Annotated in this window: 52 protein-coding genes; 14 read left to right on the plus strand and 38 right to left on the minus strand. The window is 67.7% G+C overall.

All coding sequences use genetic code 11. The annotated features are described in order from the left end of the window. Positions 1–47: 47 nt before the first annotated feature. Together ACFHNC_RS21370 and ACFHNC_RS21375 are read right to left on the minus strand one after the other, a co-directional pair. Positions 48–1,298, minus strand: a complete 1,251-nt coding sequence (locus ACFHNC_RS21370; RefSeq protein ID WP_437171267.1) for an amidase — start codon at positions 1,296–1,298, stop codon at positions 48–50. Between the two features lie 11 nt (positions 1,299–1,309). Continuing rightward, positions 1,310–2,452 (minus strand): FAD-dependent oxidoreductase, encoded by a 1,143-nt coding sequence (locus tag ACFHNC_RS21375; protein ID WP_437171268.1) that lies wholly within the window; start codon positions 2,450–2,452, stop codon positions 1,310–1,312. A 65-nt stretch (positions 2,453–2,517) separates the two neighbouring features. Between ACFHNC_RS21375 and ACFHNC_RS21380 the strand changes: the two genes are divergently transcribed. After that, on the plus strand, positions 2,518–3,585 hold the full coding sequence (locus ACFHNC_RS21380; protein ID WP_437171269.1) for a ring-opening amidohydrolase: 1,068 nt from the start codon (positions 2,518–2,520) through the stop codon (positions 3,583–3,585). Between the two features lie 6 nt (positions 3,586–3,591). Here the strand turns inward: ACFHNC_RS21380 and ACFHNC_RS21385 are convergent, their stop codons facing one another. From ACFHNC_RS21385 to ACFHNC_RS21415, 7 genes are read right to left on the minus strand one after another with little or no spacing between them, the layout of a single operon-like run. Beyond that, positions 3,592–4,593, minus strand: coding sequence for an ABC transporter substrate-binding protein (locus ACFHNC_RS21385; protein WP_437171270.1), 1,002 nt, complete (start codon positions 4,591–4,593; stop codon positions 3,592–3,594). A 17-nt stretch (positions 4,594–4,610) separates the two neighbouring features. Further along, on the minus strand, positions 4,611–5,528 hold the full coding sequence (locus ACFHNC_RS21390) for an ABC transporter permease (protein ID WP_437171271.1): 918 nt from the start codon (positions 5,526–5,528) through the stop codon (positions 4,611–4,613). Next, complete coding sequence (locus ACFHNC_RS21395; protein WP_437171272.1) at positions 5,525–6,391, minus strand: ABC transporter permease; 867 nt, start codon at positions 6,389–6,391, stop codon at positions 5,525–5,527. Before ACFHNC_RS21395 ends, ACFHNC_RS21390 begins: the two co-directional genes overlap by 4 nt. Then, on the minus strand, positions 6,384–7,166 hold the full coding sequence (locus tag ACFHNC_RS21400) for an ABC transporter ATP-binding protein (RefSeq protein ID WP_437171273.1): 783 nt from the start codon (positions 7,164–7,166) through the stop codon (positions 6,384–6,386). The genes ACFHNC_RS21395 and ACFHNC_RS21400 overlap by 8 nt, the downstream gene beginning before the upstream one ends. Next, entirely contained in the window at positions 7,159–9,492 is a 2,334-nt protein-coding gene (locus tag ACFHNC_RS21405) for a molybdopterin cofactor-binding domain-containing protein (protein ID WP_437171274.1), read from the minus strand. The genes ACFHNC_RS21400 and ACFHNC_RS21405 overlap by 8 nt, the downstream gene beginning before the upstream one ends. Further along, positions 9,489–9,947, minus strand: a complete 459-nt coding sequence (locus ACFHNC_RS21410) for a (2Fe-2S)-binding protein (RefSeq protein WP_437171275.1) — start codon at positions 9,945–9,947, stop codon at positions 9,489–9,491. The genes ACFHNC_RS21405 and ACFHNC_RS21410 overlap by 4 nt, the downstream gene beginning before the upstream one ends. Then, complete coding sequence (locus tag ACFHNC_RS21415; RefSeq protein WP_437171276.1) at positions 9,944–10,813, minus strand: FAD binding domain-containing protein; 870 nt, start codon at positions 10,811–10,813, stop codon at positions 9,944–9,946. Before ACFHNC_RS21415 ends, ACFHNC_RS21410 begins: the two co-directional genes overlap by 4 nt. Positions 10,814–10,948: 135 nt before the next feature. Between ACFHNC_RS21415 and ACFHNC_RS21420 the strand changes: the two genes are divergently transcribed. After that, positions 10,949–11,503 (plus strand): nucleoside 2-deoxyribosyltransferase, encoded by a 555-nt coding sequence (locus tag ACFHNC_RS21420; protein WP_437171277.1) that lies wholly within the window; start codon positions 10,949–10,951, stop codon positions 11,501–11,503. Here ACFHNC_RS21420 and ACFHNC_RS21425 read toward each other — a convergent pair. The 4 genes from ACFHNC_RS21425 to ACFHNC_RS21440 are packed head-to-tail and all read right to left on the minus strand — an operon-like array spanning position 11,460 to position 14,338. Further along, the gene (locus ACFHNC_RS21425) at positions 11,460–11,948 is read right to left on the minus strand and encodes a MarR family winged helix-turn-helix transcriptional regulator (protein ID WP_437171278.1); all 489 of its coding nucleotides are present in this window, start codon (positions 11,946–11,948) and stop codon (positions 11,460–11,462) included. The genes ACFHNC_RS21420 and ACFHNC_RS21425 overlap by 44 nt on opposite strands. After that, positions 11,945–12,130: a hypothetical protein gene (locus ACFHNC_RS21430; RefSeq protein ID WP_437171279.1), complete on the minus strand. Its 186-nt coding sequence runs from the start codon at positions 12,128–12,130 to the stop codon at positions 11,945–11,947. The genes ACFHNC_RS21425 and ACFHNC_RS21430 overlap by 4 nt, the downstream gene beginning before the upstream one ends. A gap of 4 nt (positions 12,131–12,134) precedes the next feature. Next, on the minus strand, positions 12,135–13,376 hold the full coding sequence (locus ACFHNC_RS21435; RefSeq protein ID WP_437171280.1) for a Gfo/Idh/MocA family oxidoreductase: 1,242 nt from the start codon (positions 13,374–13,376) through the stop codon (positions 12,135–12,137). Continuing rightward, the gene (locus ACFHNC_RS21440; protein ID WP_437171281.1) at positions 13,373–14,338 is read right to left on the minus strand and encodes a PDR/VanB family oxidoreductase; all 966 of its coding nucleotides are present in this window, start codon (positions 14,336–14,338) and stop codon (positions 13,373–13,375) included. The genes ACFHNC_RS21435 and ACFHNC_RS21440 overlap by 4 nt, the downstream gene beginning before the upstream one ends. 115 nt (positions 14,339–14,453) lie before the next feature. Between ACFHNC_RS21440 and ACFHNC_RS21445 the strand changes: the two genes are divergently transcribed. The 3 genes from ACFHNC_RS21445 to ACFHNC_RS21455 all read left to right on the plus strand — a co-directional run bounded on the left by ACFHNC_RS21445 (position 14,454) and on the right by ACFHNC_RS21455 (position 18,521). Further along, positions 14,454–15,767, plus strand: a complete 1,314-nt coding sequence (locus ACFHNC_RS21445; RefSeq protein WP_437171282.1) for a Rieske 2Fe-2S domain-containing protein — start codon at positions 14,454–14,456, stop codon at positions 15,765–15,767. A gap of 3 nt (positions 15,768–15,770) precedes the next feature. Next, positions 15,771–16,763: a PhnD/SsuA/transferrin family substrate-binding protein gene (locus ACFHNC_RS21450; protein WP_437171283.1), complete on the plus strand. Its 993-nt coding sequence runs from the start codon at positions 15,771–15,773 to the stop codon at positions 16,761–16,763. Between the two features lie 213 nt (positions 16,764–16,976). Then, entirely contained in the window at positions 16,977–18,521 is a 1,545-nt protein-coding gene (locus ACFHNC_RS21455) for an ABC transporter substrate-binding protein (RefSeq protein WP_437171284.1), read from the plus strand. A gap of 40 nt (positions 18,522–18,561) precedes the next feature. Here the strand turns inward: ACFHNC_RS21455 and ACFHNC_RS21460 are convergent, their stop codons facing one another. Together ACFHNC_RS21460 and ACFHNC_RS21465 are read right to left on the minus strand one after the other, a co-directional pair. Further along, on the minus strand, positions 18,562–20,619 hold the full coding sequence (locus ACFHNC_RS21460) for a hydantoinase/oxoprolinase family protein (protein WP_437171285.1): 2,058 nt from the start codon (positions 20,617–20,619) through the stop codon (positions 18,562–18,564). Beyond that, complete coding sequence (locus ACFHNC_RS21465; protein ID WP_437171286.1) at positions 20,616–22,607, minus strand: hydantoinase B/oxoprolinase family protein; 1,992 nt, start codon at positions 22,605–22,607, stop codon at positions 20,616–20,618. Before ACFHNC_RS21465 ends, ACFHNC_RS21460 begins: the two co-directional genes overlap by 4 nt. Before the next feature lie 97 nt (positions 22,608–22,704). Between ACFHNC_RS21465 and ACFHNC_RS21470 the strand changes: the two genes are divergently transcribed. Next, entirely contained in the window at positions 22,705–23,844 is a 1,140-nt protein-coding gene (locus ACFHNC_RS21470) for a 2-aminoethylphosphonate--pyruvate transaminase (RefSeq protein WP_437171287.1), read from the plus strand. Here the strand turns inward: ACFHNC_RS21470 and ACFHNC_RS21475 are convergent. The 3 genes from ACFHNC_RS21475 to ACFHNC_RS21485 all read right to left on the minus strand — a co-directional run bounded on the left by ACFHNC_RS21475 (position 23,819) and on the right by ACFHNC_RS21485 (position 27,271). Next, on the minus strand, positions 23,819–24,814 hold the full coding sequence (locus tag ACFHNC_RS21475) for a Gfo/Idh/MocA family protein (RefSeq protein ID WP_437171288.1): 996 nt from the start codon (positions 24,812–24,814) through the stop codon (positions 23,819–23,821). The two genes, ACFHNC_RS21470 and ACFHNC_RS21475, sit on opposite strands and share 26 nt — an antisense overlap. Then, positions 24,808–26,217, minus strand: a complete 1,410-nt coding sequence (locus ACFHNC_RS21480) for an ABC transporter substrate-binding protein (protein WP_437171289.1) — start codon at positions 26,215–26,217, stop codon at positions 24,808–24,810. Before ACFHNC_RS21480 ends, ACFHNC_RS21475 begins: the two co-directional genes overlap by 7 nt. 223 nt (positions 26,218–26,440) lie before the next feature. Then, the gene (locus ACFHNC_RS21485) at positions 26,441–27,271 is read right to left on the minus strand and encodes an alpha/beta fold hydrolase (RefSeq protein WP_437171290.1); all 831 of its coding nucleotides are present in this window, start codon (positions 27,269–27,271) and stop codon (positions 26,441–26,443) included. 105 nt (positions 27,272–27,376) lie between these two features. Between ACFHNC_RS21485 and ACFHNC_RS21490 the strand changes: the two genes are divergently transcribed. Genes ACFHNC_RS21490 through ACFHNC_RS21500 form a run of 3 tightly spaced genes read left to right on the plus strand, consistent with a single transcriptional unit; the run spans position 27,377 to position 30,540 of the window. Next, positions 27,377–28,348 carry a Bug family tripartite tricarboxylate transporter substrate binding protein gene (locus ACFHNC_RS21490; RefSeq protein ID WP_437171291.1) on the plus strand — a complete coding sequence of 324 codons (972 nt, stop codon included), beginning with the start codon at positions 27,377–27,379 and terminating at the stop codon, positions 28,346–28,348. A 3-nt stretch (positions 28,349–28,351) separates the two neighbouring features. Further along, positions 28,352–29,338 (plus strand): dihydrodipicolinate synthase family protein, encoded by a 987-nt coding sequence (locus tag ACFHNC_RS21495; protein WP_437171292.1) that lies wholly within the window; start codon positions 28,352–28,354, stop codon positions 29,336–29,338. Then, entirely contained in the window at positions 29,335–30,540 is a 1,206-nt protein-coding gene (locus ACFHNC_RS21500) for an MFS transporter (RefSeq protein ID WP_437171293.1), read from the plus strand. Before ACFHNC_RS21495 ends, ACFHNC_RS21500 begins: the two co-directional genes overlap by 4 nt. Here ACFHNC_RS21500 and ACFHNC_RS21505 read toward each other — a convergent pair. Genes ACFHNC_RS21505 through ACFHNC_RS21530 form a run of 6 tightly spaced genes read right to left on the minus strand, consistent with a single transcriptional unit; the run spans position 30,534 to position 35,674 of the window. Then, positions 30,534–31,319 (minus strand): SDR family NAD(P)-dependent oxidoreductase, encoded by a 786-nt coding sequence (locus ACFHNC_RS21505; protein WP_437171294.1) that lies wholly within the window; start codon positions 31,317–31,319, stop codon positions 30,534–30,536. The genes ACFHNC_RS21500 and ACFHNC_RS21505 overlap by 7 nt on opposite strands. Positions 31,320–31,323: 4 nt before the next feature. Further along, entirely contained in the window at positions 31,324–31,944 is a 621-nt protein-coding gene (locus tag ACFHNC_RS21510; protein ID WP_437171295.1) for a carboxymuconolactone decarboxylase family protein, read from the minus strand. Further along, positions 31,941–32,780, minus strand: coding sequence for a polysaccharide deacetylase family protein (locus tag ACFHNC_RS21515; RefSeq protein ID WP_437171296.1), 840 nt, complete (start codon positions 32,778–32,780; stop codon positions 31,941–31,943). Before ACFHNC_RS21515 ends, ACFHNC_RS21510 begins: the two co-directional genes overlap by 4 nt. A 4-nt stretch (positions 32,781–32,784) precedes the next feature. Beyond that, on the minus strand, positions 32,785–33,606 hold the full coding sequence (locus ACFHNC_RS21520; protein ID WP_437171297.1) for an alpha/beta fold hydrolase: 822 nt from the start codon (positions 33,604–33,606) through the stop codon (positions 32,785–32,787). Next, positions 33,603–34,673, minus strand: coding sequence for a ketopantoate reductase family protein (locus ACFHNC_RS21525; RefSeq protein ID WP_437171298.1), 1,071 nt, complete (start codon positions 34,671–34,673; stop codon positions 33,603–33,605). The genes ACFHNC_RS21520 and ACFHNC_RS21525 overlap by 4 nt, the downstream gene beginning before the upstream one ends. After that, positions 34,670–35,674 carry a Bug family tripartite tricarboxylate transporter substrate binding protein gene (locus ACFHNC_RS21530; RefSeq protein ID WP_437171299.1) on the minus strand — a complete coding sequence of 335 codons (1,005 nt, stop codon included), beginning with the start codon at positions 35,672–35,674 and terminating at the stop codon, positions 34,670–34,672. Before ACFHNC_RS21530 ends, ACFHNC_RS21525 begins: the two co-directional genes overlap by 4 nt. 387 nt (positions 35,675–36,061) lie before the next feature. Here ACFHNC_RS21530 and ACFHNC_RS21535 point away from each other — a divergent pair, with 387 nt between their 5' ends. After that, positions 36,062–36,733, plus strand: a complete 672-nt coding sequence (locus tag ACFHNC_RS21535) for a GntR family transcriptional regulator (RefSeq protein ID WP_437171300.1) — start codon at positions 36,062–36,064, stop codon at positions 36,731–36,733. A 22-nt stretch (positions 36,734–36,755) separates the two neighbouring features. Here the strand turns inward: ACFHNC_RS21535 and ACFHNC_RS21540 are convergent, their stop codons facing one another. Continuing rightward, complete coding sequence (locus tag ACFHNC_RS21540; protein WP_437171301.1) at positions 36,756–37,043, minus strand: hypothetical protein; 288 nt, start codon at positions 37,041–37,043, stop codon at positions 36,756–36,758. Positions 37,044–37,386: 343 nt separating this feature from the next. Here ACFHNC_RS21540 and ACFHNC_RS21545 point away from each other — a divergent pair, with 343 nt between their 5' ends. The 4 genes from ACFHNC_RS21545 to ACFHNC_RS21560 all read left to right on the plus strand — a co-directional run bounded on the left by ACFHNC_RS21545 (position 37,387) and on the right by ACFHNC_RS21560 (position 40,877). Continuing rightward, positions 37,387–37,590: a heavy-metal-associated domain-containing protein gene (locus tag ACFHNC_RS21545; RefSeq protein ID WP_437171302.1), complete on the plus strand. Its 204-nt coding sequence runs from the start codon at positions 37,387–37,389 to the stop codon at positions 37,588–37,590. Positions 37,591–37,683: 93 nt separating this feature from the next. Next, the gene (copM, locus tag ACFHNC_RS21550) at positions 37,684–38,202 is read left to right on the plus strand and encodes a CopM family metallochaperone (RefSeq protein ID WP_437171303.1); all 519 of its coding nucleotides are present in this window, start codon (positions 37,684–37,686) and stop codon (positions 38,200–38,202) included. A 121-nt stretch (positions 38,203–38,323) separates the two neighbouring features. Next, positions 38,324–40,693, plus strand: a complete 2,370-nt coding sequence (locus tag ACFHNC_RS21555; RefSeq protein ID WP_437171304.1) for a heavy metal translocating P-type ATPase — start codon at positions 38,324–38,326, stop codon at positions 40,691–40,693. Between the two features lie 22 nt (positions 40,694–40,715). Continuing rightward, a complete protein-coding gene (locus tag ACFHNC_RS21560; protein WP_437171305.1) occupies positions 40,716–40,877 on the plus strand; it encodes a hypothetical protein in 162 nt (53 codons plus the stop codon). 160 nt (positions 40,878–41,037) lie between these two features. Here ACFHNC_RS21560 and ACFHNC_RS21565 read toward each other — a convergent pair whose 3' ends face one another. From ACFHNC_RS21565 to ACFHNC_RS21625, 13 genes are all read right to left on the minus strand, one after another. Next, positions 41,038–41,313, minus strand: a complete 276-nt coding sequence (locus ACFHNC_RS21565; RefSeq protein WP_437171306.1) for a hypothetical protein — start codon at positions 41,311–41,313, stop codon at positions 41,038–41,040. Between the two features lie 89 nt (positions 41,314–41,402). Next, positions 41,403–42,569: an NnrS family protein gene (locus ACFHNC_RS21570; protein ID WP_437171307.1), complete on the minus strand. Its 1,167-nt coding sequence runs from the start codon at positions 42,567–42,569 to the stop codon at positions 41,403–41,405. Beyond that, positions 42,569–43,129: a molybdopterin adenylyltransferase gene (gene mog / locus ACFHNC_RS21575; RefSeq protein ID WP_437171308.1), complete on the minus strand. Its 561-nt coding sequence runs from the start codon at positions 43,127–43,129 to the stop codon at positions 42,569–42,571. The genes ACFHNC_RS21570 and mog overlap by 1 nt, the downstream gene beginning before the upstream one ends. After that, positions 43,126–43,689, minus strand: a complete 564-nt coding sequence (locus tag ACFHNC_RS21580) for a DUF2478 domain-containing protein (RefSeq protein WP_437171309.1) — start codon at positions 43,687–43,689, stop codon at positions 43,126–43,128. The genes mog and ACFHNC_RS21580 overlap by 4 nt, the downstream gene beginning before the upstream one ends. Next, positions 43,686–44,447, minus strand: coding sequence for a carbonic anhydrase (locus tag ACFHNC_RS21585; protein WP_437171310.1), 762 nt, complete (start codon positions 44,445–44,447; stop codon positions 43,686–43,688). Before ACFHNC_RS21585 ends, ACFHNC_RS21580 begins: the two co-directional genes overlap by 4 nt. Continuing rightward, positions 44,444–44,974 carry a hemerythrin domain-containing protein gene (locus tag ACFHNC_RS21590; RefSeq protein ID WP_437171311.1) on the minus strand — a complete coding sequence of 177 codons (531 nt, stop codon included), beginning with the start codon at positions 44,972–44,974 and terminating at the stop codon, positions 44,444–44,446. The genes ACFHNC_RS21585 and ACFHNC_RS21590 overlap by 4 nt, the downstream gene beginning before the upstream one ends. Further along, entirely contained in the window at positions 44,961–45,302 is a 342-nt protein-coding gene (locus ACFHNC_RS21595) for a hypothetical protein (protein WP_437171312.1), read from the minus strand. The genes ACFHNC_RS21590 and ACFHNC_RS21595 overlap by 14 nt, the downstream gene beginning before the upstream one ends. 9 nt (positions 45,303–45,311) lie before the next feature. After that, on the minus strand, positions 45,312–46,136 hold the full coding sequence (locus ACFHNC_RS21600; protein WP_437171313.1) for a peptidylprolyl isomerase: 825 nt from the start codon (positions 46,134–46,136) through the stop codon (positions 45,312–45,314). A gap of 5 nt (positions 46,137–46,141) precedes the next feature. Beyond that, positions 46,142–46,873: a respiratory nitrate reductase subunit gamma gene (gene narI / locus ACFHNC_RS21605; RefSeq protein WP_437171314.1), complete on the minus strand. Its 732-nt coding sequence runs from the start codon at positions 46,871–46,873 to the stop codon at positions 46,142–46,144. Positions 46,874–46,885: 12 nt separating this feature from the next. Next, positions 46,886–47,632 carry a nitrate reductase molybdenum cofactor assembly chaperone gene (gene narJ, locus ACFHNC_RS21610; RefSeq protein WP_437171315.1) on the minus strand — a complete coding sequence of 249 codons (747 nt, stop codon included), beginning with the start codon at positions 47,630–47,632 and terminating at the stop codon, positions 46,886–46,888. Further along, positions 47,632–49,158 (minus strand): nitrate reductase subunit beta, encoded by a 1,527-nt coding sequence (gene narH, locus ACFHNC_RS21615; protein ID WP_437171316.1) that lies wholly within the window; start codon positions 49,156–49,158, stop codon positions 47,632–47,634. The genes narJ and narH overlap by 1 nt, the downstream gene beginning before the upstream one ends. Next, positions 49,155–52,898: a nitrate reductase subunit alpha gene (locus tag ACFHNC_RS21620; RefSeq protein ID WP_437171317.1), complete on the minus strand. Its 3,744-nt coding sequence runs from the start codon at positions 52,896–52,898 to the stop codon at positions 49,155–49,157. Before ACFHNC_RS21620 ends, narH begins: the two co-directional genes overlap by 4 nt. A gap of 28 nt (positions 52,899–52,926) precedes the next feature. Next, positions 52,927–55,695, minus strand: coding sequence for a nitrate/nitrite transporter (locus ACFHNC_RS21625; protein WP_437171318.1), 2,769 nt, complete (start codon positions 55,693–55,695; stop codon positions 52,927–52,929). Between the last annotated feature and the right edge of the window lie 147 nt (positions 55,696–55,842).

Raw genomic sequence — 55,842 nt, forward strand, 5'->3', positions numbered from 1 at the left:
GGTCAATGGCCGCGCCTGTTGAGTATCCCGCAACGACCGCGCCGGCTTCAGCCTAGCGCCTCCGCCACGCCAACCAGCAGCGCCTCCGCATAGGGGCGGCCGACGAGCTGGAGGGAGGCCGGCAGGCCGCCATCCTCGGCGGGCCAGGGCAGGGCGATGCTTGGCAGGCCCGCGAAATTGGCGAGCGCGGTGAAATCCGCCTGGTCCACCGGCGCCGGCGTGCCATGGGCAAAGGCGCGCTGCGGGGCCGTCGGCATCAGCAGCAGGTCGAAGCGATCCAGCGCCCGGAGCACGGAGGCCTCCACCTCCCGCAGCCGGAACTGGGCGCGGGCCAGCCGCACGGTGCCGGCATCGCGGCCATAGGCGAGGGCGGCGCGGAAGCCGGGGCTGGCGGCGGCCGGGTCGTCGATCAGCGCCGGATGCAGCGCGGCGGCCTCAGCCTCCAGCAGCAGAAGGCCGGCCCGGCGGGCGGCGCCCGGGTCCCATGCCGGCATCGCCACCTTCTCCACCACCGCGCCGGCGGCGCGCAGCCTGTCGGCGGCGGCGATCCAGGCGGCGCGCAGGGCGGGTTCCATCGCAGCCGCCAGGGCCGGTTCCGGCAGGCCGATCCGCAGGCCGGCCAGGCGCGGCGGCGCATCCGGCACCGCCTGCCAGCCGGGCGGGGTGGGGCGCCAGGCGGGGTCGGCCAGATCCTGGACCACCATGGCTTGCAGCCCCAGCCCGGCGAGGCGCGGCGTGGCGGCCAGCATGCCGACGGCATCGAGCGCAGGAGACAGCGGCACCACGCCACTGCGCCCGACCAGGCCGCGCGTCGGCTTCAGCCCGACCACGCCGCAATAGCCGGCCGGGATCCGGACGGAGCCCATGGTGTCCGTGCCCACCGCCAGCTTCACGAAGCCCGCTGCCACCGCCGCTGCGGAACCGCCGGAGGATCCACCGGGGGTGAAGCCGGCGCGCAACGGGTTCATGCAGCGGCCGAAGCCCGGCGTATCCGTTGTCGCCCCCAGCGCGCCCTCATGCATCGCGAGCTTGCCGAGGATGACCAGCCCGGCCTCCCGCAGACCCCGCACGCAGGGCGCGTCCAGCGTCGCCACCACCTGGCGGAAGGCGGCGATGCCGGCAGTGGCTTGCAGCCCGGCGACATCGACATTGTCCTTGATGCCGATGGCGAGGCCGCGCAGTGGGCCATCGCCCCGCGGCGTCGCGGCCAGGGCGCCGGCGGCATCCACCTGCCAGAAGGCGCCTATCGCGCCATCCTGCTGCGCGATGCGATTGAGCAGTGCGGCGATGTCACGCATATTCTGTCCTTCTAGGCTACCCCAGTATAGAGCCGCCGCAGCCGGGCGAGGAAATCCGGCCCCATCTTGCTGCGCGTGCCGACCACCACATCCACCGGCGGCAGCAGCGTATCGGACGCTGCCATGGAGAAGTCGCGTACAAATTCCACGCGCGCATCCCGCGCCGCCGCGACCGCTGCCGCATCGCCGCCGGCGCGCAGAACGCGGGCGGCCACCACGCCGCATTCCACCGCCTGCGTCGCGCCCTGGCCGAGCGTCGGCACCATCGCCTGCGCCGCATCGCCAAGAAACAGCGCCCGCCCATCCAGCGCGTGACGCAGCACCGGCACGGTGGCGGATCGCGCCCAGTGAATCTGCGCGATGTGCTGGTCGATCTTTGCCAGCATCCAGGCCACGGCGTCACAGGGCGCACCCGTCTCCGGCGTGAACAGCGCGCGCTGCGCCGCGGCCGTCTTCATCGGCTCGGGAATCTGGCCATCGCTCGCAAGCGGGAAGGTGCCGGCAATGTAGACGGCGCCGCCCGGCACGCGGAAGGACAGCAGCCGGGCATTGCCATGGAACCACTGGCCGTAATCGTCAAAGGGGCAGTCCGCCGCATCGGCCACCAGCAGCCGCCAGATGCAGACGCCGAGCAGCGTGCCCTCGGCTTCCCCCGCCGCCAGGGCGCGCAGCCGGCTGTAGCGGCCATCGGCGCCGACCAGAAGATCGAAGCCGCCATCGCGCCGCAGGCCATCGGCGGTACGGAACACCGGCACCAGGCGGCCGGCCGCATCCTGCTCCAGCGCTTCCAGCGCATGGCCATGGCGCGTGCAATCTGCCACCGGCGCGCGCAGCAGGCGGTAGAGTTCGGACCAGCGAATGCGAACGCCCGGTTCCTCGGCCACCTGAAGCAGGTCCAGGTCGAACAGCCGCGTGCCATCCGCAAGGTCGATGAACCAGCGCTGCCAGGGCAGCGACGCGGCGCGCAGCGCCGTGTGCCGGGCCGGCATGTGCAGGCGCAGCGCCTTCAGCGCATTGGGGCCGATATTCAGCCCTGTGCCGGATTCCCCCTGGTCGCCCGGTGCCACACGCTCGAAGGCTGTCACGTCGAAGCCGTGCAGCCCCTCCGCCAGGAGGCTGCCCGCAACGCCAGTGCCGATGATGCCGATCCGCATGAAGCCACCTTCAGAATCCGCGCCAGGCCGTGCAATCGGTGCGCCACAGGCAGTATGCTTCCGCGATGCCCCAGCTTGCCATCCACCGCCTGTCCATGGCCCATCCGGGTGATCTGTCTGCGCTGCATGCGCTGATGCAGTCAGGTGCGGTGCGCGCCGGCGACATCCGCGCGGTGATCGGCAAGACCGAGGGCAATGGCGGGCTGAATGATTTCACCCGCGGCTACTTCACGCAGTCGCTGATGCTGCTGCTGTGTGCCGCGACCGGCGCCGACCCTGCCGCACTCGCCGCGCGCATACCCTGCGTGCTGTCGGGCGGGACGGAGGGGGCGCTTTCGCCGCACTACCTGGTCTTCGCCGTGGATCGCGCGGCGACCGGCGCGCGTGGCCTGGCGATGGGCACCGCCTTCAGCGCGCCGACGCCGCCTGCGGAGATCGGGCGGCAGGCGCAGATCCTCGCGGTGGCACAGGCGGTGCGGGATGCCGTGGCCGATGCCGGCATTGCACGGGCGGAGGATGTGGCGCTGGTGCAGGTCAAGGCACCCTGCGCGCAATCGCCGGGACCAGAGGCGCGCAGCGGGGATCCGCGGGTGCTGATGGCGCTGTCGCGCGCCGCCGCGGCCTTCGGCGTGGGCCTGGCGCTGGGCGACATTCCGGAGGCGCGGGAGGCAGAACTGCTGCGCGACGTCGGCCGTTTCAGCAACCGCGCCAGCATCTCCTCCGGTATCGAGGTGACGGCGAATGAGGTGGTGGTGTTCGGCCAGGCGGATGGTTGGGCGCCGGACCTGGTCGCCGGCGTCGCGCCACTGGCCGATCTGCTGGACCTTGAAGGTGTCGTGGCCGCCTTCCGCGCCGCCGGGCTGGATGCCGCGCCCGCCGTGCCCGCAGCACAGCGCGCGCGGGTGATCGGGGTGCTGGCGAAGGGGGAACCGGATAGATCGGGCGCCATTCGCGGCGCGCGCCACACGATGCTCGGCGATACGGATCTCGATGCCCAGCGGCATCTGCGCGGCGCGTTGGGCGCCATCGTGGCCAGCGTCGCCGGCCACGGGCAGGTCTTCGTCAGCGGCGGGGCGGAGCATCAGGGGCCGCCGGGTGGCGGCCTGGTCTGCGTCTTCGCCCGCGCCGGCTGAACCGCTTCAGCGTGCCGCGTCCATCACCGCATGCGTCCAGGCGCCGGTCGGCGCGCGGGTTATGACGGGGGATTCGCCGCCCGACGAAAGCAGCGTCTGCACCGTGCGCTCATAATCCGCCGGGTCCAGGCGGCCGCCGCCGGTGGTGTCCAGCAGCTTGGCGATCTCGCCCATCATGCGGCGCTGATGCGCCTCCGTCTGCGCGCCGGAGGTGTCGTTGTCCAGCACGATGGCCGCCGCCGCATCCGGATTCTGCCGCGCCCAGTCCCAGCCCTGCATGGAGGCGCGGACGAAGCGGCCCATGCGGGCGACGAAGGCGGCATCCATCAGCCGGCTTTCCAACACATAAAGCCCATCCTCAAGCGTCGCCACGCCCTGGTCGGCATAGCGGAACACCGTGAGCTGGTCTGGCCGGAAGCCGCCATCGACGACCTGCCAGTATTCATTATAGGTCATGGTGGAAACACAATCCGCCTGACGCTGCAATAGCGGGTCCACGTTAAAGCCCTGACGCAGCACGCGCACGCCCTGCGGCGTGCCGTTGGTCGGCAGGTTCAACCGCGCCATCCAGGCGAGAAAGGGATATTCGTTGCCGGAGAACCACACGCCGAGCGTGCGGCCACGCAGATCGGCGGGTGTGCGGATGCCCGTCTCCGCACGGCAGGTCAGCATCAGGCCGGATTGCTTGAAGGGCTGGGCGATGTTCACCAGCGGCACGCCACGTTCCCGGCTGGCGAGTGCCGCCGGCATCCACTCCACCACCACATCGGCGCGGCCGCCGGCCATGATCTGCGGCGGGGCGATGTCCGGCCCGCCCGCGTTGATCCGCACATCGAGGTTGGCGGCGCGGTACATACCGCGCGCCTGCGCCACGTAATAGCCGGCGAATTGCGCCTGGGTGACCCACTTCAATTGCAGCGTCACACGCTCAACCCCCTGGGCCTGTGCCGCCGCGGCACCCGCCAGCAGCCCGAGGCCCACCAGCCCACTTAGAATGGCACGTCGCATGGCTGTCTCTCCTGTTCTCATGGGCGAATTGATGGGTGCCAGAAAGTCGCGGCGCGCTCGGCCAAAGCGATCAGTCCGTAAAATGCCGAACCCGCGACCGCCGCGACAATGATTTCCGCCCAGACCAGATCGAGAGCGAGCTTCGCCGCCTCCGTCGTAATGCGGAAACCCATGCCGGTGGTCGGGCTGCCGAAGAACTCCGCGACGATCGCGCCGATCAGCGCCAATGGCGCGTTGATCTTGAGCGCGGTGAAGATGAAGGGCAGGGCTGCGGGAAGTTTCAGCAGCCACAGCGTCTGGCCAGGGCTTGCGGCGTAGCTTCGCATCAGGTCGCGTTCCAACGCGCCGGCGGCGGCGAGGCCAGCCACCGTGTTTACCAGCATCGGGAAAAAGGTCATGGCGACGACGACGGCGGCCTTCGATGGCCAATCGAAGCCGAACCACATCACCATGATCGGCGCGATGCCGACAACTGGCAGCGCCGCCACCAGATTACCCAGCGGCAGCAGCCCGCGCCGCAGGAAGGGCACCCGATCCGCCACCAGCGCCAGCGCGAAGCCGGCGCCGCAGCCGATGGCGTAGCCTGCCAACACCGCCTTCGTGAAGGTCTGTACGAAATCGCCCCATAGCATCGGTGCGGCGGAGGCCATGCGCAGCGCAATGGCGGATGGCGCCGGCAGCAATACCATCGGCACGGCAAGGCCGACCACCAGTACCTCCCAGAGCGCCAGCAGCGTCGCACCGAAGGCGAGCGGCGCGCCCAGCGCGGCGAGACCTTCCCCTGGCGCATCGCCCAGGCGCTGGAGCAGCCAGGCCGCAAATCCTGTGGCAACGACCACGCCAACCCAAAGCAGCGCGCCAGCTGCGCCGGCATGCATGGCCGCAATCAGCGCGGCGAAGCTGGCCATGACGGCCGAGGCGAGCAGCGCCGTCACGCCCGCACCCCCATGCGTCGCGCGACAAGGCGCTCCGCCGCGCCCAGCACGCCGACCAGCGTGGCCGACAGAATGGCGGCCGCGACCAGCGCCGCCCAGATCTGAATGGTCTGGCCGAAATAGGACCCCGCCAGCAGCCGCGCGCCCAGCCCGGCCTGCGCGCCCGCCGGCAGCTCCGCGACAATGGCGCCCACCACCGCGGCGGCCATCGCCACCTTCAGCCCGGCGAACAGGAAGGGCAGGGAGGTCGGCAGGCGCAGCTTCCAGAACATCTGTGCCGGTGTTGCCGACCAGGTCCGCATTAGGTCCCGCGCCATGGCATCCGGCGCGCGCAGTCCCTTCACCATGCCAATGGCGATGGGGAAGAAGCAGAGATAGGCGGCGATGATCGCCTTGGGCAGCAGCCCCTCCAGCCCCATGGCGCCGAGCGCCACGATGACGATCGGGGCCAGGGCCAGCACCGGCACGGCCTGCGAGGCGACGATCCACGGCATCAGGCTGCGCTCCAGCGCGCGAATATGCACGACGGCGACGGCCAGCAGCACACCAATAGCCGTGCCGATGCCGAAGCCCACCAGCGCCGCCGAGAGCGTGACCCAGGCATGACGCACCAGGCTGCGGCGGGATGTGACGGGCAGCGTCACCGTGCTGCGCCACAGCTCATCCATGATCTGGTGCGGCGCGGGCAGCAGCGGGCGGGCGTGGTTCAGCGTCAGCCGGACCATGTCCATCAGGCGGGGCGTGGCGCCGGCGCGTGCCTGCGTATCCGCCACCACCTGCCAGTTCATCCAGATGGCACCGCCATACCATAGCAGGATCAGGCCCGCGCAGATGGTCAGCACCGGGACGATGCTTCTAGACATCGTAGGAATGGCCGGCGCGCAGCCCCTCTCGCACCCGCTGGGCGATGCGCAGGAATGCGGGTGTCTCGCGGATTTCCAACGGGCGGTCGGGGCCGAGGTCGCAGTCCACGATACCCGTGATGCGCCCCGGCCGCGGCGACATCACCACGATGCGGGTGGAGAGAAACACGGCCTCCGGAATCGAATGGGTCACGAAGACCACCGTCTTCCGCGTGGCCGCCCAAAGCTTCAGAAGCTGTTCGTTGAGATGGTCGCGGACGATCTCATCCAGCGCCCCAAAGGGCTCGTCCATCAGCAGCAGCTTGGGTTCGAAGGCAAGCGCGCGGGCGATGGAGGCGCGCTGCTGCATGCCGCCCGAAAGCTGCCAGGGAAACTTGCGCTCGAAGCCGCAGAGGTTGACCAGCGCGAGTTGCGCCTTCGCCCGCGCTTCCCGCTCCGCACGCGGAATGCCCATGATCTCCAGCGGCAGCATGACGTTGCCCAGGATGGTGCGCCAGGGATAGAGCGCCGGCGCCTGGAACACATAGCCATAGTCCCGCGCCAGCCGCGCCTGTTCCGGCGTGCGTCCATTGACAGCGATGCTGCCGCCGGTGGCGCTTTCCAGATCAGCGATCACGCGCAACAGCGTTGTCTTGCCGCAGCCGGAGGGGCCGATCAGGGAGATGAACTCGCCCGGCGCGATGTCCAAGTTGATGTTTGAGAGCGCCTGCACCGGCCCGTCGCGCGTGGTGAAGACCAGTGACAGGTCGCGCGCGGCGATGACGGGTTCAGCCACGCTGCGTGATCTCCCAAAGGCGGGAGGGGCTGAGCGGCATTTCGCAAATCTCGATGCCCTGTGCCGGCAGATCGAGCGCATCCTCGATCGCCTGCGCGAACAGCGCGCCGACGGGAATGGCACCCGCTTCCCCCGCACCCTTCACGCCGAGCGGGTTGAGAGGGGAGGGTGTCACGGTGTGGTCTAGCCGCATGCGCGGTACGTCCAGCGCGGTGGGGATCAGGTAGTCGGCCAGGCTCGCATTCAGCAACTGGCCACTCTCGTCCCAGGCGAGCTGTTCGAAGAAGGCATTGCCGATGCCCTGCGCCACGCCGCCATGGATCTGCCCTGCGAGGATCAGCGGATTGATCACCGTGCCGCAATCATGCACCACGACATAATCCAGGATGGTCGGGCGCAGCGTTCCCGCATCGAATTCGATGATCATCGCGTGCACGCCGCTCGCCGTGGCGCCGCCGGCGGGACCGAAATAGCTGGTGGCTTCCAGCCCCGGCTCGGTGCCGGGCGTGACGGCGCCGCGCATGGGGTTTGCCAATCCCGCAAGCTTGCCGAGCGTGATGGCGTGGTCCGGCACGCCGGCGACATGCACCTTGCCCTCCGCCAGGACGAGATCCTCCTCCCCGCATTCGAAATGCGCCGCCGCCGTGCGCAGCACTTTCTGCCGCACCACCTTCGCCGCCTCATGCGCCGCGCTGCCCGCCACAACGACGCCGCGGCTGGCAAAAGTGCCGACGCCCCAATAGAACTGGTCGGTGTCGCCGGTGGTCACCTCCACGTCGCGCACATCGACGCCGAGCTGTTCGGCCACCACCTGCGCGAAGGCGGTGGCGTGCCCCTGGCCTTGGCTGCCGATGCCGGTGGCGAGGCTGACCTTGCCCGAGCTCTGTATCTGCACCTTGGCGCCTTCATACGGTCCGATGCCGGTGCCTTCGACATAGCAGACCAGCCCAATCCCCAGGCTGCGCCCGGCCGCACGCGCCTCTGGCTGCACCCGTTTCACGAAATCCGCATAGCCGATGGCGGCGAGTGCCTTGTCGAGAATCGGTTCGTAATCGCCGCTGTCGTAGGATAGACGCGAAAAATCCTGATAGATGACGCCCTGGTCGTAGGGGAAGGCATTGGCCGGGATGAAGTTGCGCCGGCGGATTTCCGCGCGGTCCAGCCCCAGCTCCCGCGCCGCGAGATCCAGCAACCGCTCCATCACGAAGACGCCGTGCTGCCGCCCTGCGCCGCGATACGGCGTGACCAGGGTGCGGTTGGTGAAGACGGCGGTGAAGCGGCTGTCATAGGCCGGCACCACATAGCAGCCGAGCAGCGTGCACTGGCTGTTCAGCGGCACCGTCAGGCCATAGGGGTCATAGGCACCCGTATCGTGCAGGAACACATCCTTCACGCCGAGGATTTTCCCCGAGGCATCGAGAGCGATTTCCGCATCATGGATCTGGCTGCGTTCGTGTGTGGTGGCGAAGAAATGCTCCAGCCGATCCTCGATCCACTTCACCGGCCGGCCGAGCTGCATCGCGGCCCAGGGCACCAGCACTTCCTCCGGATAGAACATCATCATCTTCGGCCCGAAGCCGCCGCCGATATTCGGCGCGACCACGCGCACCTGACGCTCGCTCAAGCCCAGCATGCCGGCCAGCCCGTTGCGGATGACGACCGGCGCCTGCGTCGTGTCCCACACCGTCAGCCGATCCGCCCGCGGGTCCCATTGCGCCACCACACCGCGCGTCTCCATCGGGATGGAGGCACCGCGGTCATAGGTGAAACGGCGCTTCAGGATGAGATGTGCGGCACCCGCCGCGGCCGCGTAGTCGCCGCGTGCCTGATGCACCTCCGCCGCGACATTGGTGCCGAGATCCGCGTGCACAAAAGCCGTCCCACGCGAGAGCGCGGCTTCAAGGTCACCGACCGCGGGCAGTGTTTCCCACTCGGCCAAGATGTCGCCGACGGCATCCTCCGCCACGTAGCGGCTTTCGGCCACCACCATGACGACGGGTTCGCCCACATGCCGCGCGGTATCGCGCACCAGTGGCACCTGGCAGCGCTGGTTGAACACCATTCCCGGTACGGGCGGCGGCGGCACCAGCAGCGGTCCCGGCTGCCAGTACGCGCCGAGATCGGCTGCAGTCACCACGGCCACCACGCCGGGCCGCGCGCGCGCCGCCGCAACGTCGAGCGACAGCAGATGCGCATGCGCGTGCGGACTGCGGAAGAACGCCACATGCAGCAGCCCGGGCAGTTCCACATCATCGACGAACAGCGCCTCGCCGCGCAGCAGGCGCGGGTCCTCGTTGCGGGTCAGCGGGCGACCAAAGCTGTTCATGTGGCGGCTGCCCGCAGCACTGCGTCCACGATGTGCTGGTAGCCGGTGCAGCGGCAGAGATTGCCGGACAGCGCCTCCCGCACCTGCGGCTCATCCGGCTTCGGGTTGTCCTTGAGAAAGGCTGTCATGGTCATCAGGATGCCGGGCGTGCAGTAGCCGCATTGCAGGCCATGGGCGTCCTGAAAGGCCTGCTGCAACGGACTGAGCTGGCCGGGGCCGGGGGCCAGTCCCTCCACCGTGCGAATCTCGTGCCCCTGCGCCTGCACGGCGAAGACCAGGCAGGCGCGGGCGGGTTCATCGTCCCACAGGATGGTGCAGGCGCCGCAGACGCCGTGCTCGCAGCCGACATGGGTGCCGGTCAGGCCGCATTCGTGGCGCAGGAAGTCGCTGAGCAACAGGCGCGGCTCGACCTCTCGCAGGTGGTCCACGCCATTCACACGGACGGTGATCTTCATGCCGCGCGCTCCGCTGCCAAGGCCAGGACGCGCGGCACCAGCACACATGCAAGGTGCCGCTGAAAGGCGGGCGAGGCCTGCACGCTGCCCATCGGGTCGATCTCGCGGGCCGCCTGCGCCGCGGGGGCGACGAAATCTGCCGCTGCGAGCCGCGTACCCACCAGGCTTGCGGCGGCGCGTTCCGCCGCCACAGGTGTCGGCCCGGCACTGCACAGCGCAAGCCGCGCCACGACGCAACGCCCATCCGGTCCGCGCTGCAGCACCGCGGCCACCCCCATCATCGCGTAGTCGCCGCGCCGGCGCGCCACTTCCAGGAAGGCGGTGCCGGTGCCGGGCGGCAGGGCGGGGATGTGGATCTCGGCCAGTATCTCATCCTCCGCCAGCGCCGTTGCGAGCGGGCCTAGGAAGAAGTCGCGCGCCGCGACCTCCCGCTCGCCGCCCTGCCGGCGCAGCACGAAGCGCGCATCCAGCGCCAGCATCACCGCGGGCATCTCGCTTGCCGGATCAGCGTGGCACAGATTGCCGGCCAGGGTGCCACGGGTGCGGATCTGCGGGTGCGCGACCTCCGCCAGCGCTTCAGCCAGCAGCGGCAGGCGGCGCAGCACGCCGGCATCCCGCTCGATGCGCCGATAGCGGCACATGGCGCCGATCACCAGCGTGCCATCCTCGGCAAACTCCAGCTTATCCAGCGTGGCGACGCGGTTGAGATCCACCAGCACGGCCGGCTGCGCCACCCGGAAGTTCATCGCCGGCACCAGGGACTGCCCGCCGGCGAGGAAACGCGCCTCCCCGCCATGCACGGCCTTCAACGCCAGCGCCGCTGCCAGTTCTTCCGGCGCATGCCAGGCGAAGGGGGCCGGCTTCAAATCGATATTCTCATGGGGCGAATCTGCCAGAAGCGCGCCGTTGCGGGCCAGAGCCGATTTCGAGACTGGCCGCCCACTGGCATCGGTTCTGCATGCCGCTTGCACAGGCTGCGCGCCGCGTGGTCAGCTTGTGCCATGCCTCTTGCTTATCTCGCCGGTCCCGATGTCTTCCTGCCCGATGCGCCGGCGCAGGCGGCCCGCAAATCCGCCATCTGCGCCCGGCACGGCATCACGGCCCTGCCGCCCTTGAACGAGGACGTCGCCTCCCTCGCCGCGATGCCGGAGGCGGAGGCCTGGCGGGTGATCTTCGCCAAGGATCTGGCGATGATGGAACGCGCGGATCTGGTGATCGCGAACCTCACCCCCTTCCGCGGTGCTTCCGCCGATGCGGGCACGTTGGTGGAATTGGGCTGGTTTCTCGGCCGCGGCCGGCCGATTTTTGGCTACTCCAACACCGCCAAACTTTTTTCCGCCCGCAGCGCCGTGCAGATTGCGGCCACGCCGGACCCAATGCCGGGGCTGAGCGTCGGCGGCTTCGGCCTGCCGGACAACCTGATGATCCCCGGCGCGGTGGAGCAGGGTGGCGGCCTGCCAATCTTTGTGCCGCCAGGCGGTGACGACCTGCCCTTCGATTCGCTGGAGGTGTTCAGCCTGTGCGTCGCCGCCGCCGCTGCGCGCCTGGCGCGGTAAGCGGCTCCGTCAGATTGGCGCGGGCGCGGCGCAGCAGCTCGAGCAGCGTTTCCACCTCCGCCGTGCTCATGCCGCCCAGCGCCTGGCCGATCACCCCCTTGGCTTCCGGCAGCAGCGAACCACGCAGCGCGCGGCCGGCATCGGTCAGGCGGATATGCACCTTGCGGCGATCCTCCTCGCTGCGGTCGCGGATGATCCAGCCGGCTTCCTCCATCCCGCGCAGGGCGATGACGGCGGTGGGTTCCTGCATGCCAATGCGCTGCGCCAACTCGCGCTGGGTCAGGCTTTCTTCCTCCCACAGCACGCGCAGGAAGTACCAGGCACCGAGGGTTGCGCCGCTGGGTTGGATGCGGGCCTGGAGGTTGCGCTGGATGCGGCGGTTCAGATCCCGCACAAGGTAGCCGAGGCTTTCCTCGAAAGGCAGGGCCGATTCGCGGTCACTCATGCGCGGGGACGGTTCGCCGCCGCCGTCAGGGAAGCGATCAGATCCTGCTCGGCCGCGGCGGCGCTTGCGTAGCGCGGGGCGGTGCTGACGAAGGGGGAGGGGGCGTCCGCCGGGAGAAAAACCTCCAGGAAGAACAGGCCGGTGGCGGTGTCCTGGCGTGGCTCGATTCGAAGGGTCGGCATCGTGTCAGTTGTCCTTGGGCGCCACCTGGTGGTGCAGCGCGACCTCTCGGCCCTCACGGGCGGATTGCAGGATGGCGAGGCAGGCCTCCAGCGTGGCCATGCCCCAGGTGCCGTCATGCAGCGGCGGGGTGCCATCCAGCACGGCAGCACAAAGCTCGTCCAGCACCTCCCCGCGCGGCACGGCGGGCAGGGGTGTCTTGCGGAGCAGGCGGGTGGTGTCGCCGTGGATTTCCACGCCCTGGGCGGTCAGCCGGAGGTCGGCCCGCTCGCAGCTCGCGATCACCAGGCCGAACTGGTTGTGGAAGCGCGGCGGCTCGGCGGGCGGCAGGCCGGGGGGGTGGCCGGGGGCGCCATAGGTACGTGTGGTCTTCAGCGCGGTCTCGGCCGCTTCATCGGGCAGGCCGGCCAAGGCGGCGCGGGCGGCGCCGTGGCGGGACGGGTCCTTGGTCTGCCCCATCTCCCCCACCCAGTCGAGAAACACATCGCTGTCGAAGCGGCCATAGCCGGAATAGGTCAGGCTGGCGGCGCAGCCATTCTCGAAGTCGAGGAAGGCGGTATAGGCGCCCTCCGTCGGTCGCGCTGGGTCCCAGGCGCCGGTCGCGGCACGGATGGAGCGGACCAGGCCGCCGCCGAGCAGCCGCACCACATCTACCTGATGCGCGCCCTGGCTGAACACCACGCCGCCGCCCTGGGCGGTATCCAGTTCCTCCGGCCTGCGCGGGCGGTACAGGAAATCAGTGTAGTTCAGCGCGGTGATCATGCGCACCGCACCGAATTCGCCGGCGGCGATCATCCGGCGCGCGGCCAACACCGGGCCGTCCTGCCCATGGCTGTGGCCCACCACCAGCCTCACCCCGGCGGCGCGGGCGCGTTCCACCATTGAGGCCGCCTCCGGCAGCGTCACCGCCAGCGGCTTCTCCACCAGCATGTGCTTCCCCGCATCCGCCGCCCGCGCCACCTGCGCGGCGTGAAACTGGTGCGGCGTGGCGAGGTAGATGGCCTCCACCTGCTTGTCCTCGCACAGCGCGCCGAAATCGGCATAGGCGGGCGCGTCGAAATCCGCGGTGAAGCGGATGCGCGCCTCCGGCCGTGGATCAGCGCAGGCGACGAGCTGGATGCGCGGGTGGTGCGCCAGGGTGGGCAGCATCAGCATGAAGGCGCGGCCCAGCCCCGCCACGCCAAGCCGAAGCCGCCGCGCCGGTTCGGGCGGGCGCAGGTCCAGCTCGGGCGCGGCCTCCCGCGTCACAGGTCGAGCACCAGCGTGTCGCAGCCCGGCGCGGCGCGGGAAACGCAGGGCAGGATGGCCATGGCCTTCTCATGCTCCATCAGCACCAGGTCGCGGTGGTCCACCTCGCCCGAGACGAGGCGGGTGCGGCAGGACCCGCAGGTGCCACCTTTGCAGGAGAACGGCACGGCATGGCCCGCCGCATGCAGCGCCGCCAGCAGGGTGGTACCCGCGGGGATCGGAAGTTCGGTGCCGGAGCGCGCCAGCCGTACGGTGAAGGGCACATCATCCGGCCGCTTCTGCCCGCTGCCGGCCGAGAAATCCTCGAAATGCACGGCGGCGGAGGACCAGTGGCCGGTCATGTCCCGCACCGCCTGCATCAGCCCGCGCGGCCCGCAGCAATGGATGTGGCGGCCCTTCGGCTGTTCCAGCAGGGGCCAGAGGTCGAAGGCGCGGTCAGGGTCGCCGCCATCATGGTGGAGGGTCACCTTGCCGCGGAAGGCCTGAAGCTCCGGCAGAAAGGCTGTCTGAGCCGGAGAGCGAGTGAGATAGACCAGCTTCCAGGGCGGCCCGCCCCCCGCCTCCAGATGCCGGATCATCGCCATGATTGGCGTGATGCCGATGCCGCCCGCGATGAACAGCCGTGCCGCCGGGCGTCCCGACAGCGGAAAATCATTGTGTGGGGCGGCGCAGGGCAGCAGGTCGCCCACCTTCACCCCGTCGCACAGCGCGACGGACCCGCCATGGCCGGCCGCATCCCGCTTCACCGCGATGGAATAGCCCGCAGTCTCCCCGGGGTCGGAACACAGCGAGTAGCGCCGTTCCTGTCCCCCCGGCACCCGCACCCGCAGATGTGCGCCGGCGGTGAAGTTGGGCAGGTCCTGGCCAGCCGGATGCGACAGGTCGAAGCGGAAGATATCCTCCGCGATGCGGTCTGCGGCCAGGACTCGTAGCAGGGTGAAGCCGTCTTGCAATGCCGCCATCCTTCACGCCGCTGTGGAAAATACTTAGAAAGCTAATTAAGGCCGGTCAACCGCGCTGGACAGTCCCCGCCCCCGCCGCATACCTTAGCGCCCTAAGCATATGGGAGGGACCGCCATGCTCACCCAGGACGAAAACGACCTGCTCTGCCGCGTCACCGGCGATGCCCCCATGGGCCGCCTGATGCGAAGCCACTGGCTGCCGGTATGCCTCTCGGAGGAGGTGGAGGAGTTGGACGGCAAGCCCGTGCGCGTGCAGGTGCTGGGCGAGAAGCTGGTGGCCTTCCGCGACAGCGACCGCCGCCTCGGCCTGGTGGCGGAGGCCTGCCCGCATCGCAAGGCATCGCTCTACTACGGCCGCAACGAGGAAGGCGGCCTGCGCTGCCTGTATCACGGGTGGAAGATCGACGTGGAGGGCAACGTCCTCGAAATGCCGAGCGAGCCGCCGGAGGCCTGCGCCGCCGCCCGCTTCAAGCATCCGAGCTACCCGGTGGAGGAAGCCGGTGGCTTCGTCTGGGCCTTTTTGGGCGACCGCGCGGACATGCCGGACTTCGAGCCGCCGCCCTTCGCGCCGATGCCGGAGACGAGGGTTTCCATCGGCAAGACCATGGTGCCCTGCAACTGGGCGCAGATTGTCGAAGGGCAGATCGACAGCGCCCATTCCTCATCCCTGCATTCCTCGGACATGGTGCCGGCGCGCGTCGGCCGCGCCGGGGCGAGTGCGAAGAACTGGACGCGGCCTTCGACGGACAAGGCGCCGAAGCTGCAGGTGCAGCTCACCTCCTACGGCTTCCGCTACGCCGCCATCCGCCGGCCGATCACCAATGCCGCAACCCATGACTATGTCCGCATCACCACCTTCGTCGCGCCCGTCACATCGCTGATTCCGCCGAATGCCAGCTACAATGTGGCGCAGGTGACGGTGCCGATCGACGATCACCATAGCTGGTTCTATTTCATGGCCTGGGGGGAGGGGCCGGAGGTGCCCTCCACCGAAGACTGGCGCAAGTTTCTCGCGCTGCAACCGGGCATCGACGTCGATGCGGATTGGCAGAAGAACCGCGTGCGGGAAAATGACTACGGACAGGATCGCCGCCTGATGGCGCTGGGCAATTTCACCGGCATCAAGGGCATCCCGGCGCAGGACATGGCGATGTGGGAAAGCATGGGGCCGATCGCGGACCGCACCACCGAACGCCTCGGCGCCAGCGACGTCGCCATCGTGCAATGGCGCCGCCTGATGATCGAGGCGGCGCGGGCGCTGGCAGAGGGCGCGCCAGCGCTCGGCCGGACGGAACCGCGCGTGCCACTGAAGGATATCTCCAGCTTCGAAGGCGTGGTGCCGAAGACCACGGATTGGCGCAGCTTCGGCACGACGGAAATGGAACGCAGCCTGTTCGTCGATGCCCCATCCCAGATCGCAGCGGAATAGCAGGTGGCAAAACTCCAGCTTTCCGTCGCCATCGGCCCCTATGACCGCATGCGCCCGCTGGTGGATGGCGAAGTGCAGATCGATGCCGTCGATCCGCAATTCATGCTGCTGGAGCCGGAGGAGATCTTCTTCCGCGCCTTCCGGCACGAGGCCTTCGACATCTGCGAATTGTCCCTGTCCTCCTACGCCGTGCGGGTCGCCAAGGGTGACTCGCCCTACATTGCCGTGCCGGTGTTCCCCTCCCGCGCCTTCCGCCACACCTGCATCGTGGTGCGGACGGATCGCGGCATCACCCGGCCGGAGGACTTGCGCGGGAAGCGCATCGGCATTCCGGAATACCAGCTCTCCGCCAATGTCTGGGCGCGCGCGATCCTGGAGGAGGAGCATGGCGTCCGCCCCGCCGAAATCACCTGGGTGCGCGGCGGCTACGACACGCCCGGCCGCGTCGAGAAGATCTCGCTCAACCTGCCGCCCGGCGTGGTGATCGAGAACGCGCCGGAGGGCGCCACCATCTCGGGCATGCTGGCGGCCGGGGAACTGGACGGCGTGATGGGCCCGCGCGCGCCATCCTGCTTCGAGCGTGGTGAACCGAACATCGACTGGCTGTTCCCGGACCCCACCGCCGCCGCGCAGGCCTGGTTCCGCAAGGCGCGCATCTTCCCGGTGATGCACCTCCTCGGCATCCGCCGGACGCTGGTGGAAAGCCATCCCTGGCTACCCTCCGCGGTGCAAAAGGCCTTCGAGAAATCGAAGGCGGTGGCGCTGGCGAGGCTGGTGGACACCTCCGCCACCAAGGTCACGCTGCCTTTCGTCGAGGAAAATCTGCGCGCTGCCCGCCGGCTGATGGGCGACGACTTCTTCTCCTACGGCCTGGCGGCGAACCGCCACGTCTTCGAATGGTTCCTGCGCCACCACCATGCCCAGGGCCTGTCGAGCCGCCTGTTGGCGCCGGAGGAGCTGTTCCATCCGAGCACGCTGGAATCGCACAAGATCTGACCTTCCTTGGCACTCGGCTGTGCAACCGCCGTGCAGGCCATCGCGTGGAGGTCTCTTTTCCCGTCTTGCAGCCGCCTTCCGCATCGATTGCCTCTGGCGTGGCGCCAGAGCAGGGCGATAGGCTTGTATCCGGGACAGGGACAGGGACAATTTCCGATGACCGGATCAGCCACGCCGCCTGCGCGCCCTTGGCGTCACCTGCTCGGCGCTGCGATGACATTCGGCCTGCTTGCGGGCGGCGCGCAGGCGCAGGATACGACGATGGGCGTGCGCTCCGGCCCCCTGTCGATCGACCCGCATTTCTCCTCCGCCGGGCAGCACGCCTCCGCGCTGCGGAACGTGTTCGACGCGCTGGTGCGACGTTCGGCCGACATGAAGCTGGAGCCGAATCTGGCAGAAAGCTGGCGACGCGTGGATGATGCAACCTGGGAATTCAAGCTGCGGCGCGACGTGCGCTGGCACGATGGCACGCCCTTCACCGCCAATGACGTGAAGTTCTCCGTGGAGCGCATTCCCACGGTGGTGGCCGGCACCGGCGGCCTCGGCGCCTATGTCCGCTCGATCCGTGAGACGGTTGTGGTGGATGACCATACCGTGCAGTTCCGCACGCATGGCCCTGCGGCAACCCTGCTGGCGGAGCTGGACCGCGTCTTCATCGTGCAGGCGCGCGCGGCGCAGGGGGCGGACAATGCAACCTTCCGCACCGGCGGCGCCGCCATCGGCACCGGGCCTTACCGCTACGTGTCCTGGGAACCGCGCGGAGATCTGGTGCTGGAGCGCTTCGATGGCTACTGGGGCGCGCGCCCGCATTTCCGCCGCGTCACCAAGCGCGAGATCTCGAATGACAGTTCGCGCGTCGCCGCGCTGTTGTCCGGCAATGTGGACCTTATCAACTACGTGCCGCCGGCCAGTGTCGGCACACTGAACCGCACCACAAATCTGCAGGTGCTGCAGGTGCCCTCCATCTACGTGTTCCTGCTGCATCCGGATGGCCGCGACCAATCGCCCCTGGTCACCGACAATGAAGGCCGCCCCTTCGCGCAGAGCCCTCTGCGCGACAGGCGCGTGCGCCAGGCGCTGTCGCTGTCCATCAACCGTAGCGGCATGGCCCGGAACATCATGGAGGGCCTGGCGGAGCCTGCGAATACGCCTTTGCCACCCGTGTTTTTCGGCGTGCCGCGCGACACCGGCGAATTGCGCTACGACCCGGCCGAGGGCCGCCGCCTGCTGGCCGAGGCAGGCTTCCCGAATGGCTTCCGCATACAACTGCATTGCACGAATGACCGCTTTGCCGGCGATGCGCGGGTCTGTGCCGCGCTCGGCCAGTCGCTTGCCTCCATCGGCATCACGGCGGAGGTGAATGCGCAGCCGACCTCGGTGTACTTCACCAACTACACCCGCGGCGACCACAGCCTGTCGATGAATGGCTGGGGCACGCTGACCGGCGACGCGACCTACATGCTCGCCTCCCTGCTGCACACCCGCGGCGTGGATCCGCGCTTCGGCACCTTCAACCGCATGCGCTATTCCAACCCGGAGGTGGACCGCATCACCCGCGCGAGCCTCGAGGTGGTGGATGAGGGGGAGCGGGAGCGGCTGGTGACGCAGGGCATCCGCACGGCGATGGACGACCACGCGATCATCCCGATCGTCACCCTCTCGGCGGTCTGGGCCATCAATGCGCGGCGGATGAGCTTCACAGCGCGGATGGATGAGGAGACGCTGGCGCTGGACGCCCGGCCGCCCGCGGCGCCGTGACGGACAGGGTTCAGGCGGGACGGTGTCCCCACCTGAACCCTCACCCCCGCCGCACTTCCAGATTGCCGCGCAGATCCACCTCCGCGCACCAGCCCGGCAGCAGCACCAGCGTGCTGTCTTCCTGTTCAATGATGGCCGGCCCGGCGATGCGCGCGCCAAGCCCGAGGCGGCTGCGATCCTGCACCGGCCATTCGCCCCATCCTTCGGCGCCGAAGACGCGGCGTGTGCCGATCGGCGCGGGGGCGGGGCGCGGCCGGGCATCGGGCAGGTCGATCGGTGCGACATGGCCGGTCACGCGCACGCGCAGCGAGCTCAGTTCCACCGCGCTCGTCGTGTCGCGGAAGGCATAGACGCCCTCATGCACGCGGTGGAACAGCTCCGCGATCGCATCCGGCGTCGGGTTCGCGAAGGTTGCGGCGTCCCAATCCACGGTCAGTTCGAAGCTCTGCCCCGCATAGCGCATCTCGGCGGTGGCGGAGAGCGTGTGGCCGCGCAGGTTTTCCGCTTCGGCCGAGATCCATTCCCGCGCCTCGGCTGAGAGTTCGGCGAGCGCCGTGTGCAGCTTCGCCGTCGCCGCTTCAGTCGCCGGCAGCAGGCGGATGCGGAGCGAGCGGACGAAGTCGCGCTTCACATCGGCCAGGATGGCACCGAGCGCGCAGAAGGTGCTTGGCGCAAAGGGCACCAGCACGGCGGAAAGCCGTGCTTCCTCGGCCAGCATGTTGGCATGCGTCGGGCCGGCGCCACCGAAGGGCATCAGCGCGAAGCTCGACGCATCCTCGCCACGCTGCGCCAGGCCGGTGGAAAGCTCGGTGGCCATGACGGCGGTGGCCACGCGCAGCGCCGCCTGCGCCGCGCGCGTCGCGGCATCCGGGCCACTGAAGCCGAGCCGTGCCGCGATCCGCAGCAAGGCGCGCTCCGTCGCATCCCGGTCCAGCCGCATGCGGCCGCCGAGGAAATTGGCGGGGTCGAGAAAGCCGCAGGCCAGGTAGCAATCCGTGACGGTCGGTTCCGTCCCACCGCGGCCGTAGCAGACCGGCCCCGGCGCGGCGCCGGCGCTGCGCGGCCCCACCTTCAAGACGCCCTGCGGGTCCACCCAGACAATCGAACCACCGCCCGCGCCGATGGCCGAGACATTCACCACCGGCATCACCAGCGGCAGCCCGCCTACCGTGGTGCGCGTGGTGTATTCCGGCTCCCCCGACCGGGTCAGCGCGATGTCGCTGCTGGTGCCGCCCATGTCGAAGGTGATGAGGCGCTGATGCGGCGTGCGTTCCGCCGCGCGCGCCGCGGCAACCACGCCGGAAGCCGGGCCTGACAGCACCGTCTCGATCGGCCGCGCCCGCGCCGTGCGCAGCGCGACGGTGCCGCCATTCGAGGCGGTGATCGTGATGGGCGCTCGCAGTCCGCGCGCCGCAAGCCGCGTTTCCAGCCGCGTGAAATATTCCTGCATCAGCGGCGCGATGAAGCCGTTCAGCACTGCGACCAGCGCGCGTTCATACTCGCGCACCTCCGGCCACACGGCGGCGGAGGCGGAAACCGGCACGCCCGGCAACCTCGCGGAGAGTTCGGCCGCCACCTCCGCTTCCAGCGCGGGGTGCAGGTAGCTGTGCAGCAGCATCACCGCCACCGTCACCACGCCGCCCGCGCGCAGCGATACGGCGATGCGGTCGTAATCCTCGGCGATCGGGCGCATCAGCACCGTGCCATCCACCATGATTCGCGCCGGGATTTCGAAGGCCAGGTCGCGCGGGACCAGGTCCTCCTCCCGGGTCAGGTGGAAATCCACCGAGTTCGCCATGCGGCAGCGCGCAATCTCCAGCACGTCGCGATTGCCTGGCGAGGTCACCAGCCCGATCGGCCCGCCGCGCCGCTGAATGATGGCGTTCAACCCGAGCGTGGTGCCATGCACCAGCAGGCCGATATCGCCCATCGCAAGCCCGGCCTTCTGCACCAGTGCGAGAAGTCCGGATTCAACGGCAGCCGAGGGGTCCGCCGGCGTGCTCGGTTCCTTGTGGAACACCAGGCCATCCGCGCCGGTCAGCACGAAATCCGTGAAGGTGCCGCCGACATCGATGCCGACGCGTGCGCAGGTGCTCATTTCAGCAGTTCCGCGAAGGCGGCTTCGAAGCGTGCGCGGGCCGCGGCGGCGTCCGCCAGCACCTCGACCAACGGCCGGTGGCCGGCGCGCGGCATGTCCGGCACCGTTGCTTCCAATATCTGGCGGCGGAGCTTGCTGCGCTGGCGCTTGGGGCGTTCGTAGAGCGCGGCGTTCAGGCGGTTCTGCGCCTCGTCAGTGAACACGGCCTCATAGGCCTCACGCTCCGTGCCGAAATCGAAGCCGGTCACATCGCGCGGTGGCCGCGCTACGCGCAGCCGGGCCGTCGCAGCTTCGTCCACCGCGCCGTCCCGGATCGCCACGCCGTAATCACTTTCCGCCGCCTCGATGCTCACCAGCCCCAGCCGCACATCGCGCAGCACCGCGGCGGGATCGCGCAGGGATGGGTCGCCATAGCCGCCGGCGCCCGGCGTCAGGATGGTGACCACATCGCCCGCCTCCACCTCCAGCAGGTCGATCTTGCCAATCACCTGTTCCTTGCCCGTGCCGCGATTGAGGATGACGCGGAAGGGCTGGCCGGGCCGGCCGCCCATGGCGCCCCAGGGTGGGAAGCGGCAGCGCTCCATGCCGCGGGCCAGCACGGTGCAGCCATCGCGCAGCACCTCGAAGCTGAATTCCAGCCCGCAGCCGCCGCGCCATTGGCCAGGGCCGCCGCTGCCGGCGCGCACGGCATAGTTGCGCACGAGAATGGGCGCCGCACTCTCGATGCTCTCGATTGGGTTGTTGGCAAGGTTCGAGGTGCCGCTGTCGCGTGCGTCCACGCCATCATGACCCTGGCGTGCGCCCATGCCGCCGATCATCGGCTCCAGCACTACCACATTGCGGTCGCCCTGCGCCGTTTCCTCCTCGGCCAGCACTACGGGGGTGGAGACGCCGCCGGAGGCCGCAGCCATCAGCGTCGGGTCACCCTTCAGCAGCGCGCCGGTGATCATGTCGAAGATCCGCCGCCCGCCGGGCTGCCGCACACCGACGGCCGCGGGCGATTCGGCATTCACCAGGCTGCCCGGCCGCGCCTTGGCGGTGATGCAGCGATAGACTCCGGCATTCATCGGCAGGGTCGGATCATGGGTGGAGACACACCCGATGATGCGGGCGGTGAACCAGGCGTGGCGTCGGCCCATGGTGGGGATGTTGTAGGCAGTGGCGACCTGTGGGTCCGTGCCTTCGAAATCCAGCTCGATCTCGCCGCCACGCTTGCGCAAGGCCAGGCGGATACGCACCGGGAAGGTGCTGACCATGTCGTCGTCCAGATAGTCCCAGAACTCGTATTCGCCATCCGGGATACGCGCCAGCACGGCGCGCGCCTTCTCGTCGGCATAGTCCTGCAAGGCCTCCTGCGCCGCGATGAAGGTTTCCACGCCGTGCGCGGCGATCATTTCCGCCACCCGCAGGCCGCCGACATGCAGCGATGCCAATTCGGCACGGATGTCGCCCATGTTCTGGTCAGGCGTGCGGACATTGGCGCGGTACAGGGCGACGACATCCGGATTCAGCTCGCCGCGGCGGACCAGCTTTATCGGCGGGATCATCAGCCCTTCCTGGAACAGATCCGTGTTGGAGGGCGAGATGGAGCTTGGCACGCGGCCGCCGATATCGGCCGAATGCACGAAGCACCAGCCATAGGCGACGATGCGGCTTTCGTGGAAATAGGGGCGCACCAGATGCAGGTCCGGCAGGTGGGTCGCCAGCGCCTCGGACGCATAAGGGTGGTTGGTGATGATGACATCGCCCGGATCGAGGTCCGGCACCGCGCGGATGGTGGCGGTGCAGTCAAGGTCCAGGAAGTGGCTGACGCCGATGGTGCGCGGATAGCCGAAGAAGCGGCCATCCAAGCCGACCAGGGCGGTGCCGAAATCCGACGCCTCCTTCACATACAGCGTGCGGCCGGTGCGCTGCAGGGTGAAGCCCATGCCCTCCGCCGCGGCAGTGACCTTGCGGCCCAGGACTTCGAGCGTGACGGGATCCAGCATGTGTTCAACGCTATCGGCGGCCGCATCACCTGTCCAGCCAGCCTATTGCCTCATGCCATGCGCGTGGCAGGATGTGGCGGTAACGCAGGGGGCGCCGATGGACGAGATGACCGACCGCGTCGAGGACGAGCCCCTGATGCTCACCCCGGGCCCCGCGACGCTCTCCATGCGCGTCAAGCGCGCGATGCTGCATGACTATGCCTCGAGCGAGGAGAAGATGCTCGCCACCATTGCCTTCTGCCGCAAGTATTTGCTGGACCTTTGCAACGGCCAGGGCACCCATACGGTGGTGCCGATTGTCGGTAGCGGCACCTCCGGCACCGAGGCGACCATCGGCAGCTTTGTGCCGGAGAATGGCAAGCTGCTGATCCACACCAACGGCGTCTATGGCGACCGGCTGATCGAAGTGGCGCGCAAGATCCGTACCCCCTATGCCAGTTTCCGCACCGCCCCCTACACGCCGCCCACCGCCCAGCAGTTCGAGGATGCGCTGACGGCCGACCCCGCCATCACCCATGTGATGGTGGTGCATTGCGAAACCTCGACTGGCATCTTCAACCCGATCGAGGCAATCGCCGAGGTCTGCCGGCGCATGGGCAAGAGTCTGCTGATCGACGCCGTGGCGAGCTTCGGCGCCTTCGAACTGGACGCGAAGAAGTTGGCCTATGACGCGGTGGTGTGTTCGGCCAACAAGGGCCTTCAGGCCCCGCCCGGCCTGGCCTTCATCGTGGCAAAGAAGGCCGCGCTGGAGGAGGCGAAGGGCAACGCCCACAGCCTGACGCTGGATCTGTGGGACCAGAACCAGCATCTGGACCGCACCGGCATGTTCCGCTTCACCCCGGCCACCCACCTGCTGCTGGGCATGGCGGAAGCGCTGCGCGAACATGCGGAGGAGGGCGGGCTGCCGGCGCGGCAGGAACGCTTCCGCCGAAGCTGGCGGCGCCTGGTGGACGGCATGCGCCAGATGGGGTTTCGCACGCTGCTGGAGGATGATGTGGCCTCGCCCATCGTCGCAACCTTCCACGATCCGCCCGACCCGAACTATTCGTTCAAGAAGCTGTATGACGGCATGAAGCAGCGGGGCTTCATCATCTTTCCCGGGCGCCTGGCGGCGGCCAACACCTTCCGCATCGCCTGCATCGGCGTGGTGACGGAACATGATATCGGCCGCGCGCTGGATGCACTGGCCGATACGTTGCGGGAAATGGGCGTCACGCAGATGGGGCGGACGGACTGACCGCCTCCATCCGACCCGTATTCGCGGCGCGCACCATCGCCTCGAAAACGGCGACGCCATGCACCGCTTCGGCGGGCGACAGGGGATATGCGGGACCGCCCGCGACCGCAGCGGCGAAGGCGGCGAGTTCCGCGCGCTCGATATCGGTGGGCGGGAAGTCACGCAACCAGCCCTCGCCCTCACGCGGGGTGAAGGCCAGATGTTCCAAGCCGCGCATTTCCGCCATGCCCTCGCTGCCGAACAGGGCCACGCGCCAATAGCGCGGCGCGGCGGCCAGCGTCACCAGCGTGCCCAACGCGCCGCTGGTAAAGCGGCAGAGCATCGCGGTGGTATCGTCCAGCCCATTGGTCAGAACGCGCGCCGTGCTCTCCACGCCAACCCGGTCCAGCGGGCCGGCGAGGTGGATGAAAGTATCGAGCATGTGGATGCCGCTGCCGCCCATGCCGCCAAGCGGGCTTTCGGCCGTATCCGCACGCCAGGTGCCGGGCTTGTAGCCATAGCCGCCCGGCCCGCCGAAATGCCCCTCCACATGCAGCAGTGTGCCGAGGCTGCCTTCGGCCAGCAACGCGCGCATCGCCCGCATCGCCGGCAGGAAGCGGCGGTTGTGGCCGAGCGCCAGGATCACGCCGGCCTCAACGCAGGCCGCGACGGCCGCTGCCGCGCTGGCCTGATTTAACGTGAAGGGCTTCTCGACGAAGACGTGCTTGCCGGCGCGCGCGGCAGCGATCACCTGTTCGGCGTGCTGCGCATGCGGGGTTGCGATCACCACTGCCTGCACGGCGGGGTCGGCCAATGCGGCGGCGTAGCTTTGGTGCAGCCGAATGCCGTTCGCGGCCGCCCAGTCGCGGGAGGCTTCGGGCCGGCCGGTTGCGGCGGCGGTGAAGCGGATGCCGGAATCCGGCGCGTCCTGCACGCAGGCCACCAGGGTGCGGCCCCATTTGCCGAGGCCGATGATCGCCGCGTTCAACATGTCACATCCTCCAATTCAACATAGCCGAGCGGATGTGGCACGAAACCCTGCACGCCCGGCCGCACCGCCACCATCACATCCGACGCCCAGAGTGGCAGCACCGCCACATCCGCATGCACGATCCGCTGCGCCTCCGCATATAATTCCCGCTGCCGGGTGGCATCCGTGCAGGCGCGTGCCTCCGCGATCAGCGCATCCAGGGCGGCGTTAACATAGCCGCCCGGATTGAAGGCGCCGCCGGTCGCCAGGTCGCGCTGGAACATGATGTGCGGATGCGGCCGGGCGGAGGCCGACTGGATCGCCATCTGCCAGCCGCCCTGCAGATAGACCGCGGGCCACCAGGGCGGATCGTCGTAATGGCGGATATCGAGCCTGATGCCGATGCGCGCCAGCTGCGTGGCGATATCGACGGCGACGGCAGGTGTCGGTGGCAGCGCGGCGGAGGAGAGCGAGACGCGCACGCCATCCGCATAACCGGCCTCCCGCATCAGCGCCCGTGCGCGGTCGAGATCCAGCGGCCAGGGCGGCAGCACGATGCCATTCGGATCATCCGCCGGCAGCACCCCGTTCAGCAGGCGGCCGCGCGGGCCGAGGTGGCGAGCGCGCATCGCCTCCCGGTCCAGCGCATGGGCCACCGCCAGGCGCATGCGCGGATCGTCGAAGGGCGGGGTGGTGCAGCGGAAGGCGAGGATCATCTTGCGCGGCGAATGCACCGCCAGGGGCACCGCCAAACCCCGCGCGGCGAGTTCGGCGGCGGGACCGGCGGGCAGCGTCTCCACGATATCAGCCTCGCCGCGTTCCAGCGCGGCGACCCGGTCGGCCACGCGCGGCGCGAAGCGGATGACCAGTTCATCCGGCGCGAAGCGATGCGCGTCGTGGTGGCCAGGGAAGCGGCGAAGACGTACATGGCTGCCGCGCACCCATTCCAGAAGCTCGTAGGGGCCGGCGCCGACGGGCTGCACCGCGACATCATCCACCATGTAGCAGCGCCAGGCGAGGCTATGCAGGAACGCGGTGTGTGGCTGCGCGAAGCGGATGCGTAGGCTGCGCGCATCAGTGGCCTCAATGGTCTCGACACCCTCGAAGTCGGCCTTCAGCGGCGCCTGGATGCGGGGGTCGAAGATGCGTCGCAGGCAGGCTGCGGCGGCTTCCGCATCCAGTTTGTGTCCGTTGTGGAAGCGCAGCCTCTCGCGCAGCAGGAAGTTGAACTCGCGGTGGTCATCCACTACTTCCCAGGCCTCGGCAAGGTCGGGCTGCAGCGCGCCATCACGGTCGATGCGCAGCAGGGACGGGCAGCAGAGCTTCAGGATCACCGTCGCCGAGCTGGAATCCGCGTCCCAGCTATTGGCGGCCAGGGATCCATGTTCGTGGTTGAAAAGCAGTTTGAGCCTGCGAGTGGTCACGGGCGGCACGGCCGGATTTGCGCGGGGCAGTGGCCGATCCTGGCGGGGACTCTTCGCATGTCGAGTGGCGCTCCTGACCGCGTAGTGTTGGCCAGGATGAGCGCGCATGCAATCGCATGGCGCTCAGCCCTCTGCCTTGGTGATTGCGCCAGGCGCGAGGCACCTTTCCGGGCCACGCATCAGCACGGGCAGTTATGGTCCGTGCGCCGGCGGCCCCTGTCCTTTAGTCGCTGTGGGGCAGGAAGCCGAGCAGAGCATCGACACAGGCCTGTGGGGCCGCATCGCCGATGTTATGCGGCATGCCCTCCAGCGAGATCAGGCGCGCATCGGGTATCAGCGCCTGCATCCGTTCATACTGGTCGTGCGACCCGATCGGCTCATGCCCCGGTGCGACCAGCAGGGTCGGGCAGCGGATGCGCGGCAGCTCATCCTCCCAGTCGCGGCTGGCCATATGGGCGACGAAGCGGCCGATGAAGGGCAGGTCGTTGCTGCCGGTCTGGCGGCAGAACCAGTCGACCAGCCCGGGGTCGCTATCGGGCGCGAAGCGGTCGGCGATGCCCTGCCGCATGAAGGCCTCCAACCCCATCGCCGCGGCCTTGGCGGGCCAGGTGCCGGCCTGGCTGTTGCGCAGGCCGGGCGTGGAGGCGAATAGCGACAGGGTCGCGACGCGGTCCGCATGTTCCATCGCCAGCCGCTGCCCGACATAGCCGCCCGCCGACAGGCCCACGACATGCGCGCGGACGATGCCAAGATGGTCGAGCAGCTCAACAACATCAGCAACCAGGCGTTCCACCGTCAGCGGCTGCGCTTCGGTCGGCACGTCCGAGGCACCGTGCCCGCGCAGTTCCAGGCTCAGCGTGGTTCGATGACGGGCCAGCTGCGGAAGCCAGCCGAACCAGCGTCGATAGGACCCCATCGCGGCGTGCAGCAGCAGCACCGGGGTCGGCGGGGTGCGCCAGGGATCGGTGAAGTCATCGACGCGCCAAGCGAGCCGCACACCGTCGCTCGCTGTCAGAAAGGACATGTTGGGTTGCAGCCCGGTGGAATGTGGCATTGTCGATTTTCCCTGCGTATTGCGCTGCCAGGGTCCTGCGCGGCGCGGCATTGCGCAATCCATCCCGAGGATTACGATGCATTTTCGAGCCAAGGGAGGTCGAACATGCCCATGACCAATCGCCGCACGCTACTCACCGCCGCGAGTCTCATGGCCCTCGCAATACCCGCGTTGGCGCAGGGCTTTCCTGAACGTCCCGTGCGCATCGTGGTACCCTTCGGGCCTGGTGGCGGCACCGACAACCTCGTGCGGATCCTGGAGCCGCATCTGCGCGCGTCGCTCGGCCAGCCGGTGGTGATCGAGAACCGCGCCGGCGCGGGGGGCACCATCGGCGCCGATCTTGTCGCGCGCGGGCCGGCGGATGGCTATTCCGTGGTGGTTGTGGACAGCAGCTTCGCCATCAATCCCTCGTTGTTCCCGCAACTGCCGTATGACAGCGCCAGGGATTTCACGCCGGTCAGCCTGCTGGCCACCGGGCCGGTGATCCTGCTCGCGCATCCCGGCGCGCCGATGCGGACGCTGCAGGAATTGGTGACGCAGGCCAAGGCGCAGCCGGGGCGCTTCAGCTATGCCTCCGGCGGCAACGGCGCCTCGACGCATCTGGCAGGTGAATTGCTGAAGCTGGTGGCCGGCATCGACCTGGTGCATGTGCCCTATCGCGGCACCGGCCCCGCGACGACGGATGTGGTGGCCGGGCATGTGCCGCTGATGTTCAACGGCATCAGCGCCGCCCGCCCGCATGTGGACAGTGGCCGCCTGCGTGCGCTGGCCGTGACGGGTACGCAGCGCGCCGCCGCGCTGCCGGATGTGCCGACCTTCGCGGAAGCCGGCCTGCCGGACGTTACTGCCTCCACCTACTGGGGCACGCTCGCGCCGGCGGGGGTGCCGGCGCCGATCGTCGCGCGGCTGTCCGAGGCGTTCCGCTTTGCCGTGACCCATCCGGATGTGCAGGAGCGGCTTCGCAGCCTGGGTTTCAACCCGATCGGTGGCCCGGCCGAGGCCTATGCCGAGAACCTGCGGACCGAAACCACGAAATGGGCCGAGGTGGTGCGGCGCGCCGGCGTCAAGCTCGACTGAGCCATGCGCTACGCCATGGCCGAGGCACGGGAGTGGGTGCGCGCGGAACTGCGCGGCTACATCACCATCCTCTACACGCCGTTCTTGGCCGATGGCGCGATCGATGAGGCGGGGCTGCGGCACAATGTCTGCCGCACCCTGTCGCTGCCAGGGGTCGGCGGGCTTTCCGTGCATTCGCTGCACCAGGAATTCTGGGCGCTGACGCTGGCGGAGCGGGAGTGGGTGACGGAGGTGGTGCTGGATGAGGTGGCCGGGCGTGCGCCGGTCGTCATCGGCTGCTCTGACCCCGCCGCGGCGAATGTGGTGCGACTGGCGAAGCATGCGAAGGCGACGGGCGCCGACCTTGTGATGGTCTGGCCACCCTATTATGGCCCACGCAACGCGGCCGGCGTGCGCGGCTTTTACGAACATGTCGCGGCGCGCATCGACATCGGCATGGTGGCCTACAGCACCACCCTGTCCGAACTCGGCTACTACCTTGCGCCGGACCAAGTGGAGGCGCTGCTGCATCTGCCTCAGCTCTGCGCCGTGCAGAACACCACGCTGGATGTCGCGGCCTATGCGCGGATGATGGAGCGCGTCGGCGGCCGCATCGCCGTCGCCACCTCGCTGGAGGAATACTTCCTGCACGGAAGACTGGCCTACCCGGAACGCGCGCCCAGCTTCATGATCGGCTCCTCCCGCCCCGTGCTGTGCCAGACGCCGGATGCGCCGCATTGCGGGCGATTCCTCGACGCGGCGCTACGCGGCGACTTCACCGAGGCCGCCCGCCACATGCGGAACATCGGCGGCATCGCAAGCCGGTTGCAGAGCCGCTACTTCGCCCAGGGGTTCCACCATGTCGCGCTGTTCAAGACGCTCGCCGGGCTGCTAGGCATGAATGCCGGCACCGGGTGGCGGCCCGCGCTCGATCCACCGGATGCGCGTGACGTGGCGGAATGCGTGGCCGTGCTGCGTCAGGCTGGCCTGCTGCCGGGCGATGCGGCGTGAGGGCACCCTGGGTCGCGGCGCTGGGCGCCACGCTGCTGATGCAGGTGATCGCGTCCTTCATGGCGCAGAGCCTGCCCGTGGTGGCGCCGATGCTGACCGGCAGCCTCGGTCTGGCGTCGGAGGCCATTGGCAACCTGTCCGCCATCAACGCCCTGGGCACCGTGCTGTTCCTGGCCTTCGGCGGACCCTTCCTGGCGCGGCTCGGCCCGGTGCGGATGTTGCAGGTGGGCGCCGCGCTGTCCGCCGTGGGGTTGCTGACCCTGGCGGTTGGCACCATGCCGGCGCTGGTGCTGGCGGCGCTGCTGCTCGGCATCGGCTATGGCCCCAGCCCGCCGGCCGGCAGCCGCATCCTGGCCGCCACGGCGCCACCAAGCCACCGGTCGCTGATCTTTTCCGTCAAGCAGGCTGGCGCGCCCGTTGGCGGCGTGCTGGCGGGGCTGGTCACGGCGCCGGTCGCGAGTGCCTATGGCTGGGGCGTCGCGCTGTTGGTCTGCGCGGCGACAGCACTGGTCTCGGCGGTCGCCATCCAGGGTCTGCGGCAGGAACTGGATGCGGAGCGTGACCCGGCGCGGTCCATCGGCCCGCGCAGCGTGTTCAGCCCGAAGACCCTCGCCGCGCCCTTTGCCGCGCTGCGCCTGTCACCGGCCCTGCTGCCGCTGACGCTGCTGGCGGTGTCCTTCGCCATGGTGCAGGGCTGCCTGTTCGCCTTCACCGTCACCTGGCTGGTGGAGGCCCGCGGCCTGACACTGGTGCAGGCAGGCGGCGCCTTTGCGGCCATGCAGGGGGCGGGCGTGGTCGCACGCATTCTGTTCGGCTGGCTGGCAGACCGCACCGGTCGGCCGAGCCTCAACCTGCTGGTGCAGGGATTCGCGGCGGCGGCGGCGGTGCTGGTGTTTGCCTCGCTGCCCGTGGGCGCCAGCCCGGCGCTGGCGGCGACGCTCGCGGCGGTCGCTGGCTTCGTCGCCGCAAGCTGGAACGGCATCTATTTGGCAGAGGTCGCGCGGCTGGTGCCGCGGGAACATGTGTCTGACGCCACCTCCGGCTCCACCCTGCTGACCTTCCTCGGCTATGTCGCCGGGCCCGCGATCTTTGCGCTGCTGGTGGCGGCGAGCGGCGGCTGGGGCGTGCCGATGGTGGCCGTCGCGGCGCAGCTCGCGGTGGTAACAGTGCTGGTCGCGCCCGTGCTGCTGCGCCGTCAATAGGCGGACCGGCCACCATCGGCCGGGATGGTCGCACCGGTGATCATCCGTGCGGCGTCGGAGGCGAGGAACACCGCGGTCGCCGCGACATGTTCCGGATCGCCGACCCAGAAGGGATAGTCGCGCAGCCGCCCGACCGGGTCCTGCGGGTCATTGTGCTTCGCCTGGTCGTCCAGCGCGCCGAAGGTGCGGATGATTCGGTCCGTCATGACGCGGCCAGAGGCGATGACGTTCGCGCGGATGCCCTGCTTCGCATAGGTCCCGGCCAAAGCGCGGGTGAAGGACAGGATGGCACCCTTGGCCGCGCTGTAGACGTGGAAAGGGCTGGCGCCACGCAAGGCAGCGCCGGAGGACATGTTAATGATCGCGCCACCGCCCGCGCGGATCATCTCCGGCACAGCATGGCGGCAGCACAGGAAGGTGCCGCGCACATCGAGGTTAAAGGTGCGGTCAAAGACATCCAGCGGCACGTCCGTCACGGTGCCGTCCTGCGGCACCGTGCCACCCGCACAGTTGTACAGGATATCAAGTCGCCCGAAGCGCGCGACAGCCTTGGCCACCGCCGCCGCCACCTGCGCGTCATCGGTGATGTCGGTGGGCAGCGCGATCGCCTCGCCGCCCGCTGCCACCACGGCAGCGGCGGTGCGTTCGCAGCGCGCGGCATCCAGGTCACAGACCGCGATGCGTGCGCCGGCGGCAGCGAAGGCCAGGCTGGCGGCGTGGCCGATGCCACCGCCGCCGCCGGAGATAAAGGCGAGTTTGCCGTCGAATTGGGTGTTCATGTACTCAGCCCTGCGCCACGACCTGATCACCGTCGCGGGGCCGCTTCTGCCAGTCGCGCTCGATCTGCAGAATCTCCGGCGGCTCCACCTGTACGCGCAGGCCCATGATCAGCGATCCGGCTGCCAAGTAGTAGGCCGAGAGCATGGCGATGTCCGTCGCCTGGCGCGTGGTGAAGCTGCCGGCGATCGCCTGCCAGACGGGCTCCGGCACGCCGCTGAAGCTGGTGAAGGCGAAGACAAAGTCGCACAGCGCCTGGTCTGCGGTGCTCAGCCCTTCCGGCGTGCGGCCGGACTTGATCGCCGTCAGTTCCGCCTCCGTCACGCCGCAGTCCAGCGCCAGTGGCGCGTGATGCGCCCAGGCATAGGCGATGTTGCGGCCAACGATGCAGATCACGAGCTCCCGCTGCCGCTCGCTGAGCTCGGTGCCGTAGCGGCCGTAATGGCCGAGCGCGGAGAAGCGGGCCAGCGCCTCCGGCGCGTGGCCGAGCGAGGTCAACAGGTTGGAGACCCAGCCCCGGCTCGCCGCGACCTTGGCGAAGACTGCGGCGGTGTCCGGTGCGCTTTCCGGCGTCGGGTCCGGCAGGCGGCAGGCGCGGCCGGGTGCGGCATCCCAAGGGCTGCTCATGCCGGCTTGCCGACGCGACTGCGGTATTCCTGCTGCAACTCATCCAGCGTCAGGAACACCGCGCCCTGCTTCACCAGCGCATCGATCAGCTTCTCCATCATCAGCATGCGGTGGCCGCGGCCGACGACATAGGGGTGGAAGGTGAAGATTAGCGCGCCCCATTCCTCCGTGCGCTGCATGTACTCCCAATCCGCCAGCCAATTCTCCAGCACCGCATTGGCGTTGGACAGGCCGGGCAGGACCTCGGTCTTTGCGCGGATGAATTCGAAATGCGGATGGTCGTCGAGTGACCAGCTGATCGGGATCTCCACCAGGTCCGTGGCTTCGCCGAATTGCATCGGCGCATCCGCCACCACCACATCGCCGCGCCGGGCGAAGTAGGGGCTGCAATCATGGCCCATCATGCTGCTGTCGTAGCGCAGCCCATGTTCCGAGATCAGGTCGATGGTGCGGTCGCTGATGTCCCAGGAGGGTGAGCGGTAGCCGGCCGGCTTGCCGCCGGTGAGCTTCGCGATACAGTCCATCGCGCGGCCGAACTCATCGGCCTCCCGCTGCGTCTCCAGCCAGGCCGGCGGCACATGGCTGTAGCCGTGATGGCCTACCTCGTGGCCGGCCTCGACCACGGCGGCGCAGGCTTCCGGATAGGTCTCGATGACCACGCCGGGAATGTACCAGCTCGACTTGATCTGGCGTTCCTTCAGCAGCTTGCGGATGCGCTCGGCGCCGATCACGCCAAATTCGCCGCGCGAGGTGGGCGTCGGCGTGGTCATGCCGCGCGCGGCGAAGCCGGACCAAGTGTCGAAGTCGAAGGACAGGCAGGCGATGTGGCGGGGCATTTCGTCAGACCTTCGCTGTGCCGAACTTCGTCGACAGGAACGCCAGGATATCCGCCGTGCAGCGGTCCGGCATCATGTCGGCAATGTTGTGCGGCATGTGCTCGTACTCGATCATGGTCACGTCAGGAATGCGCTGGCGCATCGAATCATAGCTGTTGGCGCTGCCCACCGTCTCACCACCCGGATAGATCACCAGCGTCGGCGCCTTGATGCGCGGCAGTTCGGCGCTCCATTCCTGCGTTGCCATGTAGCCGATGAAGCGCACGACATAGGCCGGGTCGTTCTCCGCCGTCTGTTCCAGGAACCAGCGGATCATGCCCGGATCGGTGGAGGCGAGGTCGAAGCGCAAGTGGATGGTGCGCGTCAGGAACGGCGTCAGCCCCTCCTTCTCGATCAGCGGCAGCCAATCGAGCGCGCTCGGGCTCAGACCCGGGGTGGAGCCGACGACGCAAAGACCCAGCACGCGTTCCGGCGCCGTGATCGCCAGCTTCTGCGCCAGGTAGCCGCCAGCGGAATTGGCGACGATATGCGCCTGCTTTGCGCCCACCTCGTCCATCAGTTCCTCGACGTCACGTACGAAGCGGTCCATCGACAGCGGCATGTCGGCGGGCGGCGTGTCGGAACCGCCATGGCCGCGCAGATCCATCCGCACCACCCGGAAATGCCGCGCCAGCGCCGGCACCCAGGAATAGAAGCGCTGCGAATTGCCCATCGCGGAATGCAGCAGAACCAGCACCGGCGGCTGCGTCCAGGGATCGGTGAAGTCGTCGAGGTAATAGGCGATGTTCAGCCCGTCGCTGGCGGTGAAGGTCTGGCGCGTCGTCATGTCGCGGTGGTTCCTGCGGTTATCAGGGCAAGGTTGCCGAGGCCGAGTGGCAGGTTTCCACTTTCGGCCTCGGCGATCAGCGCGGCAACCCGCGCATGTGTCGGCGCCGCCAGGCCGAGCCGCGCGGCTTCGGTCGCGATGAAGCCGTTGAAGAAGGCGACTTCGGTGGGGCGTCCCTTCGACAGATCCTGCAACGTGCCAGACATTCCGCCATCGACCATGCTCGCGGCCTGCGCCGCCATGGCATCCAGCGCCGCGGCTTCCGCCTCGGCATCGCCCGCCGCCGCGCGCAGCCAGGCCTCGCCCGGCAGGCCGAACAGGCGCTCCAGCGTGAAGCCCATCGCACGACCGAGCGCGATCGCCTCGGCGCCGAGGCGAATCGCGATGCGCCGCGTTTCCTCGCCCGAATAGACAGCCTTCAAGGACAGTCCGGTAAGGCCGGACAGGCCGGAGGTCATGGTATTCGCCGTCAGCTTCACCCAGCGTTCGGTCCAGAGATCCGTGGTAACGGCGGCGGTGTCGACATCCGACAGCATCGCGGCGATGGCTTCCGCGCGCGGCGTGCGGCGGCCATGCATTTCGCCGATCTTGAAGACATTGCCGCCGGCGGCGCCACGCTTGCGGGTGCGGCGCACCTCGCCCGGCCCGGCCATGAACACATCAAGCCCGCTGCCGATGCCGCCCAGCGTCCGGCCATGCCCGATGAACCGAGCCACGCGTTCCTCGACGAGGGCATTCTGCAACGTCACGACCGGGACCAATTGCGGCAGCCAGGTCGCCAGCAGCGCTGCCGCCCAGTCCGTGTCGTAGAGCTTTACGGTGAGGAAGGCGACATCTGCGCGGGCATCGCGCAGCCGATACGCATCACACAGATGCCATGCCTGAAGCCGCACGGTCTGTGCGCCTTCCGGCGTCGTCACCCGCAGGCCATCGGCCCGGATCGCCTCGACATGGTCGTGCCAGCCATCCACCAGGACCACCTCATGCCCGGCGGCCGCGAGGCCGCCACCGACGAGGCTGCCCACGGCGCCGCCACCCAGCAACACGATCCGGCTGCGTGGCTTCATGTCGGCGTGATGCCGGCGCGCTGCACGATCTCGGCGAACTTCACCTTGTCCGCGGCGATGCGTTGCGCGAAGGAGGCCGGCGTGTCCCTGGCGGGTGAAATGCCCTGCGAGGCAAAGCGTTGCCCGAACTCCACGCCGTCGAGAATGGGACGCACCGCTAACGCCACCTTGTTGACGATGGCGGGCGGCAGGCCCTTCGGCCCGACGAGGCCCCACCAGGCGCCCATGTCGAAGCCGGGATAGCCGCTTTCCGCCACGCTCGGGATGTTCGGCGCCATCGCCAGCCGCTCGGCGCTGGACACGGCAAGGCCGCGCAGCCGGCCAGCTTCGATGTGCGGCCATGTCGGCGGGACGGAGATGAAGGAGACCTGCACACGTCCCGCCACGAGATCCACCAGCGCATCCGCGTCGCCGCGGTAGGGGATGTGGTTCAGCTCGATCCCCGCGACGCTCATGAACAGGCTGGAGGTCAGATGCGGGCCGGCGCCGACGCCGGAGGAGGCATAGCTAAGCCGGCCCGGCTGCGACTTTGCCAATGCGACCAGCTCCGCCACGTTGCGCGCCGGCACACTCTCATGCACCACCAGGAAGTAGGGCGCGGAGGCGCACATCGCGATGGGTGTGTAATCCGCCACCGGATCGAAGCCGACGTCGCGGCGAACGAAGGGCGCCAGGACCTGCGCGCTCGACATCATGTAGAGCGTGGTACCATCAGGGTCCGCGCGCTTCGCCGCATCGGCGGCGATGGTGCCGGCAGCGCCGGTTCGGTTCTCCACCGCGATCGCCTGGCCCAGCGATTGCGCCAACGGGGTCGCCACCGCACGCGCCACCAGATCGTTCGCCCCGCCGGCAGGGTAGCCGACCAGGATGCGGATCGGCCGCGTCGGCCATTCGGAAGATTGCGCCCGTGCGGTGCCTGCAAGCGAGGCGGCGCCGAGGCTGAGCAGCGCCGTGCGACGCGTCAGGCTGGGGAGCGCCCGGGCCTTCGATGATGGATCCATGGTGCCGTCTCCTGTTCTGGCTGATGGTGGCGCGCGATTTGGCTTCCCTGCGATCCGGGTTCATCCCCCGCGATTGTCTGCCATCCCGGTTCGCTGCGGATGGGATAGAACGGTGGCGTCGCGCCTGGCGGCGCAGAAAACGCGTGATCCCCTGAAACGGAGGCAAGCGACCGCAGCGCGTTGGAAAGCAAGCCACAGCTGGCCGCGATCCGATCATGAACGGCCCTGGCCTCCGGGCTCTCGGCCATCCGATCCGGCGGGATGAGCTTCATGCGCGATCCTTGATGCCGGGCCTTTGCGGGCAACCCATGCATAATATATTAGTGCACGATGCCGCCACCAAAACCATCGCGCAAGCCTGCTGTCGCACCCGCGCCGACAAAAACCGTGGCGCCGGCCCTGGCGCCTGCGGTCTATCCCAGCCGGCAGGAGGCGGTGGCCGCTGCGCTGCGGCTGGATATCCTGCGGGGGCGCATTCCCGCGGGTGCGCGTCTCGACATCGATGAGATCGCGAACCGGCATGGCGTCAGCCGGACACCGGTGCGCGACGCGCTCAAGCAGCTGGAGGGGGAGGGGCTGATCCAAGTCCTTCCTTATCGCGGGGTGGAGGTCACGCGCCTGACGGCGGAGAATCTGCGCGAGCTGTTTGCCATCCGCATCGCGCTTGAGCGTCTGGCGCTGGCGCAGGCGACCGTGCAGGTCACGGAAGCCGAGCTCATGCAGCTGCGCGGGATCCTGCGGCGAATGGACCGGTACGCAGTGCGTGACGAGGCCTGGATGAGGTTGAACGCGGCATTCCACGATGGTGTGCACGCGGCATCACGATGGCCACGGCTGATCGAGATGATCCGGGTGCAGCGGACCAATGTGGAGCGTTATGTGCGGGCAGGGGCCGCCGATCTGGGCGTTGCGCAGCAGCAGGCCGAGCATTGGCAATTGATCGAGGCGATGACGGCGCGGCAGCCGGAGCTTGCCGCAACGCTTATCGCACAGCATCTGTCACGCACCGCCGAGACGCTGGCGCGAATGAGCGCCGACCCCGTTCCCGCACCGGAGTGACCCGCGATCCTTGCGCCTCGCGCTACCCCACCGGCACCCAGGTCGCGCCAAGCTGGCTGGAGGCAACGGCCGCGGCAATGAAGCGCATGCCGCGCAGCCCATCTTCGATCCCCGGCACAGGCGCCGGCATGGCATCCAGGGCCTGCTCTGCGGGCGCTGCGAGGATCTGGTCCGCAAAATCCCGGTAGATCTGCGCGAAGGCCTCCAGATAGCGCTTGGCGGCTGGAGATCCAGGCCTGGGAGAAGAATGGGCTCTGGCCTGCCTGGCGGGCAACGCCAGCCGACCCAAAGCTGCTGGAATGTTCGCCAACGCTTGCCGACAACCGCCCAAGGCCACTCGCAAGTGGAACCCTATCGGGCCTCACGGAGCATAGGACACCGCCCCAGGGTCGGACAATAGGCGCCTGATATGTCTAGAAATAGTGAAGCCGCGTGCCGCGAGACACGCTGCGTCACCTTCCGCCAAGTGCCGTGCAGTCTATGACGTACTGGCCTCCGAAGCGCGTGGCGGTCGCTCGGTGTTCCTGCGTTTCCGCGGCGGCGCGCAACTGTGAGGCGACGCTTAGCCGAAATTGAGCCGCGCAACGCCCTTGACCCTCCCATTGGGGCAATCACCACTTCCTTGGCTCGACAGAACCCATGAGGAGGGTGTGATGCATCGCTTTCGGATCGCGAACATGAACTGCGGCGGCTGCGCGAAGGGCGTCACGGCGTCGCTCCGACAGGCCGACCCGCAGGCGGAGGTTGATATCAAGCTGGACACGCGGGAAGCGGCCGTGACGTCGGCCATGGACACAGCGCGGCTGGAACAGGCGTTGCGCGATGGTGGTTGGCAGGTCGAGCGCATCTCCGCCTGATCGCGCGCTGACATGCTTTGTCATGACGGCGTGACGCTGGCGACATGCCGAAGGGGGCAGTCTTGTTCAGCTCGGATCAAAGGAAACCAGCACATGACCCGCCTTGCTTGCTCACTTGCCCTTGCTGCCGGCCTCGCCACCGTCTCCGCCGCAGGCTTCGCCATCGCCCAGGGCACCACACCGCAACCGCAGCCCGGACAGCCCGGGATGATGGGCCAGATGCCCGGCATGCATCAGCCCATGCAGCACATGCAGCACATGCAGCAGCGGCGGATGCCTGGCACGCAGGCGCCCACGGCTGACCCGCACCACCCCCGCGCGGCAGTTCCTGGAACCGCGGCCCAAGGGGCAACTGACGTTTCCCCCTCGACCGCCGCCTTCCTGGCCGCGAATGAGAAGATGCATCGCGACATGGCCATCACCTTCACGGGCGATGCTGACCGCGATTTCGCCGCTTCCATGATCCCGCACCATGAGGGCGCGATCGAGATGGCGCGGGTCCAGCTAGCGCATGGCCGGGACCCGGGGATGCGCAGCCTGGCCGAGGCCGTGATTCGCGCGCAGGAGAGCGAGATCGCCGCCCTGCGCGCCTTTCTGGCACGGCTACGCTGATGGAAGGGGCGGGCCCGCTCCCCGCCCGTCTGCTCCCCGCCCATGGCCGCTGCCGCCGTCGATAGCGATGCCCGCAACGCGGCCGGTCACGAGCTATCGCGCGCTGAGGAGTTAGATGGACATGGAACATCACGGTCCCCACACAGCTAACGGCAAGCACGATCCGCACCCTGAAGCGACTGCGGCGGCATCGGGCACCGTGAAGGATCCGGTCTGCGGCATGACGGTGGATCCGGCGAACACCGCGCACCACGCCGAGCATGCTGGGCAGGCCTACCATTTCTGCTCCGCCGGTTGCCGCACCAAGTTCATTGCCGAACCGGGCAAGTATCTTCAGGCGCGTGCGCCGCTGCGCGCCGAAGCCGTCGCGCCGGGCACCATCTACACCTGCCCGATGCACCCGCAGATCCGGCAGCCAGGCCCTGGAAGTTGCCCGATCTGCGGCATGGCACTCGAAGCTGAAACCCCTTCGGCCGAGACAGGACCCAACCCGGAGCTGGTGGACTTCACCCGGCGCTTCTGGATCGGTCTTGTGCTGACCATCCCGGTCTTCCTGCTGGAAATGGGCGGTCACCTGACGGGGATGATGCACCTCGTCGGCGGGCCGCGCATCGGCAACTGGATTCAACTGACGCTGGCGACGCCCGTGGTGCTCTGGGCGGGCTGGCCGTTCTTCGTCCGCGGCTGGCAGAGCCTGGTGAACCGCAGCCTCAACATGTTCACCCTGATCGCACTCGGCACTGGTGTCGCCTGGGTGTTCAGCGTCGTGGCCACACTGGCCCCCGGCATCTTCCCCGCCGCCTTCCGCGTGGCCGATGGCTCGGTGGCGGTGTATTTCGAGGCGGCGGCCGTCATTGTGGTGCTGGTGCTCCTCGGGCAGGTGCTGGAATTGCGGGCGCGCGAGCAGACCGGCGGCGCCATCCGGGCGCTACTGGACCTCGCGCCGGCCCAGGCCCGGCGGCTGCGGGACGATGGATCGGATGAGGACGTCCCGCTCGCGGCCATCGTGGTCGGCGATCGGCTCCGCGTTCGTCCAGGCGATAAGGTGCCACTTGATGGCGCGGTGCTGGAGGGTGCCTCCAACGTCGATGAGAGCTTGGTAACCGGTGAGGCAGTACCGGTCACCAAGGGGGTAGGCGATCAGGTGGTGGGCGGCACGCTGAACGGCCAGGGCAGTTTCGTCATGCGCGCGGATCGCGTTGGGCAGGACACGGTGTTGGCGCAGATCGTGCGCATGGTCGCGGGCGCACAGCGTTCCCGCGCGCCGATCCAGCGCCTGGCCGACCAGGTCAGTGGCTGGTTCGTACCCGTGGTGGTCGCCATCGCGCTGCTTGCCTTCGCAGTCTGGGCGATGTGGGGGCCGGAGCCGCGCCTCGCCTTCGCGCTGGTCGCGGCCGTGACAGTGCTGATCATCGCCTGCCCGTGTGCGCTGGGGCTGGCGACACCGATGTCCATCATGGTGGGCGTCGGGCGGGGCGCGCAGGCGGGCGTGCTGATCAAGAACGCCGAGGCACTGGAGCGCATGGAGCGGATCGACACGCTCGTTGTCGACAAGACGGGAACGCTTACGCAAGGGCGGCCGGATGTGGTGGCGGTGATCCCGGCAACAGGTGTGGCCGAAGAGGAGGTGTTGCGCCTGGCTGCGGGGTTGGAACGACCCAGCCAGCATCCCCTTGCCGAAGCCGTGGTGCGGGCGGCGGAGAAGCGCGGGATCGCCGTGCCGGCAGTAGAGGGCTTTGATGCCCCCACTGGCCGTGGCGTGACCGGCACGGTCGATGGACGCCAAGTTGCAGTAGGCAATGCCCGGTTGATGGACGAGGCCAAGGTGGATGTCGGCGCGCTTTCGGCCGAAGCCGAGCGTCTGCGCGGTGATGGCGCCACGGTCTTCTTCGTGGCGGTGGATGGCCGCGCCTTCGGAATCGTCGCCGTGGCCGATCCGGTGAAGGAGACAACGGCGGCAGCCCTCGCGGGCCTCGCGAAAGAGGGCGTGCGGGTGGTGATGCTGACGGGCGACAACCGCACGACGGCCGAGGCCGTGGCGCGGCGCCTCGGCATCACCGAGGTGGAGGCGGAGGTTCTTCCCGAGGACAAGCAGCGCATCATCGAAAAGTTGAAGGCCGAGGGACGTCGCGTGGCGATGGCCGGCGATGGTGTGAATGACGCGCCGGCGCTGGCCGCGGCCGAGGTGGGCATCGCCATGGGCACCGGTACGGCCGTGGCGATCGAGAGCGCCGGTGTGACGCTGCTTGGTGGCGACCTGATGGGGATTGTCCGGGCGCGGCGATTGTCCGAGGCCGTGATGGGTAACATCCGGCAGAACCTGTTCTTCGCGTTCGCCTACAATGCGGCCGGCGTGCCGATCGCAGCGGGGGTGCTCTACCCAACGTTCGGCATCCTGCTGTCACCGATCATTGCGGCTGCGGCGATGGCGCTGTCTTCGGTGAGCGTGGTGGGGAACGCGTTGCGGCTACGGACGACGCATTTGGATTGAAAGGCGCCAGTAACGAAGCCGCATGTCGCGCACGCACGCCCGGATGCGGGAGGGCGGCATGCAGGTGATGGAGGTGGACGACTTCGGCGTCGTCGAAGGTCGCTGCTGGCCCGATCTCTGGCGCGGTGAGGAGCACACAAAATCCGTGGCTGCCGTCGAGGAGGCTCTGCGTGGCGGGAAGTAGCGACGGAACCTCGCGCCCGAAACCGTCGGGTTCCTGATGCCGCGCGGGTCACCGACATCCGGGTCTGTCGCGCCAACGTCGTGCTGCCGCGCATCCTTGGGTCCTGCACGCAGTACGCGACCTGCAGGACTTGCCGCAGGACCTCTAGAGCCGTTGAGTGTCACGCAGACTCCGCCTCGGCCAGTGGGTTCCGCAGCACCACTGTCATAATCCGTGTCACGACCGCGCCCAGGCCAAACACCGTTACGGTCGCGTTCTGCACGAAGCCGGCGACGGGCGCGGGCAGCGGGCACTGATGCGTGTACCAACACCCGCCTGCCACGGCCGCGACGAGGCGTACGCCGAGGAAGTCGAAACGAAGGACGCCCAAGCCACCAACGCCTTCCTTGGCCTCATTCCCGCTTTGCCGTCCAACGGTCTTGCCGGTAATGGGCAAGCGTCTCGATCCGCAGCAAAACCTCATGGCTCAGAGCGAACCCTTTAACTACCGCCGCCAAGGCGGCCGCCGATCCCCTCAACCAACCTTCACCCTGGCTTCCCATCCGCGCGCGGGCCAAGGAGCATCGGCGCGTAGACCAGCAGGATCAGCAGAAACGCGGTCACCCAGCACAGTGCTGCGGCAATCAGCACGACCAGCGCATCCGCCCCGGCGAGGTGACTGAAACCGCGTAACAGCGCCGCGGTCACCAGCAGCACATATGCGGCGACCGCTGCCGGTGCCGCGACCAGCACGTTTCCGGTATGCCCGAGCGTTGCGCGCGTCATGACCGCGACGATCATCAGCGACACCGCGCCCGCCATTTGCAGGTGCAGCCAAGCCGATGCCCACGGCGCTCCGGTCAGGTGCGAGACGGCCTTCACGGCGAGCGCCAGCGGGATCAGCGCATAAGCCAGGTGCAGTATCCACAGGATCGGCCAGCGGAGCGTTCGCAGCCCGTGCCAACGTGACAGGCGCAGCGCCACCAGCGCCGCTGCGATCGCCGCCACCAGCCCGGCCAGCACGCCCCCAGGTGCGGCCAGATCCACCACCGCCACCGCCGCCACGGCCAGGATCGCAGCGCGGTCCACACCCGGCAGTGGCTTGGCTTCCGCCGGCCGCGGTGTCTTGCGCAGTGCGTTCAGTGTGAAGGACGGCACGATCCGCCCGCCGATCAGGACGACCAACAACAGCGCCATGTCCGCCATCAGCAATTGCCCGACCGCCCAGCCCGGCGAGGCCCACCAATCGGCTTCCTCGGCCAGCATCATCACCTGCCCGGACCAGAACACCAGCACCAGCGCAGGCGGGCCGAACAGACGGGGCGCCTTCGCCTTCAACAGCGCCGGCAGCACCAGCAAAAGCGTTGCAGGCAGTGGCGTAAGGGCAAGCAACGCCGCAATCTCGATGGGCACCGGGGAGCCCGGCAGCATCGCGAAGCGCGCCGCCAGGAACAGCGTTGCCAGAGCGACCAACGGCGCGCCGGAATAACCACGCCGACCTGTCCAATTCGGGATCGCCGTCATCAGAAAGCCGATCATGGCCGCAGCGACGAATCCGCCCAGCGCCTCATGCGCATGCCATCGTACCGGTGGCAGCGGACCCTCCGGCAGGGCAAAACCGGCCAGCGTCAGTACCCAGACGCCAATGGCGGCCGGCGCCACCAACCCTGCCATCAGGAAGAAGGGTCGGAAGCCATGCGCGAACAGCGCCATCACGCCCCCTTCGGCCGAAAGGCAATGCAGACGGCGGGGTCCGTCTCGATCCGCGGTCCTTCGATCAGGTCGATGCAGTAGGGAATCGCCGGGAAGACCGCTGCCAGGCATTCGGCGATGGCCGAGGGTTTGCCTGGCAGGTTGACGATGAGGCTTCGCCCACGCGTACCGGCCATCTGGCGCGAGAGAATCGCGGTCGGTACGGAGCGCAACGAGACGGCGCGCATCAATTCCCCAAAACCCGGCAGCACACGGTCGCAGACCGCCTCCGTTGCTTCCGGCGTCACATCGCGCGGTGACGGGCCAGTGCCACCTGTGGTGACGATCAGCGGGCATCGCTCAACATCCGCCAGCTCGCGCAACGCAGCCTCTATGGCTGGACGTTCGTCGGGAACAAGGCGCCGCACCGCCTGCCAAGGGGAAGCCATGATGCGCGTGAGTGCCGCTTCGATGCCCGGCCCCCCCTGGTCTGCGTAGATGCCTCGAAACGCGCGGTCGGAGATGGTGACCACGCCAATCCGGACCGCCGCACCAGCATGAACTGGCTCCGCCGATATCATGCGCCGCGCGGCCCGGGCTGGGTTGGCGCAGGCGCTGCCACTGCAGGAAAAAGAGGGTTCAGTGCCAGATCACCATCCGGACTGGTCAGGTGGATCTCTCGCGCCAGGTTGCCCGAGAAGGCCCGCCACGGGTCGATGTTGCGGTAGGGCACGGCGATCAGAACGGGTACTCCCTGGTCGATGGCCTCCGCGATCAGCGAGCGAAAGCCGCCACCCTCGACCTCCGTCTTGCCGAATTTGTTCAGGACCAGCAGGTCGGGTGCGCCCCGAAGCGCCATTGACACCAGTTGGATTGCCCGCGCCATCTCTCCAAGGTCGAGACGGCAGCCGCGCGCATGCGGTCCGCGATCCTGCGAAATTTCGATGGCAGCGCCGGTCGAAAGTTCTTCCAGCGTCATGTCACAGCCGATCCGGCCGGCACGCGGCGTATCGTGCTGGATTACGCCTGCGAGTCGACGGCCGGCGGCTTCGAATTGTCGCACAATTCGGCGCAGTACCTGGTCTGCCAGCGCGCTCTCGGCATAAACCAGCGCCGTGATGAGGGGAACATCATTGGTCATCGTGGGATATTATCCATGGGCGGCATGCAGCAGGGTGGTGAGGCCATGTCCTCCAGCCCGATGGCTGAGAAGGCTTCCAGAGCATGGCGGCGCCGCGGGCTGAGGGGCTCGGTTCGCGCCGTGACGCTCTGGTCAATCGAAGGCAGCGCGTCGCGCTCGGCGATGGTCGCCACCGTGGCTCCGAGGTCGCGCAGCAGTCCGTCATGCATGCCGTAGATCCAGCCATGCAAATGCAGATCCACGCCGCGTGCCCAGGCGCCCTCGACGATCGGCGTCGCGGCGACACGCCTGATCTGCATCTCGACATTGAGTTCGCAAAGCCGGTTGAGTTGGCGCTCCGCGTCGCCCATGTCGTCAAACAAGCGGCGATGCTTGCGATAGAACATCGAAAGCGGCTGCAGCCAGTGGTCCACCAGCGCGCCGCGCTCATCCGCCATCGCGCGCTGCACCCCGCCGCAGCCGTAGTGGCCGGAGACGATGATGTGCTGCACATGCAGGACATCAACTGCGTATTCCAGCACCGCGAGAATGTTCATGTCGCTGGTATGGACGATGTTGGCGATGTTCCGATGCACGAAGACCTCACCGGGATCGAGACCCAGCACATCATTCGCGGTGATGCGGCTATCAGAACAACCGATCCATAGATATTTCGGTGCCTGCTGCTCCGAGAGCCGCCGGAAGAAGGTGGGGTCCTGCTCCGTCTTACGGTCGGCCCAGGCGACGTTGCGGTCAAACAGGTGATCGAGGCTGATCATGCGCCCTCCACTCCCCGCCGCAGCTTCATGCCGCGGCTGATAGCCTTCAGGTCAGGTCGCGTCAGGCGAATGCGCGCCAGCGCCAGCACCACGCCATTTTCAAGCGCCAAATGCCGCATCTCGCTAGCGGCATAGGCCTGCATCGCCTCCCCCGGCGCGATGTCGATGTGCACCGTGTCGTCGGCGGGCTTTGCGGAAAGAGCCTCCACAATAATGTCGGCCATCGCCGCACCCTGGCGGTGTTCCTCCCCGAGCCGCGCCAAGGTGATGCCAAGTCCATCCGCCGGCAACGCACGGCGCCGGAGCATCGGATAGAGGTCGAGATCCTCATCCTCGTGATGCAGGCAAAGATCACCCGTCAGATAGGCGGTCATTCTGTCGGCCTCGGCGCGGCTCGCCACGCGCTCGGTCGCAAAACGCCGCAGCACCACGCAGACGGCGCGCTGTCGGAGATGGGCCGCAAGGATGTAGGCCAGCGGATCATCCAGCAGGGCGAAGGGCGGTGGTGCGGTATCATCCGAGAGCATCGCCCGGCCCGCCCTTGCCACAGCCACAGCCCGTCGTGGCCGGCCCCGCAGCATCGCGGGCCAGCGACCAACGGAGCATCCTGTCTAGCGTGGTGCGCGCCGGATCGTCGCTGCGCTCGATCGCCGTCATCAGCGCGAGCCAATCCTCGCTCGTGGCATCCGCGGCAAAGCGCCTGGTGGCGCCACACACGTAATCGGCCGGGCTCTCGTCGTGCAGTTCTCCCATGGCCTGGACCTCGGTGAGGAGGATGATATCGCCCATCGCGTCGAGAGCTTCGGCTGCGTCGGCCTCATTGCCCAGGCGCTTTAGAATGGTGCCGAGCAGCATGGCATCACCTCACTGAACAAGCGGCGAGGCTGACGCATCCAGGTCGATGCCCTGGATGTCAGCCCGACCGGCCAGGATTGAGACATATTGCCGGATTGCCGCGCGCCGGACCTTTTCACCCATCCATTCGGCGATGCGCCCCTGCACCATTTCGAAGGGCAGGTCGCGCCCTTCGATTCGCCGGTCGAGCGCCACGATATGCAGGCCGTAGCGCGTCTCCACCGGCTCCGGATGAATGGAGCCCACGGTGATGCGCGCCAATGCTTCCTCGAACTCGGGCACCGTCTGCCGAGGTCCAATCTGGCCAAGGTTGCCGGCGGTCTTGCCTGATGGGCAGGCGGAGTGGGCGAGTGCCAGGGCTGCGAACTCGCCCGGTTCGAGCGCCAGACGCGCCAGGATCGCAGCAGCCACCGCAGGACTCTCAGGCTGGTTCGCGGGCAGTAGAATATGACGCGCTTCGTAGATATCTGGCGTGCGGAACCGGCGCCGGTTCTGGTCATGAAAGCGCCGGCAGGCAGCCTCGTCGGCCTCGGGTGTGCGGACCTCGCGCTCGATCAGGCAACGGACCAGTGCTTCCTCGTCGGTTTCACGACGGCCCTCTCCATCACTGGCCGGTTCCACCGGAATGGCGAGGCGACGCGCCTCTTGCAGTAGAAGCTCACGCACCACCAGCGCGGCGGAGGCGGCCTTCATGGCGTCGAGCGGCTTGCCGGCTGGGTGATTCTGCGTTTCCTGCGCGATGGCGGCGCGGGAGATCGCCACACCGTTCACGCTGATCGTCTTGCGGCTGCCAGGCAGCGCGGGCTTTACCGCGCAGGCGGAGGTTGTGCTCATCGTCTTCACTCCGCTGCCTGGCTCGGGGCGGGCTTCACGCCCGGGGCGCCCAGCGGCCGGCGGCTGCGCACAACCTGGTAGCCGCGCCGCCCCAGATACCAGACGGGCGCCGACCACACATGCACCAGGCGTGAGAAGGGGAAGAGCAGAAAGATCGTCATGCCCAGCACGAGGTGCGCGAGAAAGGGGAAGGCCAGCCCCTGCAACGTTTTCGCATCGACCGGCTGCAGCGTGAGGATACCCTGCGCCCAGTACGACAACGTCAGCATCACCGACCCGTCGGAGTGCGCGAACGAGAAGGGCAGCGTGATAAGGCCAAGCGAAAGCTGCACCCAGAGGATGATGAGCACCGCGAGATCCATGTAGGTGGAGGTGACGCGGATGCGCGCATCATACAGCCGGCGATGCAGCAGCAGAGACAGGCCGATGAAGCAGATGAGCCCCGCGATCCCGCCGGCGATGACGGCAATGAGCTGCTTCTGCTCGACCGTGATGAACAGGGTGTAGATGAACTTCGGCGTCAGCAGACCAGCCGCATGGCCGAGGAACAGAAACAGGATGCCGCCATGGAACAGGTTCGAGCCCCAGGTAAGCTGCTTCTTGCGCAGCATCTGACTGGAACTCGCGCGCCAGCTATACTGCTCCCGGTCGAAGCGGATGAGGCTGCCGAGCAGAAAGGCCGTCAGCGCCACATAGGGGTACCAGACGAAGAGGATGTGGAATATGGCGTCGCGCATGATGGATGCTCCTCAGCCGGCGGTGCGATGGGTGACGATGGTGCGCGGCCGCTGGCCCGGCGGGGGCTCCAGCCCCGGCGCTGGGCGCCCGGCTTGGCGCAGCTTGGCGGCCAGGGTATCGGTGCCGCAGGCTGCGGCAACTGAGCCAGGGCCGAAGGTCACTTCCTCCTCCTCCCAGGCGGCATCCAGCGCCTCCAGGTCGTCGGGTTCCGGATCCGGCTCGGCGCGTAGCGCCGCAAGTGCCGCGGCGTCGAGCTTCGCGCGCGACAGCGCGGTGAGGGCCGCGAAGATGGCCTCATAAGGCGAAGACCGCTTGGCCAGCCGTTCCCGGAGTGCCGCGAAGACATGGCCGGGCTGGCCAATCAGCTCGATCGCCTCGGCCGGTGTGCGGGTGGCCGCGTATTCAAGGAACAATGGCAGGAAATCCGGCAGTTCCGCCGTGGTGGGCGTGAAGCCGCCATCTTCATATACCTTGATGAGGTCCACCATGGCCTGGCCACGATCGCGGCTCTCACCATGCACATGCTCGAATAGATGCAACGAGAGCGAGCGCGTGCGGTCGAAGAGCAGGATGTAACGTTCCTGCGCGTCATACAGATCATGTGTTGCGAGATCTGCGATCAGCGCGTCCACCGCCGCCCGCTCCCGCTTTGGTAGCATGGTCTCCCGGTCCAGCACGGCGCGAAGTTCGGCGCCTGCCGCGACGAGATCGGGGGTTGGATAGGTCAGCAGCGCCGAGAGAACCTTGAGCGTGCGCATCACAGCGCCCCCATCTTCGGCTTGTCGTTCTTGAGCTTGATGCCGCCGAACAGATTGCCCGACTGTTCGCTGGGCGAGCAGCCATCGCCAAAGGAGAAGCCGCAGTGGCCGCGCATCTCGTAGGCGTCCTCCGTGACCTCACGATGCGCGGTCGGGATCACGAAGCGGTCTTCGTAATTCGCGATCGCCATGATGTGGTACATGTCTTCGATCTGCGCCGCCGTCATGCCGACACGCTGTGGGATCGTCTCGTCGATGACGCCGTCAACGGTCTTGGCCCGCATGTAGGCGCGCATGGCGAGCATGCGTTCCAGCCCGCTGGCGACGGGCGCTTCATCGCCAGCAGTCAGCAGGTTGGCGAGGTACTTCAGCGGGATGCGCAGCGAGCGCACATCCGGCATCCCACCATCAATGCCCATCTTGCCGGCTTCGGCGGCGGCGGTGATGGGCGAGAGCGGCGGCACGTACCACACCATCGGCAGGGTGCGGTATTCGGGGTGCAGCGGGAAGGCGACCTTCCACTCCATCGCCATCTTCCACACGGGTGAATGGCGGGCTGCTTCCAGCCAGGAGTCGCTGATCCCGTCCGCACGCGCCTGGGCGATGACCGCCGGGTCGTTCGGGTCGCAGAAGATGTCCATCTGCGACTGGTAAAGATCTTTTTCATCGGGAACGCTTGCAGCCGCCTCGATCCGGTCGGCGTCGTAGAGCACCACGCCCAGGTAGCGGATGCGGCCGACGCAGGTCTCGGAGCACACTGTGGGCTGACCCGCCTCGATGCGCGGGTAACAGAAGATGCATTTCTCGGATTTCCCCGAGGACCAGTTGAAGTAGATCTTCTTATAGGGGCAGCCCGAGACGCACATGCGCCAGCCGCGGCACTTGTCCTGGTCGATCAGGACGATGCCATCCTCCTCACGTTTGTAGATCGCGCCCGAGGGGCAGGCCGCCGCGCAGGCCGGATTCAGGCAGTGTTCGCACAGCCGCGGCAGGTACATCATGAAGGTGTTTTCGAACTGCCCGTACATCTCCTTCTGGATGCCTTCGAAGTTCGCATCCTTCGAGCGCTTGGCGAATTCGCCGCCCAGGATTTCCTCCCAGTTCGGCCCCCATTCGATCTTCTCCATCCGCTCGCCGGTGATGAGCGAACGCGGGCGCGCAGTGGGGAAGGCCTCCAGTTCGGGCGCCTTCTGCAGGTGCTCGTAGTCGAAGGTGAAGGGTTCATAGTAGTCGTCGATCTCAGGCATGTTCGGGTTGGCGAAGATGCTCGCAAGCACGCGCCACTTGCCGCCGATGCGCGGCTGGATCTTGCCGCTGCGCAGGCGCTTCCAGCCTCCCTTCCACTTGTCCTGGTTTTCCCAGTCCTTCGGGTAGCCGATGCCGGGCTTGGTCTCGACGTTGTTGAACCAGGCGTATTCCATGCCCTCCCGATTGGTCCAGACGTTCTTGCAGGTCACGGAACAGGTGTGGCAGCCGATACACTTATCGAGGTTGAGCACCATGGCGATCTGCGCGCGGATTTTCATGCCACTTCTCCCGTGACCAGCGTTGCGTCGGCATGCGGACGTTCGAGCCAATCGATCGTGGTCATCTTGCGGACAATGACGAACTCGTCGCGGTTGGTGCCGATCGTGCCGTAGTAGTTGAAATCGTAGGATTGCTGCGCGTAGCCACCGATCATGTGTGTCGGGTTCAGCACGATGCGGGTAACCGAGTTGTGGATGCCGCCGCGGTTGCCCGTCATCTGCGAGCCCGGCACGTTCACGATCTTCTCCTGCGCATGGTACATCATGACCATGCCGTCCTTGACGCGCTGCGAGACGACAGCGCGGGCGACCAGCGCGCCGTTGCTGTTGAAGGCCTCCACCCAATCATTATCCACGATGCCGGCGCGCTTTGCGTCCGGCTCGCTGATCCAGATGCAGGGCCCGCCGCGCGAGAGGGTGAGCATCAGCAAATTGTCGGTGTAGGTGGAGTGGATGCCCCACTTCTGGTGCGGCGTGATGAAGTTCAGCACGATCTGCTTCTCGCCATTCGGCTTCAGATCGATCACCGGCTTGACGGCGCGCAAGTCCACCGGCGGGCGGTAGACGCAGAGCGCCGCGCCAAAGGCCCGCATCCAGAGGTGATCCTGATAGAGCTGCTGCCGCCCCGTCAGCGTGCGCCATGGGATCAGCTCATGCACATTCGTGTAGCCCGCGTTGTAGCAGACCTTCTCGCTTTCCAGTCCTGACCAGGTTGGGGCGGAGATGATCTTGCGCGGCTGAGCCACCACGTCGCGGAAGCGGATCTTCTCGTCTTCCTTCGGTAGCGCGAGATGCGTGTGGTCCAGGCCCGTCGCCTTGCCCAATGCCTGCCAGGCATGGACGGCAACTTCGCCATTCGTCTCGGGCGCGAGCATGAGAATCACCTCCGTCGCGTCGATATCGCTAACGATGCGCGCGAGGCCCTTGTTCGCGCCCTCGGCATGGGTGCCGTTCAGCGCCTTGAGGTGGTTCACCTCATGCCCGGTCTTCCAGGCCATGCCCTTGATGCCGTTTCCGATGCTTTCCATCAGCGGCCCAAGTGCCGTGAAGCGCGCATAGGTCGCGGGGTAGTCGCGCTCCACCTCGAAGACCATCGGCATGGTCTTGCCGGGGATCGGCTCGCATTCGCCGCGCTTCCAGTCACGCGGGTCGAAGGGCTGCGCGATCTCGAGGGCACTATCGTGCTTGATGGGGTTGAGCACGACATCCTTCTCGACGCCCAGTACCTCAGGGGCGACGCGCGAGAAGGCCTCGGCGATGCCCTTGTAGATGTCCCAGTCGCTGCGGGCTTCCCAGGCCGGGTCCACCGCGCTGGTCAGTGGATGGATGAAGGGGTGCATGTCGGAGGTGTTGAGGTCGTTCTTCTCGTACCAGGTGGCCGTTGGCAGCACGATGTCCGAATAGACGCAGGTCGTGGACATGCGGAAATCCAAGGTCACCAGCAGGTCGAGTTTCCCCTCCGGCGCATGCTCATGCCAGACCGCCTCGGTCGCCTTCGCGCGTCCCTCTGGGCCGAGGTCCTTGCCGAGTACGCCATGCGTCGTGCCCAGCAGATGCTTCAGGAAATACTCATGCCCCTTCCCCGACGAGCCCAGCAGGTTGGACCGCCATACGAACATGTTGCGAGGCCAGTTCTTTGGATTGTCCGGGTCTTCGCAAGACAGCTTCAGCGTGCCGTCCTTCAGCCCCTTCGCCACATACTCCTTCGCCGGCATGCCGGCCGCCGCCGCATCCTTCGCCACCTGCAGCGGATTGGTTTCAAGCTGCGGCGCGGAGGGCAGCCAGCCCATCCGTTCGGCGCGGATGTTGTAGTCGATGATCGTGCCGTCCCACGGACCTTTCGGCGCGGTGGGAGAGACGATGTCGCCCACGTTCATCGTCTCATAGCGCCACTGGTCGGTGTGCGCGTAGAAGGCCGAGGTTGAGTTTTGCTGGCGTGGCGGACGGCCCCAATCCAGCGCGAAGGCCAACGGCGCCCAGCCGGCCTGCGGGCGCAGCTTCTCCTGCCCCACATAATGCGCCCATCCGCCGCCCGACTGGCCCACGCAGCCGCACAGCACGAGCATGTTGATGACGCCGCGGTAGTTCATGTCGGCGTGGAACCAATGGTTCATTGCTGCACCGATGATGATCATCGACCGGCCCTTGGTCTTCTCAGCGTTGGTGGCGAATTCGCGCGCCACCTGGATGATCTTGTCGCGGGAGACGCCGGTGATCTTCTCGGCCCAGGCTGGTGTATAGGGCGCCACCTCGTCATAGCTTGTCGCGATGTTGTCGCCGCCGAAGCCGCGATCGACGCCGTAGTTCGCCAGGAACAGGTCGTGCACGCTGGCGACCAGTGTCTCGCCATCCGCCAGCGCCAGGCGCTTCACTGGCACGCGGCGGTTCAGCACGGAGGCATGGGTGGTCGAGGTGAAATGCTCATGCTCGATGTTGCCGAAATAGGGGAAGGCAATCTCCGCCATCTCGTCCTGGATGCCGTCGAGTGAGAGGCGCAGCTTTGCGGCCTCGCCGCTCGACGCTTTTTCCTCCAGGTTCCACTTGCCGCTCTCGCCCCAGCGGAAGCCGATGGTGCCGCGTGGCGCCACGATTTTGCCGGTGGTCTCGTCGAAGGCGACGGTCTTCCACTCGGGATTGTTTGTCTCGCCCAGGGACTGGTCGAGATCAGTGGCCCGAAGGAAGCGTTCCGGCACCAGCTGATCGCCCTGCTGCACCAGCTTCACCAGCATTGGCATGTCGGTATACTGGCGCAGGTAGTCGCGGAAATACGGCACCTGCCGCGCGACGTGGTATTCCTTCAGTATGACGTGTCCCATCGCCATGGCGAGTGCGGAATCCGTGCCCTGCTTCACCGACAGCCAGATGTCGCCGAACTTCGCGGCTTCCGAGTAGTCGGGGCAGATCACCGCGCTCTTCATGCCGCGATAGCGCGCCTCGGTATAGAAATGTGCGTCGGGCGTCCGCGTCTGCGGGACGTTGGAGCCCCACAGGATGATGAAGCCCGCGTTGTACCAATCGGCCGATTCCGGCACGTCGGTCTGCTCGCCCCAAGTCTGTGGGGAGGCCGGCGGCAGATCGCAGTACCAGTCGTAGAAGGACATACAGACGCCGCCGATTAGCGACAGGTAACGCGACCCCGCGGCGTAGGAGACCATCGACATGGCCGGGATGGGCGAAAAACCGAAGATGCGATCCGGGCCATAGGTCTTCGCCGTGTAGGCGTTGGCCGCTGCAATGATCTCCTGCACCTCGTCCCACGGCGCACGCACAAAGCCGCCATGGCCGCGCTTGGTCACGTAGGATGCGCGCTTCTCCGGGTTCTCGACGATGGAGGCCCAGGCAGCCACGGGTGTCATGATCATGCGCGCCTCGCGCCACAGTTTGATGAGGCGGGAGCGCACCAGCGGGTACTTCACCCGATTGCCCGAGTAGAGATACCAACTGTAGGACGCGCCGCGCGAACAGCCGCGCGGTTCATGGTTTGGCAGGTCGGGCCGCGTGCGGGGGTAGTCTGTCTGCTGGGTTTCCCAGGTGACGATGCCGCCCTTCACATAGATCTTCCACGAGCAGGAGCCGGTGCAGTTCGCCCCATGCGTGGACCGCACGATCTTGTCGTGCTGCCAGCGTTTCCGATAGCCGTCTTCCCAGCGGCGATCCTCATTCGTGGTGATGCCGTGGCCGTTCGAGAACGGCTCCTGGAGCTTCTTGAAGAAGGTCAGGCGGTCAAGAAAGTGGCTCATGTCGTGATGCCTCGAATATCTGTCGGGATCATTGTGCGGGGGTGATGGCGGCGCTCGCGCGGCCACCATGCTCGATGTCGTGAAGCAGACCGCCGCGGCGCGTGTAGAACCACCAGGTCGCCAGAACGCAGCTCAGGTAGAAGCCCAGGAAGCTGAAGAGCGCAGTCTCCGCACCACCGGTCATGGCGATGGAGGTGCCGAAGCTCTTGGGGATGAAGAAGGCGCCATAGGCGGCAATGGCGGAGGTGAATCCGATGATGGCTGCCGCTTCCTTGTCCGATTGCTTGACGCGTTCCGCCGCGGTCATCCCGGGCTCAAGCCGCGCCACTTCCTTGCGCATGATCGCGGGGATCATCTGGAAGGTGGAGGCATTGCCGACGCCAGTCGCGGCGAACAGGAACAGGAAGCTCGCGAAGAAGAGCGGGAAGGAGGTCGGCTGACCCTTCATGCCAATCGCGTAGAGGACGCCCAGCACGCCCAAGGACATCGCGATGAAAACCCAGAAGGTGATGCGCCCACCGCCAATCCGGTCGCAGGCCTTGCCCGCCGCTGCGCGCGACAGCGCGCCCACCAGCGGGCCAAGGAAGGCGAGTTGCAGCGCGTTGACCTCGGGGTAGAGGATACGCGACAGCAACGGGAAGGCCGCCGAGAAGCCGATGAAGGAGCCGAAGGTGCCGGTGTAGAGCCAGCACATGATCCAGTTGTGCGTGCGGCGGAAGATCACAGCCTGGTCGGCGAAGGAAGCCTTCATCGTGGCGATGTCGTTCATCCCAAACCAGGCCGCGAAGGCGGAGGCGATGATGAAGGGCACGAAGACGAAGCCGGCATTCTGCAGCCAGAGTGTCGTGGTGACGCCGGCCACGGTTGCGGTCTGCGGCGCACCACCGAGCCAGCCGAAGACACCGGCCGTGATGGCCAGCGGTACGACGAACTGCACGACGCTCACACCCAGATTGCCGAGGCCGGCATTGAGCGCGAGCGCGTTGCCCTTTTCGCGCTTGGGGAAGAAGAACGAGATGTTGGCCATGGAGGAGGCGAAGTTGCCGCCACCGAAGCCGCACAACAGCGCTAGGATCAGGAAGATCCAGTACGGCGTGGCCGGATCCTGCACGGCAAAGCCCATGCCGAGTGCCGGAATGAGCAGCGACCAGGTGGCCAGCGTGGTCCACAGCCGGCCACCGAAGATCGCGGGCATGAAGCTGTAGGCGATGCGCAGCGTCGCGCCGGACAGGCCCGGCAGGGAAGCGAGCCAAAACAGCTGCTCGTTGGTGAAGGCGAAGCCGACGCTCGGCAGCTTTGCCACCACGACGGACCACACCATCCAGACTGCGAAAGACAGCAGCAGGCAGGGCACGGAGATCCAGAGGTTGCGGCGCGCGATCGCACGGCCGCCGCCTTCCCAGAAATCCTTGTCCTCGGGCCGCCAATCCTGGATTGGACCGGTGGCAGCGAGCGCCCCCTGTTGCGCCGTGCCGTGGATTGGCTGCATTTCTGGCAGTTCCGGCAGGGTGCGGACGGCCACGCCCTGCTCGGCCGCCTGCCGTTCCATCTGGCGGATAGCGACATGCATCCAGAGGAGCGAAACCGTGACGATGAGGAAGAGCAGCCAGAAGCAGCTTTGCCACACGCCGGTCAGGTCATTCAGCGCGCCGAAGGCGATGGGCAGCACAAAACCGCCGAGGCCACCGACCAGGCCAACAATGCCGCCCACGGCGCCGACGCGATCTGGGTAGTAGACTGGGATGTGCTTGAACACCGCCGCCTTGCCCAGGCTCATGAAGAAGCCGAGCACGAAGGTCACGACCATGAAGCCTACTAGGCTCATGGACATGCTGAAGCTCACTGGCCCCCGGATGCCCTGCACCACGTACTCAGTCGGCGGGTAGGAAAGGATGAAGGTGCAGACCACCGAGACCAGGAAGGTCCAGTACATGATGCGGCGCGCGCCGAATTTGTCGGACAGGTGGCCGCCATAGGCGCGGAAGATCGAGGCCGGAATGGAATAGGCCGCACCCACCATGCCGGCGGTCACAATATCCAGGCCATAGACGCCGATCAGATAGCGCGGCAGCCACAGCGCCAGCGCCACGAAGGCGCCAAAGACGAAGAAGTAGTAGAGCGCGAACCGCCAGACCTGGATGTTCTTCAGCGGCTCCATCATGGCCGAGAGCGGCTCGGGCTTCGCGCCCGATGCGCGTCGGCGGGCCAGGTCGGGGTCGTCTTTGGTCATCAGGAAAAAGATGATCGCCATGACCAGCAGCGCCGCCGCCCAGATCAGCGCGACGGTCTTCCAGCCATAGGCGACCATGATGACGGGCGCGGCGAATTTGGTGACCGCGGCGCCCACATTGCCGGCGCCAAAGATACCCAGCGCGGTGCCCTGCTTCTCCTTCGGGAACCACTTGGCCACATAGGCGACGCCGACCGAGAAGGAGCCACCGGCGATGCCGACGCCCAATGCGGCGAGCAGGAAGGTCGGGTAGTCATAGGCCAGCGTCAGCAAGGCGGTCATCACCGCGGCCGACAGCATGGTGAAGGTGAACACCATCCGGCCGCCATACTGGTCCGCCCAGATGCCGAGGATCAGGCGGATCAGTGAGCCGGTCAGGATGGGCGTGCCGACCAGCAGGCCGAATTGAGTCTCGCTCAGGCCCAGGTCGCGTTTGATCTGCACGCCGATGATGGCGAAGATCGTCCAGACCGCGAAGCACACTGTGAAGGCAATGGTCGAGAGCCACAGCGCGCGGCCCTGTTCAGGCGTGCCCTGTATGGCGGATGGTGCAGTGGCGCTGGACATTCATGCCCCCTTCCTCACGACGCGCGGCGTCTGGTCGGGAGCAAGTGAAGGTATGGGCGGGTTGACTCTGCTTGATCTAAATCAAGCGCGGCTTGGTCCGGAAGCGAATCAAGACGGCTTCCAGCGCAGGGCATGGCCGCCGTTGGC

The organism is Falsiroseomonas sp. E2-1-a4 (assembly GCF_051433165.1).
GTDB lineage: Bacteria > Pseudomonadota > Alphaproteobacteria > Acetobacterales > Acetobacteraceae > Falsiroseomonas.

Coding starts and splice junctions, on each gene's coding strand:
- ACFHNC_RS21370 (WP_437171267.1), bottom strand. CDS start 1,298: ATGCGTGACATCGCCGCACTGCTCAATCGCATCGCGCAGCAGGATGGC.
- ACFHNC_RS21375 (WP_437171268.1), bottom strand. CDS start 2,452: ATGCGGATCGGCATCATCGGCACTGGCGTTGCGGGCAGCCTCCTGGCG.
- ACFHNC_RS21380 (WP_437171269.1), top strand. CDS start 2,518: ATGCCCCAGCTTGCCATCCACCGCCTGTCCATGGCCCATCCGGGTGAT.
- ACFHNC_RS21385 (WP_437171270.1), bottom strand. CDS start 4,593: ATGCGACGTGCCATTCTAAGTGGGCTGGTGGGCCTCGGGCTGCTGGCG.
- ACFHNC_RS21395 (WP_437171272.1), bottom strand. CDS start 6,391: ATGTCTAGAAGCATCGTCCCGGTGCTGACCATCTGCGCGGGCCTGATC.
- ACFHNC_RS21405 (WP_437171274.1), bottom strand. CDS start 9,492: ATGAACAGCTTTGGTCGCCCGCTGACCCGCAACGAGGACCCGCGCCTG.
- ACFHNC_RS21410 (WP_437171275.1), bottom strand. CDS start 9,947: ATGAAGATCACCGTCCGTGTGAATGGCGTGGACCACCTGCGAGAGGTC.
- ACFHNC_RS21420 (WP_437171277.1), top strand. CDS start 10,949: ATGCCTCTTGCTTATCTCGCCGGTCCCGATGTCTTCCTGCCCGATGCG.
- ACFHNC_RS21425 (WP_437171278.1), bottom strand. CDS start 11,948: ATGAGTGACCGCGAATCGGCCCTGCCTTTCGAGGAAAGCCTCGGCTAC.
- ACFHNC_RS21430 (WP_437171279.1), bottom strand. CDS start 12,130: ATGCCGACCCTTCGAATCGAGCCACGCCAGGACACCGCCACCGGCCTG.
- ACFHNC_RS21440 (WP_437171281.1), bottom strand. CDS start 14,338: ATGGCGGCATTGCAAGACGGCTTCACCCTGCTACGAGTCCTGGCCGCA.
- ACFHNC_RS21445 (WP_437171282.1), top strand. CDS start 14,454: ATGCTCACCCAGGACGAAAACGACCTGCTCTGCCGCGTCACCGGCGAT.
- ACFHNC_RS21455 (WP_437171284.1), top strand. CDS start 16,977: ATGACATTCGGCCTGCTTGCGGGCGGCGCGCAGGCGCAGGATACGACG.
- ACFHNC_RS21460 (WP_437171285.1), bottom strand. CDS start 20,619: ATGAGCACCTGCGCACGCGTCGGCATCGATGTCGGCGGCACCTTCACG.
- ACFHNC_RS21465 (WP_437171286.1), bottom strand. CDS start 22,607: ATGCTGGATCCCGTCACGCTCGAAGTCCTGGGCCGCAAGGTCACTGCC.
- ACFHNC_RS21470 (WP_437171287.1), top strand. CDS start 22,705: ATGGACGAGATGACCGACCGCGTCGAGGACGAGCCCCTGATGCTCACC.
- ACFHNC_RS21475 (WP_437171288.1), bottom strand. CDS start 24,814: ATGTTGAACGCGGCGATCATCGGCCTCGGCAAATGGGGCCGCACCCTG.
- ACFHNC_RS21485 (WP_437171290.1), bottom strand. CDS start 27,271: ATGCCACATTCCACCGGGCTGCAACCCAACATGTCCTTTCTGACAGCG.
- ACFHNC_RS21490 (WP_437171291.1), top strand. CDS start 27,377: ATGCCCATGACCAATCGCCGCACGCTACTCACCGCCGCGAGTCTCATG.
- ACFHNC_RS21495 (WP_437171292.1), top strand. CDS start 28,352: ATGCGCTACGCCATGGCCGAGGCACGGGAGTGGGTGCGCGCGGAACTG.
- ACFHNC_RS21505 (WP_437171294.1), bottom strand. CDS start 31,319: ATGAACACCCAATTCGACGGCAAACTCGCCTTTATCTCCGGCGGCGGC.
- ACFHNC_RS21510 (WP_437171295.1), bottom strand. CDS start 31,944: ATGAGCAGCCCTTGGGATGCCGCACCCGGCCGCGCCTGCCGCCTGCCG.
- ACFHNC_RS21515 (WP_437171296.1), bottom strand. CDS start 32,780: ATGCCCCGCCACATCGCCTGCCTGTCCTTCGACTTCGACACTTGGTCC.
- ACFHNC_RS21520 (WP_437171297.1), bottom strand. CDS start 33,606: ATGACGACGCGCCAGACCTTCACCGCCAGCGACGGGCTGAACATCGCC.
- ACFHNC_RS21525 (WP_437171298.1), bottom strand. CDS start 34,673: ATGAAGCCACGCAGCCGGATCGTGTTGCTGGGTGGCGGCGCCGTGGGC.
- ACFHNC_RS21530 (WP_437171299.1), bottom strand. CDS start 35,674: ATGGATCCATCATCGAAGGCCCGGGCGCTCCCCAGCCTGACGCGTCGC.
- ACFHNC_RS21545 (WP_437171302.1), top strand. CDS start 37,387: ATGCATCGCTTTCGGATCGCGAACATGAACTGCGGCGGCTGCGCGAAG.
- copM (WP_437171303.1), top strand. CDS start 37,684: ATGACCCGCCTTGCTTGCTCACTTGCCCTTGCTGCCGGCCTCGCCACC.
- ACFHNC_RS21555 (WP_437171304.1), top strand. CDS start 38,324: ATGGAACATCACGGTCCCCACACAGCTAACGGCAAGCACGATCCGCAC.
- ACFHNC_RS21560 (WP_437171305.1), top strand. CDS start 40,716: ATGTCGCGCACGCACGCCCGGATGCGGGAGGGCGGCATGCAGGTGATG.
- ACFHNC_RS21570 (WP_437171307.1), bottom strand. CDS start 42,569: ATGGCGCTGTTCGCGCATGGCTTCCGACCCTTCTTCCTGATGGCAGGG.
- mog (WP_437171308.1), bottom strand. CDS start 43,129: ATGATATCGGCGGAGCCAGTTCATGCTGGTGCGGCGGTCCGGATTGGC.
- ACFHNC_RS21580 (WP_437171309.1), bottom strand. CDS start 43,689: ATGACCAATGATGTTCCCCTCATCACGGCGCTGGTTTATGCCGAGAGC.
- ACFHNC_RS21585 (WP_437171310.1), bottom strand. CDS start 44,447: ATGATCAGCCTCGATCACCTGTTTGACCGCAACGTCGCCTGGGCCGAC.
- ACFHNC_RS21590 (WP_437171311.1), bottom strand. CDS start 44,974: ATGCTCTCGGATGATACCGCACCACCGCCCTTCGCCCTGCTGGATGAT.
- ACFHNC_RS21595 (WP_437171312.1), bottom strand. CDS start 45,302: ATGCTGCTCGGCACCATTCTAAAGCGCCTGGGCAATGAGGCCGACGCA.
- ACFHNC_RS21600 (WP_437171313.1), bottom strand. CDS start 46,136: ATGAGCACAACCTCCGCCTGCGCGGTAAAGCCCGCGCTGCCTGGCAGC.
- narI (WP_437171314.1), bottom strand. CDS start 46,873: ATGCGCGACGCCATATTCCACATCCTCTTCGTCTGGTACCCCTATGTG.
- narJ (WP_437171315.1), bottom strand. CDS start 47,632: ATGCGCACGCTCAAGGTTCTCTCGGCGCTGCTGACCTATCCAACCCCC.
- narH (WP_437171316.1), bottom strand. CDS start 49,158: ATGAAAATCCGCGCGCAGATCGCCATGGTGCTCAACCTCGATAAGTGT.
- ACFHNC_RS21620 (WP_437171317.1), bottom strand. CDS start 52,898: ATGAGCCACTTTCTTGACCGCCTGACCTTCTTCAAGAAGCTCCAGGAG.
- ACFHNC_RS21625 (WP_437171318.1), bottom strand. CDS start 55,695: ATGTCCAGCGCCACTGCACCATCCGCCATACAGGGCACGCCTGAACAG.